56 protein-coding genes and 1 other RNA gene are annotated in these 54,568 nt (G+C 64.5%); 38 read left to right on the plus strand and 19 right to left on the minus strand.

Annotation, left to right across the window (positions count from 1 at the left end):
- Positions 1 to 447 precede the first annotated feature (447 nt).
- The 4 genes from N2K98_RS15270 to N2K98_RS15285 all read right to left on the minus strand — a co-directional run bounded on the left by N2K98_RS15270 (position 448) and on the right by N2K98_RS15285 (position 5,502).
- Complete coding sequence (locus N2K98_RS15270) at positions 448 to 1,413, minus strand: DUF2382 domain-containing protein (protein ID WP_255864770.1); 966 nt, start codon at positions 1,411 to 1,413, stop codon at positions 448 to 450.
- A gap of 216 nt (positions 1,414 to 1,629) precedes the next feature.
- Entirely contained in the window at positions 1,630 to 3,318 is a 1,689-nt protein-coding gene (locus N2K98_RS15275; RefSeq protein WP_255796761.1) for a long-chain-fatty-acid--CoA ligase, read from the minus strand.
- Between the two features lie 81 nt (positions 3,319 to 3,399).
- Complete coding sequence (locus tag N2K98_RS15280) at positions 3,400 to 4,365, minus strand: ATP-grasp domain-containing protein (protein ID WP_255864769.1); 966 nt, start codon at positions 4,363 to 4,365, stop codon at positions 3,400 to 3,402.
- A 141-nt stretch (positions 4,366 to 4,506) separates the two neighbouring features.
- Entirely contained in the window at positions 4,507 to 5,502 is a 996-nt protein-coding gene (locus tag N2K98_RS15285; RefSeq protein ID WP_255864767.1) for an alpha/beta hydrolase, read from the minus strand.
- A gap of 225 nt (positions 5,503 to 5,727) precedes the next feature.
- Here N2K98_RS15285 and N2K98_RS15290 point away from each other — a divergent pair, with 225 nt between their 5' ends.
- From N2K98_RS15290 to N2K98_RS15350, 13 genes are all read left to right on the plus strand, one after another.
- Positions 5,728 to 6,672, plus strand: a complete 945-nt coding sequence (locus N2K98_RS15290) for a 3-carboxyethylcatechol 2,3-dioxygenase (protein WP_255796655.1) — start codon at positions 5,728 to 5,730, stop codon at positions 6,670 to 6,672.
- Positions 6,669 to 7,535, plus strand: a complete 867-nt coding sequence (locus N2K98_RS15295; RefSeq protein ID WP_255864766.1) for an alpha/beta fold hydrolase — start codon at positions 6,669 to 6,671, stop codon at positions 7,533 to 7,535. The genes N2K98_RS15290 and N2K98_RS15295 overlap by 4 nt, the downstream gene beginning before the upstream one ends.
- Before the next feature lie 3 nt (positions 7,536 to 7,538).
- Positions 7,539 to 8,339: a 2-keto-4-pentenoate hydratase gene (locus tag N2K98_RS15300; protein ID WP_255864765.1), complete on the plus strand. Its 801-nt coding sequence runs from the start codon at positions 7,539 to 7,541 to the stop codon at positions 8,337 to 8,339.
- Positions 8,332 to 8,784, plus strand: a complete 453-nt coding sequence (locus tag N2K98_RS15305; protein ID WP_255864764.1) for a nuclear transport factor 2 family protein — start codon at positions 8,332 to 8,334, stop codon at positions 8,782 to 8,784. The genes N2K98_RS15300 and N2K98_RS15305 overlap by 8 nt, the downstream gene beginning before the upstream one ends.
- Entirely contained in the window at positions 8,781 to 9,527 is a 747-nt protein-coding gene (locus N2K98_RS15310; protein WP_255864762.1) for an HpcH/HpaI aldolase family protein, read from the plus strand. The genes N2K98_RS15305 and N2K98_RS15310 overlap by 4 nt, the downstream gene beginning before the upstream one ends.
- Positions 9,524 to 11,239, plus strand: coding sequence for a bifunctional 3-(3-hydroxy-phenyl)propionate/3-hydroxycinnamic acid hydroxylase (locus tag N2K98_RS15315; protein WP_255796650.1), 1,716 nt, complete (start codon positions 9,524 to 9,526; stop codon positions 11,237 to 11,239). Before N2K98_RS15310 ends, N2K98_RS15315 begins: the two co-directional genes overlap by 4 nt.
- Positions 11,236 to 12,234 (plus strand): ABC transporter substrate-binding protein, encoded by a 999-nt coding sequence (locus tag N2K98_RS15320; protein ID WP_255796649.1) that lies wholly within the window; start codon positions 11,236 to 11,238, stop codon positions 12,232 to 12,234. The genes N2K98_RS15315 and N2K98_RS15320 overlap by 4 nt, the downstream gene beginning before the upstream one ends.
- 82 nt (positions 12,235 to 12,316) lie before the next feature.
- Positions 12,317 to 13,141, plus strand: coding sequence for an ABC transporter permease (locus tag N2K98_RS15325; protein ID WP_255796648.1), 825 nt, complete (start codon positions 12,317 to 12,319; stop codon positions 13,139 to 13,141).
- The gene (locus tag N2K98_RS15330) at positions 13,138 to 13,911 is read left to right on the plus strand and encodes an ABC transporter permease (RefSeq protein WP_308219811.1); all 774 of its coding nucleotides are present in this window, start codon (positions 13,138 to 13,140) and stop codon (positions 13,909 to 13,911) included. Before N2K98_RS15325 ends, N2K98_RS15330 begins: the two co-directional genes overlap by 4 nt.
- Positions 13,904 to 14,737 carry an ABC transporter ATP-binding protein gene (locus N2K98_RS15335; protein WP_255864761.1) on the plus strand — a complete coding sequence of 278 codons (834 nt, stop codon included), beginning with the start codon at positions 13,904 to 13,906 and terminating at the stop codon, positions 14,735 to 14,737. The genes N2K98_RS15330 and N2K98_RS15335 overlap by 8 nt, the downstream gene beginning before the upstream one ends.
- Positions 14,734 to 16,713 carry a flavin-containing monooxygenase gene (locus N2K98_RS15340; protein ID WP_255864760.1) on the plus strand — a complete coding sequence of 660 codons (1,980 nt, stop codon included), beginning with the start codon at positions 14,734 to 14,736 and terminating at the stop codon, positions 16,711 to 16,713. The genes N2K98_RS15335 and N2K98_RS15340 overlap by 4 nt, the downstream gene beginning before the upstream one ends.
- A 99-nt stretch (positions 16,714 to 16,812) precedes the next feature.
- Positions 16,813 to 17,457, plus strand: a complete 645-nt coding sequence (locus N2K98_RS15345; RefSeq protein ID WP_255796645.1) for a TetR/AcrR family transcriptional regulator — start codon at positions 16,813 to 16,815, stop codon at positions 17,455 to 17,457.
- Positions 17,454 to 18,170, plus strand: coding sequence for an SDR family oxidoreductase (locus tag N2K98_RS15350; RefSeq protein ID WP_255796644.1), 717 nt, complete (start codon positions 17,454 to 17,456; stop codon positions 18,168 to 18,170). Before N2K98_RS15345 ends, N2K98_RS15350 begins: the two co-directional genes overlap by 4 nt.
- A 59-nt stretch (positions 18,171 to 18,229) precedes the next feature.
- Here the strand turns inward: N2K98_RS15350 and N2K98_RS15355 are convergent, their stop codons facing one another.
- Positions 18,230 to 18,904: a GntR family transcriptional regulator gene (locus N2K98_RS15355; protein ID WP_255864759.1), complete on the minus strand. Its 675-nt coding sequence runs from the start codon at positions 18,902 to 18,904 to the stop codon at positions 18,230 to 18,232.
- A gap of 162 nt (positions 18,905 to 19,066) precedes the next feature.
- Here N2K98_RS15355 and N2K98_RS15360 point away from each other — a divergent pair, with 162 nt between their 5' ends.
- The 3 genes from N2K98_RS15360 to N2K98_RS15370 are packed head-to-tail and all read left to right on the plus strand — an operon-like array spanning position 19,067 to position 22,442.
- Entirely contained in the window at positions 19,067 to 19,921 is an 855-nt protein-coding gene (locus tag N2K98_RS15360) for a fumarylacetoacetate hydrolase family protein (protein ID WP_255864758.1), read from the plus strand.
- A 28-nt stretch (positions 19,922 to 19,949) separates the two neighbouring features.
- Positions 19,950 to 21,560, plus strand: a complete 1,611-nt coding sequence (locus tag N2K98_RS15365; protein WP_255864757.1) for an FAD-dependent monooxygenase — start codon at positions 19,950 to 19,952, stop codon at positions 21,558 to 21,560.
- 9 nt (positions 21,561 to 21,569) lie between these two features.
- The gene (locus tag N2K98_RS15370; protein WP_255864756.1) at positions 21,570 to 22,442 is read left to right on the plus strand and encodes a VOC family protein; all 873 of its coding nucleotides are present in this window, start codon (positions 21,570 to 21,572) and stop codon (positions 22,440 to 22,442) included.
- A gap of 83 nt (positions 22,443 to 22,525) precedes the next feature.
- Here the strand turns inward: N2K98_RS15370 and N2K98_RS15375 are convergent, their stop codons facing one another.
- Positions 22,526 to 23,278 carry an SDR family NAD(P)-dependent oxidoreductase gene (locus N2K98_RS15375; RefSeq protein WP_255864755.1) on the minus strand — a complete coding sequence of 251 codons (753 nt, stop codon included), beginning with the start codon at positions 23,276 to 23,278 and terminating at the stop codon, positions 22,526 to 22,528.
- Between the two features lie 134 nt (positions 23,279 to 23,412).
- On the opposite strand from N2K98_RS15375, the gene N2K98_RS15380 reads away from it, so the two are divergent.
- From N2K98_RS15380 to N2K98_RS15390, 3 genes are all read left to right on the plus strand, one after another.
- Positions 23,413 to 24,090 (plus strand): phosphoribosyltransferase, encoded by a 678-nt coding sequence (locus N2K98_RS15380; RefSeq protein WP_255796638.1) that lies wholly within the window; start codon positions 23,413 to 23,415, stop codon positions 24,088 to 24,090.
- A 164-nt stretch (positions 24,091 to 24,254) separates the two neighbouring features.
- Complete coding sequence (locus N2K98_RS15385; RefSeq protein ID WP_255864754.1) at positions 24,255 to 24,851, plus strand: HdeD family acid-resistance protein; 597 nt, start codon at positions 24,255 to 24,257, stop codon at positions 24,849 to 24,851.
- 244 nt (positions 24,852 to 25,095) lie between these two features.
- The gene (locus tag N2K98_RS15390) at positions 25,096 to 26,382 is read left to right on the plus strand and encodes an ammonium transporter (RefSeq protein ID WP_255796636.1); all 1,287 of its coding nucleotides are present in this window, start codon (positions 25,096 to 25,098) and stop codon (positions 26,380 to 26,382) included.
- Between the two features lie 90 nt (positions 26,383 to 26,472).
- Here the strand turns inward: N2K98_RS15390 and N2K98_RS15395 are convergent, their stop codons facing one another.
- Positions 26,473 to 28,266, minus strand: a complete 1,794-nt coding sequence (locus N2K98_RS15395) for a thiamine pyrophosphate-requiring protein (RefSeq protein ID WP_255864753.1) — start codon at positions 28,264 to 28,266, stop codon at positions 26,473 to 26,475.
- A gap of 229 nt (positions 28,267 to 28,495) precedes the next feature.
- Between N2K98_RS15395 and N2K98_RS15400 the strand changes: the two genes are divergently transcribed.
- From N2K98_RS15400 to N2K98_RS15435, 8 genes are all read left to right on the plus strand, one after another.
- Positions 28,496 to 29,038 carry a dihydrofolate reductase family protein gene (locus N2K98_RS15400; RefSeq protein ID WP_255864752.1) on the plus strand — a complete coding sequence of 181 codons (543 nt, stop codon included), beginning with the start codon at positions 28,496 to 28,498 and terminating at the stop codon, positions 29,036 to 29,038.
- 221 nt (positions 29,039 to 29,259) lie between these two features.
- The gene (locus N2K98_RS15405) at positions 29,260 to 30,075 is read left to right on the plus strand and encodes an alpha/beta fold hydrolase (protein WP_255864751.1); all 816 of its coding nucleotides are present in this window, start codon (positions 29,260 to 29,262) and stop codon (positions 30,073 to 30,075) included.
- A gap of 7 nt (positions 30,076 to 30,082) precedes the next feature.
- Positions 30,083 to 31,645, plus strand: a complete 1,563-nt coding sequence (locus tag N2K98_RS15410; RefSeq protein ID WP_255864750.1) for an ATP-binding protein — start codon at positions 30,083 to 30,085, stop codon at positions 31,643 to 31,645.
- Between the two features lie 142 nt (positions 31,646 to 31,787).
- Positions 31,788 to 32,258, plus strand: a complete 471-nt coding sequence (locus N2K98_RS15415) for a GtrA family protein (protein WP_255796631.1) — start codon at positions 31,788 to 31,790, stop codon at positions 32,256 to 32,258.
- Positions 32,259 to 32,430: 172 nt separating this feature from the next.
- Positions 32,431 to 33,396, plus strand: a complete 966-nt coding sequence (locus tag N2K98_RS15420) for a DUF6282 family protein (RefSeq protein ID WP_255864749.1) — start codon at positions 32,431 to 32,433, stop codon at positions 33,394 to 33,396.
- A complete protein-coding gene (locus tag N2K98_RS15425) occupies positions 33,393 to 34,160 on the plus strand; it encodes an ABC transporter ATP-binding protein (RefSeq protein ID WP_229950699.1) in 768 nt (255 codons plus the stop codon). Before N2K98_RS15420 ends, N2K98_RS15425 begins: the two co-directional genes overlap by 4 nt.
- Entirely contained in the window at positions 34,157 to 35,050 is an 894-nt protein-coding gene (locus N2K98_RS15430) for an ABC transporter permease (protein ID WP_229950701.1), read from the plus strand. Before N2K98_RS15425 ends, N2K98_RS15430 begins: the two co-directional genes overlap by 4 nt.
- A gap of 27 nt (positions 35,051 to 35,077) precedes the next feature.
- On the plus strand, positions 35,078 to 36,121 hold the full coding sequence (locus N2K98_RS15435; protein ID WP_255864748.1) for an ABC transporter substrate-binding protein: 1,044 nt from the start codon (positions 35,078 to 35,080) through the stop codon (positions 36,119 to 36,121).
- A 44-nt stretch (positions 36,122 to 36,165) separates the two neighbouring features.
- Here N2K98_RS15435 and N2K98_RS15440 read toward each other — a convergent pair whose 3' ends face one another.
- The 7 genes from N2K98_RS15440 to N2K98_RS15470 form a co-directional block, all read right to left on the minus strand.
- Complete coding sequence (locus N2K98_RS15440; RefSeq protein WP_255864747.1) at positions 36,166 to 37,545, minus strand: NAD-dependent succinate-semialdehyde dehydrogenase; 1,380 nt, start codon at positions 37,543 to 37,545, stop codon at positions 36,166 to 36,168.
- 170 nt (positions 37,546 to 37,715) lie between these two features.
- Positions 37,716 to 38,438: a trimeric intracellular cation channel family protein gene (locus N2K98_RS15445; protein WP_255864746.1), complete on the minus strand. Its 723-nt coding sequence runs from the start codon at positions 38,436 to 38,438 to the stop codon at positions 37,716 to 37,718.
- A 167-nt stretch (positions 38,439 to 38,605) separates the two neighbouring features.
- On the minus strand, positions 38,606 to 38,893 hold the full coding sequence (locus tag N2K98_RS15450) for a hypothetical protein (RefSeq protein ID WP_255864745.1): 288 nt from the start codon (positions 38,891 to 38,893) through the stop codon (positions 38,606 to 38,608).
- A gap of 99 nt (positions 38,894 to 38,992) precedes the next feature.
- Entirely contained in the window at positions 38,993 to 40,045 is a 1,053-nt protein-coding gene (locus tag N2K98_RS15455; protein ID WP_255864744.1) for a glucose 1-dehydrogenase, read from the minus strand.
- Positions 40,046 to 40,183: 138 nt separating this feature from the next.
- Positions 40,184 to 40,553, minus strand: a transfer-messenger RNA (tmRNA) gene (gene ssrA, locus N2K98_RS15460).
- A 167-nt stretch (positions 40,554 to 40,720) separates the two neighbouring features.
- Complete coding sequence (locus N2K98_RS15465) at positions 40,721 to 41,017, minus strand: hypothetical protein (RefSeq protein ID WP_370646353.1); 297 nt, start codon at positions 41,015 to 41,017, stop codon at positions 40,721 to 40,723.
- 52 nt (positions 41,018 to 41,069) lie between these two features.
- Positions 41,070 to 41,564 (minus strand): hypothetical protein, encoded by a 495-nt coding sequence (locus N2K98_RS15470; protein WP_255864743.1) that lies wholly within the window; start codon positions 41,562 to 41,564, stop codon positions 41,070 to 41,072.
- Positions 41,565 to 41,678: 114 nt separating this feature from the next.
- Here N2K98_RS15470 and N2K98_RS15475 point away from each other — a divergent pair, with 114 nt between their 5' ends.
- From N2K98_RS15475 to N2K98_RS15510, 8 genes are all read left to right on the plus strand, one after another.
- The gene (locus tag N2K98_RS15475) at positions 41,679 to 42,341 is read left to right on the plus strand and encodes a nucleoside/nucleotide kinase family protein (RefSeq protein WP_255864742.1); all 663 of its coding nucleotides are present in this window, start codon (positions 41,679 to 41,681) and stop codon (positions 42,339 to 42,341) included.
- A gap of 105 nt (positions 42,342 to 42,446) precedes the next feature.
- Complete coding sequence (locus N2K98_RS15480; RefSeq protein ID WP_255864741.1) at positions 42,447 to 43,367, plus strand: SMP-30/gluconolactonase/LRE family protein; 921 nt, start codon at positions 42,447 to 42,449, stop codon at positions 43,365 to 43,367.
- A 644-nt stretch (positions 43,368 to 44,011) separates the two neighbouring features.
- Positions 44,012 to 45,478, plus strand: a complete 1,467-nt coding sequence (locus tag N2K98_RS15485; RefSeq protein WP_255864740.1) for an amino acid permease — start codon at positions 44,012 to 44,014, stop codon at positions 45,476 to 45,478.
- A 121-nt stretch (positions 45,479 to 45,599) separates the two neighbouring features.
- On the plus strand, positions 45,600 to 46,040 hold the full coding sequence (locus tag N2K98_RS15490; protein WP_255796620.1) for a hypothetical protein: 441 nt from the start codon (positions 45,600 to 45,602) through the stop codon (positions 46,038 to 46,040).
- A gap of 62 nt (positions 46,041 to 46,102) precedes the next feature.
- Complete coding sequence (locus tag N2K98_RS15495; RefSeq protein WP_255864739.1) at positions 46,103 to 46,399, plus strand: hypothetical protein; 297 nt, start codon at positions 46,103 to 46,105, stop codon at positions 46,397 to 46,399.
- A gap of 158 nt (positions 46,400 to 46,557) precedes the next feature.
- On the plus strand, positions 46,558 to 46,920 hold the full coding sequence (locus tag N2K98_RS15500; protein WP_255864738.1) for a DUF1622 domain-containing protein: 363 nt from the start codon (positions 46,558 to 46,560) through the stop codon (positions 46,918 to 46,920).
- Between the two features lie 61 nt (positions 46,921 to 46,981).
- Positions 46,982 to 47,470: a DUF5684 domain-containing protein gene (locus N2K98_RS15505; RefSeq protein ID WP_255796617.1), complete on the plus strand. Its 489-nt coding sequence runs from the start codon at positions 46,982 to 46,984 to the stop codon at positions 47,468 to 47,470.
- A 161-nt stretch (positions 47,471 to 47,631) separates the two neighbouring features.
- On the plus strand, positions 47,632 to 48,888 hold the full coding sequence (locus N2K98_RS15510; RefSeq protein WP_255864737.1) for an Nramp family divalent metal transporter: 1,257 nt from the start codon (positions 47,632 to 47,634) through the stop codon (positions 48,886 to 48,888).
- A gap of 2 nt (positions 48,889 to 48,890) precedes the next feature.
- On the opposite strand, the gene trxB is transcribed toward N2K98_RS15510, so the two are convergent.
- Positions 48,891 to 49,868, minus strand: a complete 978-nt coding sequence (gene trxB, locus N2K98_RS15515; RefSeq protein WP_255796615.1) for a thioredoxin-disulfide reductase — start codon at positions 49,866 to 49,868, stop codon at positions 48,891 to 48,893.
- Positions 49,869 to 49,974: 106 nt separating this feature from the next.
- Between trxB and N2K98_RS15520 the strand changes: the two genes are divergently transcribed.
- The 3 genes from N2K98_RS15520 to N2K98_RS15530 are packed head-to-tail and all read left to right on the plus strand — an operon-like array spanning position 49,975 to position 51,539.
- The gene (locus N2K98_RS15520; protein WP_255864736.1) at positions 49,975 to 50,499 is read left to right on the plus strand and encodes a GNAT family N-acetyltransferase; all 525 of its coding nucleotides are present in this window, start codon (positions 49,975 to 49,977) and stop codon (positions 50,497 to 50,499) included.
- Between the two features lie 24 nt (positions 50,500 to 50,523).
- Positions 50,524 to 50,985 (plus strand): hypothetical protein, encoded by a 462-nt coding sequence (locus N2K98_RS15525; protein ID WP_255864735.1) that lies wholly within the window; start codon positions 50,524 to 50,526, stop codon positions 50,983 to 50,985.
- Positions 50,982 to 51,539 carry a GNAT family N-acetyltransferase gene (locus N2K98_RS15530; RefSeq protein WP_255796612.1) on the plus strand — a complete coding sequence of 186 codons (558 nt, stop codon included), beginning with the start codon at positions 50,982 to 50,984 and terminating at the stop codon, positions 51,537 to 51,539. Before N2K98_RS15525 ends, N2K98_RS15530 begins: the two co-directional genes overlap by 4 nt.
- Before the next feature lie 3 nt (positions 51,540 to 51,542).
- Here N2K98_RS15530 and N2K98_RS15535 read toward each other — a convergent pair whose 3' ends face one another.
- Genes N2K98_RS15535 through N2K98_RS15550 form a run of 4 tightly spaced genes read right to left on the minus strand, consistent with a single transcriptional unit; the run spans position 51,543 to position 54,115 of the window.
- Complete coding sequence (locus tag N2K98_RS15535; protein WP_255864734.1) at positions 51,543 to 52,418, minus strand: ABC transporter permease; 876 nt, start codon at positions 52,416 to 52,418, stop codon at positions 51,543 to 51,545.
- The gene (locus N2K98_RS15540; protein WP_255864732.1) at positions 52,415 to 53,335 is read right to left on the minus strand and encodes an ABC transporter ATP-binding protein; all 921 of its coding nucleotides are present in this window, start codon (positions 53,333 to 53,335) and stop codon (positions 52,415 to 52,417) included. Before N2K98_RS15540 ends, N2K98_RS15535 begins: the two co-directional genes overlap by 4 nt.
- A 33-nt stretch (positions 53,336 to 53,368) precedes the next feature.
- Positions 53,369 to 53,914 (minus strand): GNAT family N-acetyltransferase, encoded by a 546-nt coding sequence (locus N2K98_RS15545; protein WP_255864730.1) that lies wholly within the window; start codon positions 53,912 to 53,914, stop codon positions 53,369 to 53,371.
- A gap of 24 nt (positions 53,915 to 53,938) precedes the next feature.
- Positions 53,939 to 54,115 (minus strand): hypothetical protein, encoded by a 177-nt coding sequence (locus tag N2K98_RS15550; RefSeq protein WP_255864729.1) that lies wholly within the window; start codon positions 54,113 to 54,115, stop codon positions 53,939 to 53,941.
- Positions 54,116 to 54,568: the final 453 nt, after the last annotated feature.

The following is a 54,568-nucleotide window of genomic DNA, read 5'->3' on the forward strand; positions in this document are numbered from 1 at the left end:
CCGCCGCTAAGCCCGTTATCTGCTCAACAGATGCGGGAACGCCCGGCCCGGGGCCGGCAGCGGACAGAGGATCCCACCCGGTGGTGCTGTTGTGCCAGATAGGGTCCCACGAGGCAACAGCAGCCCCACCCTGTGGGATGCTGTGCTGGCACTGCGGAGCGGCAGCCTACACAACTCATCTACTGAGCAGTTAATGGGGTTATGACCGCTCCATAAGCCCGTTATCTGCTCACTAGTTGCAGGAACCCCGCGGATAAGCCCGTTCAATAGATCCGGGAGCCCCGCGCAAAGTGCGGGCCGTCCGCAGAAACCCCATCGTCTGCTCAATAGCCCCGGCCAGCGGAGCAACAAAGCAGCCCCCGACCGGACACAGCAAAACGGCGGACCCCGGAAACCCGGGACCCGCCGTCGTGCTGATGAAGCCGTCGTACGTTGAAGAGCTAGGACCTAGCGGCGGCTGCCGCCGGACCCGGACCCGCCGGACCCCGACCCCGAGGACCCCGAAGACCCCGACCCGCCGGACTTTTTCCCGTGGGAGGAGGAATCGTTGACGTCCGTGTCGATCTGCTCCTTGCGGACCTCTTCGGAAACGCTCTCGGTGCCGCTCACCGTCTCGGTGTCCAGGCGAACGCGTTCCACCGGCTCGGTGTGCTTGGAAACCACAGCTTCCTCGGCGTGGAGCGTCACCTCGTGCTCGTCTTCGCTGAGTTCGACACCTGACAGGGCATCCCCCGCATTGGCGTCCGTGATGGGCTCCCGCTCGATCCGCACTTCCTCGTGGCTGACCGGCACCTGCTTGGTGACGGTCTCCGTCACGATGTACTTGCGCAGCCGGGCCTTACCCACAGCGCGGTTCTCGGTGCCGACGTTGAGTCGCTCCTCCGAACGGGTCATCGCGTCGTCCCCGCTGGATCCCGAACCGGAGGAACCGGAGGACGAGGAAAGGCCGGACGTGCCGCTGCTGCTGGAGGTTCCGGATGTCTGGCTCTCCGACACCGTGGAGGTGCCGCTGCTCATGTCACTGCCCCGCATGCCGCTGTCCCGCGTCTCGGTAATGGTGTCGGTTTCCGAAACGGATTCCGAAGAACCGTCGTCGTAACTGAAGCCGTAGTACCGGTAGAGCGTGACTTCCTCATCGGGGCTGATCGAACCGTCGCTTTCAATGTGCGGCGCGTTCTTGACCTCTTCCTTGGAGTAGGGCACCAGGACGTCGGCGCCCTCGACGGTTGCCTCACTGAGGGGGATAAACGTTTCCGACGTGCCGAAGAGGCCGGTGTTCACGGTGACCCATGCCGGTTCGTCGGTCTGGTCGTCCAGGTAGAAGGTACCAACGGAACCGATTCGGTCACCGTTCGAGCCAACTACACTGCCCGAACCGCTCATGAGTCCTTCGACCTGCTGATTCGTGATCATCTTGTTCTCCTCGCGACAGCGAATCCGCCGAATCGGTTGACCGACGGTGATTCACCACCGGCCTGTTCGGAGACAGACGACGAGGCGGTCGGTATCCGCCTGCGGCTCCGGGCCGGCTGGTTGACTGGTGAGGAACCTGGCATGCATACCAAGCCCACTTACAATTCCAGCCCTCCGCCGGATACCCGTCAATAGGTACTTACTGCGAGGAGGGGACTACGCGTCCTGCAGCAGGGCGTCCCGCACCTGGCGGCGCAGCACCTTGCCCAGCATGGACTTGGGCAGGTCCTCGATGACCACGATCTTCCGCGGCACCTTGTAAGGCGTGAGCCGCTCACGGCAGTAGGCGCGCAGAGCTGCTTCATCGAGCTCGGCACCTTCCTGCAGGACGACGGCGGCCACCACCTGCTCGCCGCCGTCGGCCCGGGGCAGGCCCACCACGGCGGCGTCGAGGATGTGCTGGTGGGTGCGCAGCACGTCCTCGACCTCCGACGGCGAAACGTTGAAACCGCCGGTGATGATGAGTTCCTTGCGGCGGTCCACCACCTTCACGAAGCCGTCCTCATCGACGGTGACAATGTCGCCGGTCCGCAGCCAGCCGCCGTCGAGCAGCACCTCCGCTGTGTCCTCGGGGTTGTTCCAGTAACCGGCGAAGACCTGCGGCCCGCGGACCAGGAGCTCGCCGGCGGCGCCGGGTTCGACGTCGTTCACCGGGTTTTCCGGGTCCACCACGCGCATCTCGGTGCTGGGGAACGGAACACCGATGGTGCCGTTGCGGCGCGATTCGGCGAAGGGGTTGCCCAGGGCCACCGGAGAGGATTCGGTCAGGCCGTACCCCTCGACCAGCAGACCGCCGGAGACCTCTTCCCAGAGCTTCACCGTGGCGGCCGGGAGGGTCATGGCCCCGGAAATGGCGTAGCGGATGGTGGACAGGTCCACGCCGCGCTTCTTCGACTCGTGCGCGGTCTTTTCGTAGATCGGCGGGACGGCGCAGAAGACGGTGGGCTTGGATTTCTTCGCGGCGGACAGGACCAGATCCACGTCGAACTTGGGGAACAAGACGAGCCGCGACCCGGTGAGGACGGAGAAGGTCAGGTAGAGGGTGAGGCCGAAGGCGTGGAACATGGGCAGCACGCCGTAAATGACTTCCTTGCCCTCCTGCGCGCCGTGCATCCAGGCCTTGCCCTGCAACGCGTTGGACCGCAGGTTGTAATGCGTCAGCATGACGCCCTTGGGGATGCCGGTGGTGCCCGAGGTGTACTGCAGGGCCGCCAGGTCGGAAACGGACGGGCGGGGGTGGTCCGCGGACAGCGGAGCGTTGTCGAGCAGTTCCTCCCAGGACATGGTGCGCTCGGTCTTGGCGGTCAGGCCCGCGCGGGTGCGCCGCAGGGAGGGAACCGGAAGGGCCAGTGCCATCCGCTTGATCCGCGGCATCGCCTTGGTGATGTTCACGGCCACGATGGTTTCCACGGCCACGTCGCCGGGGAAATCCTGCACCTTCTCCACTGCCTTGTCCCAGACGATGGCCACCTTGGCGCCGTGGTTCTCGAACTGGTGGCGCAGCTCGCGCTCCGTGTAGAGCGGGTTGTGGCCGACGACGACGGCGCCCAGCCGGAGCACGGCGTAGAACGCGATGAGGTACTGCGGGCAGTTGGGGAGGATGACCGCCACCCGGTGGCCCTTCCGCACGCCCAGCTTGCGCAGGCCTTCGGCGGCCCGGTTGATCCGGTCCCCCAGGTCCTTGTAGGTGGTTTCAGCGCCGAAGAATTCCAGGGCCACCTTGCTGCCGAACCGCTCCACGGCGTCTTCCATCATGGCGGTGAGGGATTCGGTGGGCAGCTCAATCTGCGCGGGAACGCCGGGCTGGTAGTTCTTGACCCAATGCGGTTCCAGGGCAGCGGACATGGCGGTCTCCTTCAGGTTGGGCAATACCACGACTATATCGAGGCCGCAGCCCTGTGGATAAAAAAGTTGAGCCGCACCACGCTATTCCGCGGCCGGCACCAGGGACGCCAGATACCGGGCCAGGGCGCGGGGCGCGGACCGCGGAGCCACTGCTTCGATGGCGGCGTTGTAGTTGGTGTTCGTGTTGACGTCATAGGTCAGCAGCCGGCCGTCGGCGGCCTCGATGAACTCTATGCCGCAGACCTCCAACCGGTTCCGGCGGGCGAACTCCAAATACTTGCCGATTACCGGGTGGTCGAAGTCCTCGCGCAGGCTGAACAGCTGGGTGTCCGCGTCCGGTGCAATGGTGGCGCCGGGCGGCATGATCGGCTTGCCGGTGGACGGGTCGATGGCGCAGGCATCGGCCGGGCAGAGCTGGAAGCCCCCGCGGGCCGTGTCCGCCTTGATGGCATAGACGAATTCCCCGCCCACAATCTCCGCCCGCGTAATGAAGGGTTCGGCCGCAACAATGTATTCCTGGATCAGGGTGATGCCGTCCGCAGGCTCCTCGAACTCCTCCGACGCCACGTAGTCCGCCAGTTCCCCGTGGGATTCGAACTTCCGCACCCCGAGGCCCTTGCCGCCCTGGTTGTGCTTGGTGATGAACGGTGCGGGGAATTCCTTGGCCGCGGCCAGGATCTGGTGGCGCCCGACGGCGGCCACGGTGCGCGGGGTGTCGATGCCCGCGGCACGCAGGGCGGTCAGCTGGTCCACCTTGCTCATTTCCAGTTCCAGCACCCGGCGGCCGTTGACCGTGCGCCGTCCATGCGCTTCCAGCCAGGACAGCACCGCCCGGGCGTAGTCCTTGGACAACCCGTGGTCCCGGGTGTGCGAGGAGGCGCTGATCCGAGACCAGAAAATCCCCTCCGGCGGCACCGAGTCCAGATCCAGGACGCCGTCCGTCAGCAGCCATTCCTCCACATGCACGCCTTCGGCCTCAAAGGCGCGGGCAAAGGGCGGGAACCATTCGGGATTCTCATGCAGGGCATAGACCGTGGGGGTGCTCATGGGACTCGCTTTCACCGGTTTCGTCGTCGGCCCGGGCAGGGCCGGGGATACAAAGCCACCCTAGGGCCGGCGGGGAAACCGCGCCAGCTTCCATGACGCGCGGCAACAAGGGCCCAGACGCTGCACCGCGCGGTGCAGACATCAAAGTCGGACACGGGCAGCAGACCGTTCACGCAGTAGCCGGCCCATCCATGCGGCGCGGGTCCTGATGGTGCTGGCCGTTATCTCACTGTCCGGTGCCAGCTGGTCGTAGCGATGGAAGCCGCCGGCCCACATGTGCAGTTCGGCATCATTACCGGCAGCCCACAAATCCGCAGCGTAGGCGACGGTTTCATCACGGAAGACCTCCGCGGTGCCGCACTCGAGAAAAGCCGGCGGCAGGCCGGCGAGGTTCCCCGTCCGTGCTGGTGCCGCATACGGATCCGTCGCCCGCCGCCCGTGGTCCTGCCCGAGGAGCGCACTCCAGCCAAACCGGTTCGCCTGCCGGTCCCATCCACCCGTGCCGTCAAACTGGCGCAAGGATTCGGTGGCGTCGCGGTCATCGAGCATGGGGCTTAGCAGAAGCTGTCCCGAAATCCGCGGGCCCCTCCGGTCCCTCGCCATCAAGGCCAGGGATGCCGTGATGCCGCCTCCAGCACTCTGTCCGGCGACAATCAGCGGCTGTCTGCGAAGGTTGAGCCGTTCCGCCTGGGCAACAGTCCACTCCAGCCCGGCGTAGGCGTCTTCGCGGGGAAAGGGGTCGGGAAACTCAGGGGCCAGTCGGTACTCGACAGTGACGATGGCGGCATCAAACATCTCAATCCAGTCCAGGAACGCTGTTATCCCGCTCCAACGGTCTCCTGCCACCATGCCTCCGCCGTGGCTGTGATAGATCAGCGGACCGGTGGGGGTGGGTGTTCCCCTCAAGACGGACAGCCCGATTCGGCCGCCCTGGTATCCGGGGATCTCATGGTGCTCCGCCACGATTGGCTGGCCCGCGGACTTGAGCAGGTCTGCGACGTCGGACGGAGACGACGTTGATGCCTGGCGGACCGCTGCCAGCGATTCCATGGTGAAGCCGGCGCCGCCGGCGTACTTGGCCCGGAAGATTTCGGAAATCTGCGGGTCGTAGGGCGGCCGTACCGGGGTTCCGTTCATGGATGTCCTTCTCCTTGTTCGTTACTGGGTTCCTGGTTCGCCGTTTGGGGCTTGCGCAGCGGCCACACGATCGGCCGGAGGGGCTCCGCTGTTGTCTAGATCACATTGCCTCTAGCCAGATGTGATGTAATTCACTAGAATCAACATTCTAGACGACGTAGTCCAGAACCGAGACTCGCCGAAAACTCATCAAATGGCCCCAGAGGCCTGAGAGGAAATGACGCCATGACTCTTGCAGTGGCCGCAATGTCCCACGCCCCCTCCTTCGGAAACGTAGATCCGGGCGGAACGATTTTTGCTGAAATCAATTCGGCAATTGACGACGTCCGGGCTTTCGTTGAGGATTTCGCGCCGGACGTCACCATCGCGCTGGGACCGGATCACTTCAATGGCGTGATGTACGAGATGATGCCCCCGTTCTGCGTAGGTGCGCAGGCCAACGGAGTCGGAGACTGGGGCACCGCTGCCGGCCCGCTGCCCGTTGACAGCGATACCGCGCGGGAGCTGCACCGACTCATCCTCGAGGACGGTATCGACATCGCCCGGTCCGAACGGCTTCAGGTGGATCACGGGGTACTACAGCCCCTGGAGTTTGTCTACGGACACGACTTCAAGAATCCGTTTGTACCCATTTTCGTGAACTCTGTGGGGCTGCCGCTCACACCCATGAACCGTGTTCGTGCCTTTGGCGAAGCAGTGGGCCGGGCCGCGCAGAAACTCGACAAGAAGGTTCTGATCTTCGCCTCCGGCGGGCTATCCCACAACCCTCCCATCCCGGTCTGGGACGGCGCGTCCGACGAGGTGAAGGAACGGCTCATCCACTTGGAAATGACGCCGGAACAGCGCGAGGTCCGCGAATCCACGATGCTCAACAACATCCGGAAGTTTGCTGAGGGAAAGGCGACCACCCAGCCCCTCAATGCCGAGTGGGACACCAAGGTGCTCGACGTCTTCCGTGCCGGCGATATGACTGTCGTGGACTCGTGGACCAACGAGTGGTTCGGCGCCGAAGGCGGCAGCGGAGCACATGAGGTGCGCACCTGGATCGCTGCTTTCAGCGCCCTGTCCACTGCCGGCAGCTACAGCTTCCAGGTTGACCGCTACTGGCCGGTTGAAACCTGGGGTGCCGGATTCGGTGTAGTTGCAGCAGTCACGGACAGCGCTGCATGAGCCATCAGCTTGAGTCGCTGTGGCAGCAGATCGGGGACCTCCCCCATCAACTGTTCTATCTCGAGATCGGGGGCTGGCGTACCCGCGTCCTGTCGGTGGGCGAGGGCAGCGACACCATCGTGATGATGGCCGGTACCAGCGGTCACCTCGAGGCCTTCACACAGAACATTCGGGCGCTGGCCCGGACCCACACCGTGATCGCCTACGACTACCCCGGCCACGGATTCTCCAGTCTGGCAGGAGCCGATCTCGAGATAGCGGACTATGAAAAACACCTGGTCGGGCTGCTGGATGCCCTGAATGTCGACCGGGCACATCTCTGCGGTGAATCGCTCGGCGGATGGATCGCACTGAAGTTTGCCCAGTCACACGCGGATCGGGTCAGGACCTTGATCCTGAGCGCTCCGGGCGGGCAGATCATCAAAACCTCAGCGATGGGTAAGGCGCGTTCGGTCAGCCGCGAGGCCGTCGAGAATCCAACCTTTGCCAACGTCAAAGCGAGGCTGCAGGTAGTCATCCATGATCCCGAGCTCATCACTGACGAGCTAGTGCACATGCGCCAGGCCGTCTACAGCCGGGAGGGTTTTGCCCGCTCCATGGATCACATCCTGGCCCTGCAGCAGCCGGAGATCCGCTTCCGCAACCGAGTCACTGAGGAAGATTACGCGGCCCTGACCGTCCCGACTCTGCTCGTGTGGACGGATCATGAGCCCTCGGGCGGCATCGAGACGGGTGAACGGTTCGCAGCGGCAATACCCGACGGCGAACTGCTGGTTATCCGCAACGCAGCCCACTGGCCCCAGTGGGAAGACCCAGAGGCCTTCAACGAATGCGCCCTCGATTTCCTGGCAAGAAAGGGGTGACGGATGTCACCGATTATCCAAAAAATTGCCGACGACCTCTATGCGGCCCGGCAGAACCTCACACCGATTGACCACATCCGGCATCAGCTGCCCGGTGGCGATCTGGCTTCCGCCTATGCAATCTCCGAGATCAACACACAACGGCGGGTCCAGGAGCAGAAGCTTCGGCGTGTTGGCCGCAAAGTCGGCCTGACCAATCCCATGGTGCAAAGAAAGGCCGGTGTGGATCAGCCCGACTACGGCATCATTCTCGAGGACATGGTTTTCCCGGGAGGCGTGGTCCGTCCGAGATCCGCATTCATCAAACCGAAGATCGAGGCGGAGCTCGCTTTCGTCCTCAAGGAAGACCTGCTCTCCTCGGACCTCGCTGCCGTTGAAGCTGCCATCGATTACGTGGTGCCCGCGATAGAGCTCGTTGACTGCCGGTACCACAACTACGGAATGAGCATTCTCGATACCGTCGCGGACAACGCGGCCTGTGAGGGCGTGGTGACCGGGGCGGTCCGCAAACCTTACGGTGAAATCGACCTCAACGAGGTCGAAATGATCCTGTACCGCGGCGACGAGGAAGTGACCCGGGGCATCGGCAGGAATGTCCTGGCCGGTCCGGTCAACGCCATCCAGTGGCTCGCCGAGACATCGCTTCGGATCAATAAGCCGCTGCGTGCCGGCGAAATCCTACTCTCCGGATCAATCGGCATGATCGTCGATTGGGAGACCGATGTCCCCTACACCGCTGTTTACTCGCACGGATTCGGTTCCGTGTCAGCCACTCTCGATTCCAAGGATCTACACCATGCCTGAAGTCACCAGCGAAATACGCGCTGAAATTGAACAGCTTGTCACGGAGCACCACTGGCTGCTTGACCACGGGCATGCCGACCGTTTGTACACGCTGTACGCGGAGGACGCGGTGTCCACCGGGCCGCTGGGAACAATGGACGGCCGGGAGGCCGTGAAGGCCTGGGGCGAACGCCGGGCAAAGATGGATGCGGGGGTCGTCCGGCACTTTTCCGGGGGAACCCGGTTGGCCTTCGAAAACGGCGTCCTTTGCGGCACCACCTACTACATGACCTTTCGGGACAGTCAGTCCGATCCGCTCCATCCGGCCAGCGTGGGAGAGTTCCGTGAGCAGTACACCCAAGTGGATGGCCGGTGGCTTATCTATCGCCGTGAGATCGCTCCGATTTTCGGCGCGGCAAACGCCGCTGCCCACGCACAGCGCATAGCCGCAGGAGAGGCTAAATGAGTCTCGGCCAGTCGGCAGCGCCTGTGCTGCTTCACATTGCCACACCATCAATGGCTGCCGCTGAAAACGCGTTGGACGCCGGTTACGACGGCGTCATGCTCGACCTGCAGCACGGAGAGATCGGACTGGACCAGGCAAGCAACATGCTGCGGTCCATACCCCGAGGCAATGCATACCTGTTTGCCCGCGTGGCCTGCATTGACTCCGGTGTCATCGGGCGGCTGCTGGACAGCGGCGCCCGCGGAATAGTCGCTCCCACGGTCGAATCCGCGGAACAGGCACAGGCACTGGTATCGGCTACAAAGTACCCGCCGCTCGGTCGACGCAGCCTTGGCCCCAGCCGGCCCGCCCTCTACTCCGGAGCCGACTACTGCGCTGCGGGGAACCAAGCTGTATCCACAGTGGTGCAAATTGAAACCGCTGCCGGTGTTGAAGCAGCAGACCGGATACTCAGTGTGGACGGTGTGGACTCGCTCTACATCGGACCCTCCGACCTGGCGGTCTCCTACGGCCTACCCGGGCGCCCGGACTGGTCCGACGGCCCGGTTGCCGACGCCGTCGCCCACCTCGCCGAAAGGGCACGGGTCCACGGAGTCAAAGTGGGCCTGTACTGCAGCGACCCCGCCTTCGCCGCCGGGCAGATACTGCAGACCGGCCTGGACTATGTGGGACTGGGCATCGACCTGATGTTCATCAGCAAACAGGCCCGCGCCTCCCTCGCGGCTCTCAAGGAGGCATCATGACGGAACAAACCGAAATCCTGATCATCGGAGCGGGACCCACCGGGCTGACGCTGGCCAATCTGCTGGGCCGCCGGGGCATCCGTACCATCCTCATCGAGGCACGGGACAAGCTCATCGACTACCCGCGGGCCGTTGGCATCGACGACGAGTCGCTGCGCGCCATGCAGGGGCTGGGACTGGTGGACAAGGTGCTTGAGCACACTGTCCCCGATCAGCAGATCCGCATCGTCAACGGTGCGGGCAAGATCATCGCCGGAATCAATCCAACCACCCGCGAGTTTGGCTGGCCCCGCCGCAACGGATTCGTGCAGCCGCTGGTGGACCAGATCCTCCTGGAAGGCGCACAGCGCTATGACTGCGTCGAGGTCCGCCTCGGAGCCAAGGCCACCGATGTGGTTCAGGACGCCGACGGAGTCACTGTCACGGTGCATTCCCAAGGCAAAGACTCCTCCATCCGCGCGGAATACCTGGTGGGTTGCGAGGGCGGGCGCTCATTCACCCGCCAAAAGCTGGGGATTCCCTTCACCGGCGAGACCCGGCGCCAACGCGGTTTGGTGATCGACGTCGCCAATGATCCGCTGGGGACACCCCACGCGGTCTTCGGCGGGGACCCCACCCGGGGATACGCCACCCTAAGCCTGCCGCACGGCATACGCCGGTGGGAGTTCATGCTGCTGGACGGCGAGGACGACGACCTAATCAACAGCGACGAATTTCTCCATCAACTGCTCCGGGACCATGTGGCGGAGCCGGCCGAGTTGGATGTCATCCGCCGCCGCGTCTACGAGCACCACGCGCGCCTTGCGGACCGTTTCCGGGACGGGCGGGTCCTGTTGGCCGGCGACGCCGCCCATGTAATGCCGGTGGTCGCCGGGCAGGGATGGAATTCCTGCATCCGTGACGCCCTGAACCTTGGCTGGAAGCTGCCGGCAGTTGTCCGAGGGCTGGCCGATGACCGGCTGCTCGACACCTATGCGGAGGAACGCCGCGACCATGTCAAGGCAATGATCGACCTGTCGGTAGGAATGTCCAAGGTCGTGACGAACCGGAGCAAGGTCACGTCTGCAGTACGTGACACCGCAGCCGCCGTGATCGACCGCCTGCCAAAACTCAAGTCCTACGTCTCGGGCCAGGGATTCAAACCCATGCCGAAGTACACCCGCGGCGTGGTCGTCCCGGGAAAGTGGCCGGAGTCGAAGTCGGTGCCCATCGAGGACGGAGTGCAGCCGGGCACGGGCACGCTGTTCCCGCAGCCGCACGTCCGCACCGCTGATGGAGAGGATGTCCTGCTCGACGACGTCACGGGTGACGGATGGCGGATCTTCGTCTGGAACAACAACCCGGAGCATTTCCTTTCCGCGGATTCCCTCGCTGCCCTGACCGCTTTGGACGCCACCCTCGTCCATGCGGTGCCGGCAACCCAGCTCCGTTGGACCGCCGCCCATGCAACCCCGGGCGTGTGTGTGGTCGGAGACGCTTCGGGAATGTTGAAGTCCTGGTTCCATGCGCGTCCGGTTTCCGTCGCGATCGTCCGGCCTGACCACGTCATTGCCGCCGAATGCCTGGCTCAGGACCTGAACCGTACTCTGCAGAAGGTCTTCGGCAGTGCCTATCTGCTCCCGGCAGATGGCACTCCACTCCCCGCGGGGTCCGGCCCCGGGACAGATTCTTCACACTTCGTTTCCTCAAGGAAGAGAGAACTCACGTCATGACCACTCGAACCCTCCGCTTGCTAGGCAGCGGCGCGCTCGCCGCCGCACTCACCCTGACCGGTTGCGCATCCGGTTCCATCTCCGGAGGCGCGGACACAGGTGCAGGCGGCAGTGCATCCGACTCCGAGCTCCGCGACGTCAAGATTGGCCTGTTCCCCTCGTCGGCTGTGGCTGCTATTCAGCTGGGCGTTAACAAGGGCTATTTCGAAGAGGAAGGCCTGAACCTCGAAATGCTCCTGGGACAGGGAAGCGCCGCCCAGTTGCCCTCGTTGAGTTCCGGCAGCCTGGACTTCATGCTCTCGAGCCCCACCACCCCACTGGTGGCCACGGCCCAGGGGCTCGACTTGAAGATCGTCTCCGGATACGCCAGCAATCGGCCGGAAATGGTCGAAGACTCCGTCGCGGTGATGGTCGGTCCCAACTCCGACATTCACAGGGCGAAGGACCTGGAGGGCAAAACAGTCTCCATCAACGCCCTGGGCAGTATCGGGGACATCGGTATCCGCGAAGCCGTTGAGCTCGACGGCGGCGACCCCGACAAGGTGACCTTTGTGCAGCTCGGTTTCAACGAGGTCGGAGCCCAGCTTGAGAGCGGCCAGATCCAGGCCGGAATGGTGGGCCCTCCGTTCATGCAGCAGATCACCGCTGACGGCGGTGCTGTCATTAGCGACTTTATCCAGGAGGCCGGGCTCGGCGGCGCGGAACTGGTCATCGCTTCCAGCGGCGCCCTCGTCGAACAGGATCCGGAGGTGGTGGAAAGTTTCATTTCCGCCCTGGACAAGACCCTCAGCTACGCAGAAGAGCATCAGGACGAGGTGCGGGACCTACTGCCCGAAGTTCTCGGAACGTCCCCCGAGATGGCAGCCAAAACAGACTTCATTGCGTGGAACGCCCACCTGGATGTTGACGCCCTGAAACAGTTTGCCGATCTCATGACGAAACACGGCATCGTCGAGACGCGCCCGGACCTTGATGCCACGGTCTGGAGCAAGTAACGGCGGAGGCAGGCGGCCTCTCCGTGGGAACGGCCGCCCGCCCTGGGCACGATCACAAAAACTGAAAGGGGAGCTGGTCATCATGACCAACCCGACGACATCGGTGCCGCTTGGCGCCCGACGTTCATTGCTCTGGCTCAGGTTTGGGCCGGCGCTTCTGGGAACCTGCGGGATCCTCGGATTCCTAGGCATCTGGCAGGCGGCTTCCGTCACGGGGATTGTTGACCCCCGGCACCTGCCGCCGCCCACGGTGGTCTTTGCACGGTTCTTCGAGAACCTGGCCTACACGCAGTTCTGGGTAGCCACAGGACACACGTTGCGTGCCTGGATACTGGGCGTCCTGATTTCCTCGGTGGGCGGCCTGGTCCTGGGCGTCATCATCGGCTCCAGCCGGTTCCTAGTCCGGGCAACGCATTCAACCATCGAATTCCTGCGTCCCATTCCGGCCGTGGCGCTGATCCCCCTCGCTGCGCTGCTTTTCGGCCCCCGCCTCGGATCCGAGCTGATGATTATCATTTACGCCTGTTTCTGGGTCGTACTGATTCAGGTGCTGTACGGCATTGCAGACCTTGACCGGGTTGCAATGGACACAGCTCGGACCCTGCGCCTGAGTTTCCTCCAGCGGGTCCGGTACGTCGTTTTCCCGACGCTGCTTCCGTACCTCATGACCGGCCTGCGCCTGGCCGCCACGGTGGCCCTGGTCCTTGCCATCAGTGTTGAGCTGATTGTCGGCACACCGGGTCTTGGCCAGGAGGTTGCCTTTGCCCAAATCAACGGATCGGCACCGGCCATCTATGCCCTGATCATCACCAGTGGCCTGCTGGGAATCGCAATCAACTCACTCATGCGGTTCATCGAGCGTAAATCCCTTTTCTGGCATGAGTCCGTACGCGGAGGAGCAGCGTGATATCAACACTGAAGAGAGCCGGATACTTTCTGGGGCTCCCCCTGATCCTGCTGGCAGCATGGATCGGCTACACGTCCGTTCAGACAAACTTCTTCATCCCCGAACCGGCTGTGCTGGCCGACCGTTTTTTCCACATCTGGTTTTCCGAACGCCTGATGTCCGATGTGCTCCCCAGCATTGGCAGGCTTCTTGCGGGGCTGGGGCTGTCCATCGTCGCCGGCGTCACCATCGGTGTGATTATCGGCTACGTGCGTTGGATCCGGTGGCTGTTCGAGCCGCTCTTCGAGTTCATTCGAGCGGTTCCCTCTACCATCCTCATCCCGGTGCTCCTGCTGCTGATCGGGATCAATGACGCCATGAAGATCACCCTGATCGTCTGCAGTTGCATCTGGCCTATTCTGCTGAACACCGTTGCCGGTGTGACGTCCATCGATGAGGTCCTGCAGAACACAGCGAAAGTCATAGGGCTCAAAAAGCTGGACCGCATGCGCTATCTCGTGCTCCCGGCCGCTTCGCCGCAGATCATGGCGGGAATCCGCCAGAGCCTGGCCGTGGCGCTCATCCTGATGGTGGTTTCGGAGATGTTCGCGTCCACCGACGGGATCGGCCACTGGACAATCAATTTCCAGAACCGCGTCGCCATACCTGAAATGTGGAGCGGTATTTTGCTGCTGGGCATTATTGGCGTCGTCCTTTCAGTGGTTTTCCACTGGATTCAGAAACGAATTCTTGCCTGGTACGAAGGATTGAAGGAGAACGAAAATGACTAGTGGATCCCAGCAGGTCCGGCTCAGCGTAAAGCGGGTCCAGAAGATTTACCAGACAGGATCAGGCACCCGGTTCGAAGCGGTTCGGTCCCTGACCTTCGATCTGCATGACGGAGAATTCGCCTGCCTGGTGGGCCCGTCCGGAAGCGGGAAGACAACGCTTCTTAAGTGCATCGCCGGCCTGATGCAGACAACCTCGGGTGAGGTGGCGCTGGATGGGTCCCCGGTCTCCGGACCCGCCGCTGGCATGGCCGTTGTGTTTCAGGAATACGGGCGCAGCTTGTTCCCGTGGATGACAGTTGCCGCCAATGTGGGTCTTCCGCTGAAAACGGGCGGGGTCCCCAAGTCCGAGCGTGCTGGACGTGTGCGCGAGGCCTTGGAAGCCGTGGGACTCAGCGCTGCCGGAGCGAAGTATCCCTGGCAGCTCTCGGGCGGAATGCAGCAGCGTGTGGCGATTGCCCGCGCCGTCGCTGCCCGGCCGAGTGTGCTGCTGATGGATGAGCCCTTCGCCGCCGTCGATGCCCAGACGCGTGCCGAGCTTGAGGACCTGGTCCGCCGAATCTGGAAAGAACACAACATGACCATCCTGTTCGTGACCCACGACATCGATGAGTCCGTGTACCTGGCTGAACGCGTGCTGGTCCTTTCAAGCTCGCCCACCGTAATCCAGAACGACATCAAGATTGATCTGCCGGAGGAACGCGACCAACTGGTGACCCGCTCGGCGCCGCGCTTTGCCGAACTGCGCGCGGAGGTCTACGAACGAGTGCAGTTCGCCAAGACCAACATCAACGGCGAGGTTGAGCCGGCCAGGCAGGTGCTCGCATGAGCGCCGCCGGGGTGCGCTCCGTGCAGGCTGCCGCCGATGACTTGTTCTGGCAGGACACTTACGAACCGGTCATCGAGTCGGATGAGGAACTTCTGCGGATTGTCGAAGGGGCCGACCTCCCGGCGCTCCTTGCGGCCCTGGCAGCCGCCACGGGAGACACAACCATCCTTACACCGGACCTGCGCCCGCCGCTGGTTCCCGTTGATACCGTCAACCACCCCCACGGCGGGATGACGCCCGACCAACAAGAACGGGGGCGGCGCACGGCCCTCAGCGCGTTGCGCCGTCTGCGCGACGAGGAAATCACCAGCGTGGGTATCCTCTCCGCGGACGACACCAACACTATTCTTGAGTTCCTCTGCAATGGACACAGCGAGTGGACCGGCATGCTGCAGCACGAGCTTGACCTGGCACCCAACAAAGGCGGCGCCCCGCAATGGCGCTTTGAGGACATCGCCGACGGGCGGGACTTCTCGGTGCTTATCGTCGGCTCGGGTGTAGCAGGCATTGCCGCGGCACATCGGTTCAGCCAAGCCGGCGTTCCTCTGACAATCATCGAGGCCGGAGACCGCTTGGGCGGCACCTGGCAGAAAAACCGGTATCCCGGAGTACGCCTGGACACACCGACCTTTGGCTACTCATACTCTTTTGCGCAGCGCGCCGACTGGCCCCATCAGTTCGCCCAGGGGTGTGAAATCCGGGAGTATCTCGAAACAGTGGCGCGCAGGGCAGGCTTGGATGAAAGCATCGAGTTTGGCAGCCGTCTGGTTCGGGCCGAGTGGATCGAATCGGCACGCGTCTGGCGAGTGACCACCCGGAGCGGAGACGGCGGCGAGAAAACGCGTGAGTTCAACGCGGTTATCAGCGCGTGCGGCCAACTGGACATTCCCAATATTCCGGATTTCCCCGGACAGGACGCGTTCACCGGCATTGCCATGCATTCCCAGGACTGGGACGAATCCGTGGACTGGCGCGGAAAGCGGGTAGCTGTCATCGGCACCGGTGCCAGCGCGTACCAGATTGTCCCCGCCGTCTGTGATGACGTTGACAGCTTGGTGGTCTTCCAGCGCAGTGCACCATGGATGCTGCCCGCACCGAACTACCACGATGGAATGAGTGAGACATTCTCATGGCTGGCGCGCAAAGTGCCGCACTACGCCCAATGGTTCCGACTTTGGGTCCTGATCCTGGGAATCCCCGGCCGGTTCCACACGGTCCGTGCCGAAAGCGGCTGGGAGGGCGCACCTCTGAGCGTGTCACGGAAAAACCAGGAGGTCAGGGAGGAACTGACCCGTATTCTCACCGAGCAGTTTGCCGGACATCCAGAGCTGCTCAAGCATGCAATCCCTGTATACCCGCCGGGGGCCAAGCGGATGCTGCGGGACAACGGTGTCTGGGCCAAGGCCCTCACTTCCGCCCACACCACGCTCGCTACGTCCCCAATCCGTGAGTTCACGCCCAATGGCATCGTGACTGAAGACGGCACCGAACACGCCGTCGACATCATCGTCTACGCCACCGGATTCCGCCCTTCCGAGTACCTCGAAGGAATGGAGATTCTCGGCCGCGGCGGGCACGAAATCCATGACGTGTGGGAAGGGGACGCTCGTGCGTACAACGGAGTCACCGTCCCGGGATTCCCGAACTTCTTTATGGTCTACGGACCCAACGTTGGCGGGGTCGTGGCCGGAAGCCTCCACTTTATGCTTGAGAGGGCAGGCGAATATGCCCTCAAAGCGGTCCGCGAACTTCTTGAACGTCGGGCAAGCGCGCTCGACGTCAAGCAGGCTGCGCTTGAACGGTTCACGGCATGGGTGGACAGCGAAAACAGGCAAATGGCCTGGGGACAGCCCTATGTGCGCACCTGGTACCAGAACAGCGCCGGCCGCGTATCCCAGATTTGGCCATTCACCAATATCGAATACTGGGACGCAACCGAATCAATCGACCCGGAGGATTATGAGTTCCTCGCCTGAATGCGGCTCCGGGGCCGGCGCCGCGGCTACAAAGGGCAAGATCGGAATAACGTATCGTCGGCGTGTAGTACTACGGATCGAGAGAGGAGGGAAATGACCGTGACAAGGAGAAGCCGCACGCATCAGTCCACTCCCAGCAACGAGCAGGCGATTTTGGATGCAGCCCTGACCCTGGCCGTGACTGCCGGCTACGAGGGAACCACCATGGCAGAGGTGGCACGCCTGTCCGGGCTGCCGGTGGGATCCGTCTACTGGCACTTCAATAACAAGGAACAGCTCTTTTCGGAGCTGATCGATTACTGCTTCGAAACATGGAAAGCGGACCACACCGGCCCCACCAACCGCGACCTGCTCCGCCGCAGCATTGCCGGATCCGCCGGCGGGTCGGTAAATCCGGAAAACAAGGCTGAGGCGTTCTGGATTTTGGCGCTGCTCTTCGCACTCGAAAAGCGGCTGACCGGCAACCTGGCCCGTGAACGGTACTTGGAAGTCCGCAAGCAGATGTTCGAGTTGATGGTCGAGCGGGTGGAACCGCAGATCCCGGACTCGGTGCTTGCCGTGGACCCCGAATTCGGCCGGAAAATGGTGGTGCTGGGCCGGGCACTTACGGATGGTTTCTACATCGCCGCGTCCTCAGGCGACGATATCGATTTTCTAGAGTTTGCCGATCTCTCCGCCTCGGCGGTGGAGGCACTTATAGCCCGGCGGGCCGCCGCTGTTGCTGCCGACGAGGAGAAACAATGACAGAAGTACTGAAAAGAGCAGCCGTGGTTGTGGGCGGCGGCTCGGGGATCGGTGCAGCCGTGGTGCGGGACCTTTCGTCGTACGGGTATCGGGTTGCAGCACTTTCGCCCTCCGGGCGGGCCGCAGAGCTGGCCCGGGAGCACGGAGGCGTTGGCCTGACCGGCTCCAACAGGTCAGTACAGGATCTGCAGTCCATTGTTGACCTGGCCCTGACGGAGTTTGGCCGGATTGACGCAGTGATCAACGGGACCGGCCACGGGGCGTCCGGCCCGGTCCTGGATCTGTCGGATGCCGATTGGGAAGATGGAATGGACGGGTTCCTGATGAACGTGGTGCGCATGGCCCGCATTGTCACCCCGTATTTTGAGAAGGCCGGCGGCGGGTCGATAGTGAACATTTCGACAAGTTCACCCCTTGAACCAAACCCGCGCTACCCGGTTTCCGCCGTGTTCCGCGCCTCTCTGGCGTCTTTTACCAAGCTCTACACGGACGAATTCGGGCCAGCGGGGATCCGAATGAACAACGTTCTGCCTGGATACACGAAGGAGGATCCAAGCACTGTGCCGCCCGAGTGGACTCAGCGGATCCCCTTGCGGCGGGCAGCCAGCACCCAGGAAATAGCCCAGGTGGTGCGGTTTCTGGCCGGCCAAGAGTCCAGCTACGTGACGGGCCAGAATATCCGTGTGGACGGCGGAGTCACCCGCGCCGTGTAACCGACCCTTCGGAGGTAAACGTTCCGTGCCCGGCTGGGCGGCAGCCGGGCACTGGAAGTTCAGCTCCCTGCGGACTCTTCGGCTATGCCTGAGTCCAATACCACCCGCACCGTGGTCTCGTAGTGCTCCCGCAGCAGCCGGACCAGCTCATCGGCATGCCGGCCCAAAGCCGCATTCAGTATTGCCCGGTGCTCCCCCTCCACGTCCCGGCTGCCGGGCTCCACGTGGGGAGCCGCCCAGCAGCGGTACAGCTCGGTGGAATCGGAAAGATCAGATGCGAGCTTTAGCATCGGCTGGCACGCACAGGCCTCGAGCAACTTGAGGTGGAACGCCTTATGCGCCTTCTGCCATGCGGCATCCACGTGCCCCGGGTCCTCGGCTGAACGCCGCGGTATGCGTGCAAGTCGGTGATGCACGGCGATGAGCTCGGATTCCCACGCTACATCCCCCCGGCTAAGGGCCAGTCTGGCGGCCAGCCCCTCGGTGACGCACCGCAGCTCGGTCAGATCCGAAAGCTCCTGCAGATTAAGGTCACGTACGAAAAAGCCCCGATTGGGCTTTGTGGTCACCAGGCCGTCTCCGGCCAGGCGGGCCAGGGCCTCGCGGACAACCGTGCTGCTGGTGCCCAACACTGCTGCCATCGCGACCGGTTGAAGACGCACGCCCGGCCCCCATTCGCCTCTCAGGATCTGCTCGCGTATCTGGCCCACTACGCGGTATCCGGTACTCGCCACTGCATCTCCCTCGTCCGAATTCCGCCTAAACCTACACCGGGCCTACCCCCGATAGTTAAATAGTATTTTATTTGTTGACTAGTAGTCTATTGCTGACCTAGGGTTGTGACCTGTCACACACATATGAGTTTGTTTTCCCGGAACACCGAAAAAAGGACCGCCATGAATTACGCAAGTTTCGTGTCAACTGAAGGAAACCGCACTTGGGGAATCGTGGAGAACGGCACTGCCTACGATCTCGGTCCCAGCGGCCTTAATCTGGCGCCCACCCTGGCCGACGCGGTCAGCAGCGGTGTCTTCGGCACGGTCACCCGGGAACAGTACGCCGCAGCCCCCGCCAGCAAGGAGGATGCCATTACGTTCCTGCCGCCCATCACGGCGCCGGGCAAGATCATTTGCATTGGGGTCAACTACCGCAGCCACCAGGAGGAGACCGGCAAGACAGAGCAGAAGGCACCGACCGTCTTTACCCGGTTCGCGGATACGCAAATGGGACACCTTCAGCCCGCCGGAATGCCGGACAGCACCACCCAGTTCGATTACGAAGGCGAAATGGCGCTGGTCATCGCCCGAGACGCGTGGCATGTGTCAAAGGACGAGGCTTTTGACTACGTGGCAGGCTATGCGGCCTACAACGACTTCTCCGTCCGTGACTGGCAGCGTGCCGCGTCCCAGTGGATTCCCGGAAAGAACTTCCCTGACACCGGAGCGTTCGGTCCCTACCTCGTGCCGGCCGCCGATGTTGAGGAGCTGGACTCAATGGTCCTGGAGACCCGGGTCAACGGCGAAGTCCGGCAGAAAGCCTCGCTGCGCGATCTCTACTTCCCGATTCCGGACCTCATTGAATACGTCACCGGCTTCACGAAGCTCTCAGCCGGAGACGTCATTGTCACTGGTACTCCGGGCGGGGTTGGACTCTTCATGGAACCGCAGGGGCTGCTCAATGACGGAGACGTCGTGGAGGTCGAAATCAGCGGCCTCGGGGTGCTTCGCAACACCGTCGAACGCGTGGCCTAGTCATCGGAACGGCGGAAGGAACCACGGCGTGGAACAGGTGATCGACACGGACATACTGGTTGTGGGAGCCGGACCTATCGGGTTGACTGCAGCTGCGCTGCTTGCTGACCATGGACTGAAGGTAGTCCTCGTCGAGAAGCAGGCATCGACCAGCGATGCGCCCCGCGCCATAAGCGCCACCGATGAGACGCTGCGTGTCATGGCGCAAATCGGGGTGCTGGACCGGCTTGCCCCGGAGATGCTGATGGACACCGGTGCGCGGTACTACGGGCGCCGGGGGCAGCTTCTTGCCGAGGTACGTCCCGGCCAGGCCAGACTGGGCCACCCGGGCAAATCGCAGTTCGACCAGCCGGTGATGGAATCCCTGCTCCTCGACGCAGTGCGCCGGCGGTCATCCACCATCGATCTGCGGTTCAGCACGGAGGCCCTGCAGATCTCAGAGCACGGCAATCATGCAGAAACCGTCCTGTCGGGCCGGGATGGGAAGACAACGGTGCGCTCGCAGTGGGTTCTGGCCTGCGACGGCGGCCGGAGCCCGATCCGCTCCCAGCTCGGTATCGCGTTGGAAGGCAGCACCCAAACCCAGCACTGGATCGTCGTAGACATCATCAATTCACAGGTTCCAACGGAGAAATTCGCCGAGTTCCATTGCAACGCCCGCCGGCCCGTGGTCGTGGTCCCCGGGGCGAACGGACGGCGGCGTTACGAGTTCATGCTGCTCCCGGGAGAAACGGCCGGTGATGTCACCGCGCCTGACTTCATTCAAAGCCTCGTGTCACCGTTCGAATCCGTAGAGCCCCAGAATATCCGCCGCGCCGCGGTGTACGTTGCCCACCAGCGGATTGCCGAGTCTTACCGGCAGGGACGGGTGATCCTTGCCGGCGATTCTGCGCATCTGATGCCGCCGTTCGCAGGCCAGGCATTGAATGCAGGCATAAGGGATGCAGCAAACATCTCCTGGAAGCTTGCCGCCAATGTCCTGAACGGCGCCCCTGAGGCCCTGCTGGACACGTACGCCGCAGAACGCAGGCCCCACACCGCGGAAATGGTGCGCCTCTCGCACCTCATCGGAAAGGTGGTTATGGCCACGAATCCGCTGGCCGCCACGGTGAGGGATGGACTCCTTTCCGCGACAGCACTGGTCCCGCCGCTGAAACGCTGGGTCACGGGGATGAGGTTCCTCAAGCAGCCCCACTACTCCGACGGGTGCCTGGTGAACGCAGGATCCCGCCAGGCCACGGCGGTGGCTGCTTTCATTGGACGTGCGCTGCCCCAACCTGCGGTGCGATCCGATTCCGGCGGCACCGATTCTCTCGATTCCCTGCTCGGGCAGGGCTGGAGCATGCTGCGCTTTCACGGAAACAGCCGCTTTGAGGTTATTCCACTTCCGGCAGGTTCAGATGCCCGCACAGCTGCTGCCGGGATCACCGACAGCGACGGTGCTTTCAACGGGCTGCCTGCAGGCACCTCGCTCATTGTCCGCCCCGACCGGTATGTCGCTGCTGCAGTCCCCGCCGCAGCGGAGCAGGCCGCTTTGGCGGATTTGTCCCGCCTCGTCCCCGGTTTGCACCCCGGGACGGAACAGGGTGCCCCTTCGGCACCGAATCCGTCCGGCAAACCGCTACAACAAACCAGCTAAGGAGCACTCATGTCGTGGGGTTTAATTCGGGAAATGGGCCATGTGGCCATCCAGACAACTGACATCGAAGCGTCGATCGCTGATGCAACCGGGCTTCTTGGACTGCGTGTCACGGAACAGGCAGGACGCGAGGTTTACCTGGCGGCGGCGGCAGTTCACCATGAACTGGTGTACGTGGAATCGGATACCAACGGGATCCATGCGCTGGGTCTGGTGGCGCGTGACGGAGACGCCCTCAGGGAAATCCGACGGCGGGTGGAAGCCGAGAACCTGCCCGTGATCAGCGACAAGCCGCTTGGCGGGGTGCAGGACGGCTTCAGTTTCATTGGGCCGGAAGGATGGGTCTTCGATATCTATACCGACCCGCAGCCACACCGGCCCGGGGCGTTGTCCTTCGGTCCGGACCGGTACGGCCATGTGAATCTCCACCCCCGCAACGTGCGCGGAATGATGGAGTTCCTGGCCCGTGTACTGGATTTCCGGCTCTCCGATGTCATTGGTGATGACTTTGCCTATTTCATGCGCTGTAATGCCGACCACCATGGCATCGCCCTCATCCAGGGCCGCGGTACATTCCACCACCACGCCTGGCAGACCCAGTCCATAGCTGACCTCGGAAAACTCGGGGACCGGTTGAACCGGGTTGGCCGCGAGCTGATCTGGGGACCGGTGCGCCACGGCGCCGGGCACAACATTGCCGCCTATTATGTTGAAACCTCCGGCGCAGTGGTGGAGCTCTATACCGACCTGGAACAGGTCTACGATGACACCCGCCCACCGGTGAAATGGGGCGCGGAGGAGAATTGGTGGAACATGTGGGGTTCCTACCGTCCCGAGGAATTCCGCACCTTTGGCATACCTCCGGTTTCGAACCGGCGTTAAGCGGCGCCGGAGGGAAAGGCCCGTGCCTAGGCCCGCTGCCACGGCTGCGCCAGCTTCCGTGACGTCCGACGTCGGCCGCTCCCCTACCGCCCCCGGCCCGCCAGCCGGGCCACCAGTGCCTGCGGCGCCCGGCTGCCCACCGTGGCCAGGACCCGGTACCGCTTGGACGGAATCGAGACGCCCTTGCCCGCGAAGGCGTCCGCCAGGGCTTCGCGCACCACGCGGTCCGCATTGAGCCACATCCACTTGGGGTAAAGGCTCTTGTCCATTTCCATCCGTGCGTGGAAATCCGTGTGTACGAAGCCCGGACATACCGCAGTCACGGTGATGCCGCGGCCCCGGTAGTAGAGGTTGGCCCAGCGGCTGAAGTTGATCACCCATGCCTTGGCTGCACTGTAGGTTCCGCGGGGAATGAAGCCGGCCACCGAGGCCACGTTGATGATCCGGCCGCCGCCGTTGGACTGCATCGCGTTCAGTGCAGTGTGGCTCAGCTGCAGCGGCGCCCCCACCAGCACGTTCAGGTGGTCGATCTCAGCCTGCAGCTCGTTCCGGGCAAAATCGTTTTTCAAGCCGTATCCGGCGTTATTGACCAGGAGTCCGACGTCGGGTTTCTGCACGCGGTCGGCGACGGCGTCCACTCCCTCCCGGGTGGCGAGGTCGGCCGCGATCCACTCGGTCTTCACGGAGTAGTCCCTGGCCAGTTCCGCCGCGGTGGATTCCAGCCGCTCGGTATTCCGGCCGGTGAGCACCAGGTCATAGCCGCGCTGCGCCAGCTGGCGGGCGAACTCCGCACCTATTCCGGAAGTGGCTCCTGTAATCACTGCTGTCTGCGTCATAAGGCCACCTTTCTATGCCGGCCCCGGTTTGGCAACGCGGCGGTTGGGTGGACCCCTTGCCGGTGCCTGCCGCGGTCCCTAGCTTGGGAGGAGCACCGAACCCCATTCTCCGTCCCACCGGATAACCCCATCCCATGTTCTTCTCCTCCTCCGCCCCCTCCCCCCGCTGGCAGGACCGCGCCGACGCCGGCCGCGCCCTCGCCGTCGGGCTGTCGGCTTACGCGGGTGTACCGGGCCTGCTGGTGCTGGGCCTCCCCCGCGGCGGGATTCCGGTGGCGGCCGAGGTGGCCCGCGCATTGTCCGCGCCGCTGGACGTGGTGGTGGTGCGGAAGATCGGCTATCCGGAACAGCCCGAACTGGCCGCCGGCGCAGTGGCCGGCATCGCGGGAACGGTCTGCACCGTCCGCAATGAGGACGTGCTCCGGTATTGGCGCAGCCGCACGCAGGACGCAGAGGCCCTATTCGCGGCCGCCGCCGAGGAACAGCTCGGCGAGGTCCGGAGACGGGAGGAGCTGTTCCGCCACGGATTACCGGAACGTCGCATTGCCGGCTGCACGGTCATTGCGGTGGATGACGGGCTGGCCACCGGAGCGACCATGCGCGCGGCACTTGGTGCCGTCCGGCAGCTGGACCCGGCCCGGCTGGTCGCCGCCGCGCCGGTAGCGTGCGGCAGTGCGGCGGAGCTGCTCAGCCCACCGGCAGACGACGTCGTGGTGCCCTGGCCGCACAGCGGACTGGACGCCGTGGGACTGGCGTACCGCCGGTTCGGCCAGACCACCGATGCCGAGGTCCGGGACCTGCTGGGTTTCTAACGGGTGCACCTGTTCCTGACGGTGCCGGGCAGCCGCAGTGGTGATCCGGGTCCGGCCGGCCGGTTCTGCGGCTGTTCCCTAGAGAAGCAGGGTGTTGGCATCGGATACTGGGGAGACCGGCGCCCCGCCGGGCCGATGGGGGAATCTCTCTGGAGGTCTTGAGGATGTCCGCTTCAGGCAGCGAGTTCCATCAACAGGGCGGGTTCGCATTGGACGCCCTGAACCTGGCCAAGTCCGTAGTGCGGGGAATCCGCCTCGGACTGGGCATCACCGGTCTGGTTTCCGTGGTCCTGGGGCTGCTTATCCTCTTCTGGCCCGGAGCGACGCTCGAGGTGCTCGCGGTCCTCTTTGGCCTGTATTTCCTCATTGCCGGTGCCGTCCGCATCCTGCTCGGCGTTTTCACCGGATTGGGCGCAGGGCTGAAGATCCTCAACATCCTGGTGGGGTTGGCCCTGCTGGTGGTCGGCGTGATCGCCATGCGCAACCCCATGGAAAGCCTGACGGCGCTCGGGCTGGTAATCGGGATCGCGTGGATTGTGGAGGGCGTGATGGCCCTGGCCGAGTCCGACCGCGGCGGCTCCCGCTGGTTCGCCATTGTGCTGGGCATCCTGAGCATCCTCGCCGGAATAGTGGTGCTCTTCCTCCCCTTGGAGACCCTCGCGGTTCTGGTGATTTACGGCGGGATCTTCCTTGTTGTCCTGGGTGTAATCCAGATTGTCCGAGCCTTTGCCTTCGGCCGCGGCATGCCCCGTAACGCTTAGTCCGCGGTCGGCCCCCGCGCCCCCGCCCTGCACGTCCAGAAACCTCCCAGCAGACATCCAGACCGCGTTAACGCAGCGCTAACCTGCAGGCGCTCCCGGCCGAAACATACCGGCCCCATGCTTAAACCAGCGCCGCCGGTACCGGGGTGCCGGCCAGCCGCGGGGGGCTGGCCCGTCCATATTCTCCGCCCGGCTGCATCGGCAGAGGCAGGAACGGGCGCACAACCCGAACGGGAGTACCTCCATGGACTCTGGAAACACGGCCTGGCTGCTGGCCAGCTCCGCATTGGTCTGCCTGATGATCCCCGGAATCGCCTTCTTCTACGGCGGCATGGTGGGCTCACGGCGGATCCTGAACATGATGATGATGTGCTTTGGCGGGGCCAGCCTCGTGGCCGTCCTTTGGGTGCTTTACGGCTATTCCGCCGCGTTCGGCGACTCGCTGGGCGGCATGGGCCTGCTGGGCGACCCGCTGGAATACCTCGGCCTCTCCGAACTCCTTACAGAAGATCCGGCCGCATCCATCCCGGTGGCCCTGTTTGCCGTCTTCCAGCTGATGTTCGCGTGTGTAACCACCGCCCTGGTTGCCGGCTCCGCGGCCGGACGGATGAAGTTCGGCGCCTGGATGGTCTTCGCCGGGCTCTGGGCCACGCTGGTCTACTTCCCGGTGGCGCACTGGGTGTTCGCTTTCGACAACGCCGAGGGCACCGTCGTCGGCGGCTGGATCGCCAACCAGCTGGGCGCCATCGACTTCGCCGGCGGCACCGCGGTGCACCTGAACGCCGGCGTTGCCGCCCTGGCCCTGGCACTGGTCCTGGGCCGCAGCAAAGGCTGGCCGCACTCGCACGGCCAGCCGCACAGCCGCCCGCTGATCCTGCTGGGAGCAAGCCTGCTCTGGATCGGGTGGTACGGCTTCAACGCCGGTTCCGCCCTCAGCGCCGGCCACTCAGCCGCCGTCGTCTTCCTTAATACGGCAGTCGCGGCAGCTGCGGGCATGCTCGGCTGGATGCTGATGGAACGCCTGCGGCTGGGCCGCTCCTCGAGCCTGGGGGCGGCGTCAGGCCTGATCGCCGCATTGGTGGCCATCACCCCCGCCTGCGGGGCGGTCAGCCCCCTGGGCGCCGTCGCCATCGGTGCGATCGCCGGACTGGTCTGCTCGCTGGCCATCGAGTTGAAGTTCCGCCTTGGCTTCGACGACTCGCTGGACGTGGTGGCGGTACACGCCGTCGGCGGCCTGCTGGGCACCCTCCTGATTGGCCTGTTCGCCACCGAGGCGGCACCTAACGGAGTCAGTGGCCTCTTCTACGGCGGCGGCTTCTCCCTGCTCGGCAGCCAGGCAATCGCCTGCGGAGCCGTACTGGTCTACTCCTTCGTGGTGACCTGGCTGATTGCCAAGGTGCTGCAGCTGACCATCGGCCTGCGCATCCCCGAGGAAAGTGAACTTCGGGGCATCGACCTCATGGCCCACTCCGAGTCTGCCTACCTGAATGATGAGGAACCCGTGGAGCTCGGCGCGCCGACCCGCACCTAGGACGGGCACCGAACGGAGGAACGGGCGCACCCACCGCGGGTGCGCCCGTTCCGGTGTCCGGGGTTGTTCCCTGCCTCCCCCTCCGCCTGCTCAGAGGTCCCGGTACAGGCCTTCTTCCTGCTCCAGGTAAATATCCAGCAGCCGGCGCGCGTGCTCGCCCGCGGCGCCCTCCTGCGCCAGGCCGTCCTTCATGGTTTCGGCCTGGGCGGCCCCGCTGGGGAACGGCGGAAGCAGCGGTACTGCGGGATCGGTGATTACCTCGATCAGGAACGGCCGGGTGGCGGCGAGCGCCACGTCCCAGGCCTCGCCCAGGAGCTCAGGATCCTCCACCCGGATGCTTTCCAGTCCCAGCAGCTTGGCGTACTCGGCGTACTTGAAGTCCGGCAGCGACTGGCTGTCCTCGAACCGGGGATCACCCTCCATCTCGCGCTGTTCCCAGGTGACCTCCGCCAGCTCGCGGTTGTTCAGTACGCAGAGAACGAACCGCGGATCCTCCCACTTCTGCCAGAGCCGGCTGAGGGTGATCAGTTCGGTCACCCCGGCCATCTGCATGGCGCCGTCGCCGGAGAGCGCCACCACCGGACGGTCCGGATAGGCCAGCTTCGCGGCCAGTCCGTACGGCACGGCGCAGCCCATGCTGGCCAGCGTGCTGGACAGGTGCGCCGGCACGCCCTCCGGAAGGTGCAGCTGCCGCGCGTACCAGTACACGGAACTGCCGACGTCGACCGCCACCTGCGCATTGTCCGGCAGGCGGCGGTTCAGCTCGTAGACCACGCGTTCGGGGTTCACCGGATCGGCAGGCGTCATGGCCCGCACCCGGGCCAGGTCGTGCCAGCGGCGCACGCTTTCCTCCACCTGCCGCCGCCAGGGAGCATCCGGTTTAGCTTCCAGCAACGGAATCAGGGCGTCCAGGCTGGCTACGGCATCTCCCGTGATGCCGACCTCCACCGGGTAGCGGTTCCCGATTGCCGAAGCGTCCCGGTCAATCTGCACCCCGCGCGCGGTCCCCGGCTTGGGATAGAACTCCGTCCATGGGTCGCTGGACCCGATGATCAGCAGGGTGTCGCAGTTGTCCATCACGTAGCCGGCGGAACTGGTGCCAAGGTGCCCCATGGTTCCGGCGGCGAGCGGCAGGGTTTCATCCACGTACGGTTTGCCGAGCAGGCTGGTGGTGATGCCCGCACCGATCTTCTCAGCCAAGGCGGCGACCTGGGCGCGGGCGTCGCGGGCGCCCTGCCCAACCAGCAGGGCCACCCGCTCGCCGGAATTGATCAGATCCGCGGCAGCCCGGATGTCCGCTTCGGCCGGTGAGGTCCGCGCGGGGCTGAACACCGGGACGGTGTTCAGGATGCCGTGCTCCTGTTCCAGTTCCGGCGCCGGGGCCTGCTGCACGTCATGCGGGATGATGACGACGGCGGGCGTGCCGGTGGCCAGCGCCTTCTTGAACGCGCGGTCCAGCACCAGCGGGACCTGCTCCGGGGAATTGATCTGCTGGCGGAACGCCGAGGCAACGTCCCGGGTCAGGTTCATCAGATCCACCTCCTGCATGTAGGAGGACCCCAGCACGCTGCGGGACTGCTGTCCGACAATGGCCACCACGGGCGCCCCGTCCAGCCTGGCGTCGTACAGGCCGTTGAGCAGGTGGATGGCGCCGGGCCCCTGGGTGGACATCATCACCCCTACCCCGCCGGTGTACTTCGCGTGCCCCACCGCCATGAATGCGGCGTTCTCCTCGTGCCGGACCTGGATGAACTCGGGGTCACCGCTGCGGCGCATCGCGCCCAGGACCGTGTTAATGCCGTCTCCGCTGTAGCCGAACACCCGGTCCACGTTCCAGGCCTGCAGTCGTTCGACAATCAGATCCGCTACGAGCCGCTCACTCATGTTTTTTCCTTCCGTACTGTCGCGCCCGGCCGGCTGAAATCACCGACTCGGAAATGATCAGGCTACTTATGGTTCACTGCCTATCAACCTATCCCAGATGCTTGGTTGAACGCCCCCCTGCAGCTGCGAAAGACTCCGCTCGGAACATTCTTGGGCAAGTAATTCCATTCCGGCCTGCTAAGCCCGCCCGCACTACTTCCCTCCCGTTGCCGAGGGCTATCCTCATCCCATGCCCAAGGTCATCTATTACGTCGCATCCTCCCTTGACGGTTTTATTGCCACCGATGACGACCGCCTGGACTGGCTGCTCCAGTTCGGTTTCGAGGCGTTCCAGGACCACTACGACAGGTTCATGGCCGACGTCGGCGCGGTGGTTATGGGGGCGGAAACCTACCGCTGGGTCCGGGCGGAGCAACCGGAAAGCTGGGAGTACACCCAGCCGTGCTGGGTACTCACGCACGGGGAGGAGTCCGCTCCGGCGCAGGGGGACGTACGGTTTGCCTCCGGTGACGTACGGAAGGTCTTCGAGGCGGCTCGTGATGCGGCGGGAGAAGGGAACATCTGGGTGGTGGGCGGAGGCAACGTGGCGGCGCAGTTCGCCGAAGCCGGACTGCTGGACGAACTGTGGGTCACTTACATGCCGGTGGCGTTGGGCAGCGGGCGGCGCCTCCTGCCGGTGTCCGGTCCCACCGCCCCCATGCGCATGATCGCCAGCACGCAGTTCGACGGCGGCGCAGCGGAACTCCGCTATGCCGTGGCGAAAAAGCGGTAGTTACCGTTTTCGGGGTGCTAAACGGTAACTGATGCACTTTCGATTGGTGAGTGGGGCCGGAAGGACAACCGTTTTCCCGGCATTACAACCGGCCCTCGACAGCGCATTTCCATATGCGTCCCCGCTGGCCGTTTAAGCGGTATTGGACCTGTAATATTTGCTGAGACTCGGCTCACGGCAATGCGGGCACGGAATAAGAAGAAAAGCAGGCGTACAGGTTAATGAAGACTGATATCCGCACCCGGAACAATGTTCGCGTACTGGGACGAGCGGACGGACCGGTACTGCTTTTCGCCCACGGTTTCGGCTGCGACCAGGGCATGTGGTCCCGGGTACTGCCCCGTTTCACCGACGAGTACAAAGTGGTTCTCTTCGACCACGTCGGTGCCGGGGGTTCCGACCTCGCTGCCTACACCCCGGCGAAGTACGCCACGCTGGACGGCTACGTAGCCGATGTCCTGGAACTGTGTGTTGATCTGGACCTGCGGGACGTCACCTTTATCGGCCACAGTGTCAGCGCCATGATGGCCATTGCTGCCGGGGCCACCGATTCGGAACGCTTTGCCCGGATCATCCTGGTAGCCCCGTCGCCCAGTTACCTGGACTATCCCGAGGACGGCTACGAAGGCGGTTTCAGCCGGGCGGACCTGGACGAACTTCTTGTTTCCCTGGACACCAATTACCTCGTCTGGGCCGCCACCATGGCGCCGGTAATCATGGGCAACCCGGCAGCTCCGGCTTTGGGCGCCGAACTCGAAGGCAGTTTCTGCCGGGTCAACCCCGGCATCGCCCGCCAGTTTGCCCGCGTGGCATTCCTGACCGATGTCAGGAGCCTGCTGCCCCGGGTGTCTGTCCCCGCGCTGATCATGCAGGCATCCGCGGACCTGCTGGCCCCGGACCATGTGGGCCGCTACCTGCAGGAACACATTCCGCAAAGCACGCTGGTGCAGATGAAGGCCACCGGCCATCTCCCCCATGTCAGTGCGCCCGAGGAGACCGCAGACATCATCCTCGCCTACCTGCAACAGTCGAAGTAGGCGCATCGTGGACCTGGATTTCCGGCTCGACTACCGCGCCCTGTCCCAAACCGCTCCGGCGGGCTATTTCATCACCCTGACGGACGGCACGGTGGTGGACGCCAACGGCACCGCGCAGAAATGGCTCGGCAAGGCGTTGGACGAGGTCCGCGGCACCAGCTTCCTGAAGCTGCTGCCCGTGGGCGACCGGATTGTCTACACCACCCACGCCATGCCGCAGCTGGCGTTGAACGCCGCGTTTGCCGAACTCGCCGTCGACCTTTTGGGCCCCGAAGGCCAGCGCATCCCGGTCCTGCTCTCCGCCACCCGCTCCCCCGCAGCCGGCGGCCGGCCGGCCCTTGACCAGGTGGTTGCCTTCTATGCGCACGAGCGGCGGTTGTATGAGCGTGACCTCATCTCGGCCCTGCGCACCGCCGAGGACGCCGAGGCCGCCCGCGCCGAGGCTGAGGCCAGCCTCACCGCCCAGGCAGTGGTGCTGCAGGAAAAGGACGTGGTCCTGCAGGCTTCGCTGATGGAGAGCCTGCGCAAGGAATCGATGCTGGAAACCATCCTGAACACCATCCGGGTGGGGGTGGCGGTCATTGACGGGGACGGCCGACGCATCCTGACTAATTCGCGCCAGCAGCTCCACGAACGCCTCGCCGCCCCTTCCTTCACCACCCGCCCCACCGAAGCGGAGATGTACATTTTCGGACCGGACCGCACCACGCCCATCCCGGTGGACCAGCGCCCGGTGAAGCGGGCAGCCCGGGGCCAGTCCTTCTCCGACCAACTGGTCTGGTACGGGACCGGCGAAGAGCAGAAGGCGCTGAGCGTCTCGGCCCGCTCCGTCAAGGGCGACGGCGACGCCTTCCGCGGTTCCGTGATCGCCTACAGCGACGTCACCGGCCTGGTGAACGCCGTGGCGGCGAAGGACGATTTCGTGGCGAATGTGTCCCACGAACTGCGTACCCCGTTGACCTCGATCATGGGCTATCTGGAACTGGCGCTGGATGAAGAGGATGCGATCCCGGCATATGTGGCCTCCTCGCTGAAGGTGGCCCAGCGGAATTCCGAGAAGCTGCTGCACCTGGTCTCGGACCTGCTCACGGCCGCAGCCGGTTCCGCCAACGTTCAGCAGGAAGTCACCGACCTCAGCGATCTGGTCCGCTCCGGCATCACCTCCGCCGCACCGCGTGCCGAAATCAACGCGGTCACCATCGTTGCCGAGGTCCCCGAGACCCTGCCTGCAATGGTCGATCCCAAGCGCATTTCCCAGGTGCTGGATAACCTGCTCTCCAACGCGGTGAAATACTCGCCCGACGGCGGCCAGGTGACGGTCAGCGCCTGGCGCACCGAAGGCGGCTCCACTGTCCTTCGGGTAGCGGACGCCGGCATTGGCATGACCGAGGCCGAGCAGGCGGAGGTCTTCACCAAGTTCTTCCGCTCCGGAACCGCACGCCGGGCGCAGATCCCCGGCGTCGGGCTCGGCCTGGTGATCACCAAGCGCATTGTGGAAGAGCACGGGGGCACCATCGCAATGGAAAGCGAGGCCGGCAAAGGCACTGTATTTACGGTCACATTGCCCTGATCCGGCTTGCATCGGCACGGATTTTGAGGCCAAATCCACTTTGTGCCATCATCCGAAAGGTAAAAGTCCCTCCCCGCGTGTGCGCACCGGCAAGGGCAGGAAGCTGCGTCCCGCAGCAATGCGTTGAACGGATTTTTCGGTAATGGCAGAAACCAGCAAGGTGCGCGCAATCGTCCGCCGTCTGGGCTCGTTTTCGGCAGTCGGCGCCGTCGCCTTCGTGGTAGACGTAGGCCTGTTCAATATTCTCTCCGCCACCCTGGTACCGGACAGCCCGATTCTCGCCAAGACCATCTCCGTGGCGGCGGCCACGACCGTTTCGTGGCTGGGCAGCCGTTACCTGACCTTCCGGAAGCTGCGCACCCGGAGCATCCGCAGCGAGACGCTGCTGTTCGCCCTCACCAACCTGGTGGGACTGCTCATTTCCACCGGCTGCCTGTACATCTCCCACTACGTGCTGGGTTTCCGCAGCACGTTTGCGGACAACATTTCCGGCAACGTGGTGGGAATCGCCTTGGGCAATATCTTCCGCTATTTCGCCTACCGGTATGTGGTATTCAACGGGCGAAGCGAACGCGCAGGGCAATCGGAACCGGACAACGTCCGCTCGGCTTAGCCGGACCCTGCCGCCACCAGAATCCGCGCGCCGGCGCATTTCGCGTCGGCGCTGTTCATTGTCCTGCCCGAATTGTGGGCGATTGTGAAGCAGGTCACTTTTGAACATTGACAACCGTTGACATTATTGGCGACAATTTGGGCACCAACCGCTGAACAGGCAAGGGAGCCTTATGTCCGACCATCACCAGCCCTCCGCCCGCGCACGGGACCTGGTCCGGGACGCCTATGACGTCCACGTGCACATTGCGCCGGACGTTATGCACCGCCGAATTGACGATATTGATCTAGCCGCCCGTTTCGCGGAGCTCGGAATGGCCGGATTTGTGCTCAAGTCCCACTACACGCCCACCGCAGAGCGCGCCGCCGTCGTCCGCAAGGTACACCCGGACGTGGATGTCCTTGGGGCCATCACCCTGAACGCCTCCGTGGGGGGCCTGAACCCTATCGCCGTGGAGATCGCCGCCCGTGGCGGAGCGCAGTTTGTCTGGCTGCCAACCGTGGACAGCTCAAACCAGCGGTCCTGCCTCTCGGAAGAACCCGAAGGCGCGACCCCGCCCATGTGGGCCCAGCTGCAGGAGGACCTGCGCGCCGCCGGCATGGCCGCACCCGCTGTGGAGGTGGAATCCGGGGGCGGGCTGGTTCCAGAGGCCCGCCAGGTCCTGGAGCTGATCGCAAAGCACGACATGACGCTCGCAACCGGCCACCTGCACGCCGACGAATCGGGCAGCCTGATTCCGGCAGCCGTGGAGTTGGGCGTACGCCGGATGGTGATTACCCACCCGGAGTTCACCTCCCAGCGCATGTTGCTGGATCAGCAGCGGGAGCTGGCGGAGCAGGGAGCCCTGCTGGAGCGGTGCCTGACCACTCCCCTTACCGGCAAGGTCTCCTGGGACCTCTGGTTCTCCAACATCCGCCATGCCGGCCCTGAGAACTCAGTCATCAGCAGTGACCTCGGACAGCCCTTCAACCCTCCCGTCGAGGACGGGTTGGCCATCGCCGCGGACCTGCTGCTGGCGCAGGATTTCACGGAGGAAGAGGTCCGGTTGATGACGGTGCATAACAGCCGCTGGCTGGCCGGCGCGGAACCGCTCCCGGATGCCCCGTCCCACCACCGGAGCAAGGTGCAGGCCGTATGAGCTCCCTACTGGAAATCTCCGGACTGAGCAAGCAGTTCGAGCGCGATAATACCGCCACCGTTGCCCTGCGGGACTTTGACCTTTCCATCGAGGAAGGCACATTCGTCAGCATCCTCGGCCGCAGCGGCTGCGGGAAATCCACCATGCTGAACCTGCTCTCCGGGCTTACCCGGCCCAGCTCGGGAACCGTGCATTACCAAGGCTCGGTACTCAACGGACCCAACGTGGATATCGGCTACCTGACGCAGTCGGACACGCTTATGCCGTGGCGCGACGTCGTTCGCAATGTCGAAATGCCGCTGGAAATCCGCGGCGAATCCAAGGAGAAGCGCCGGGAGGTGGCGCAGGCACTCATCGCCAAGGTCGGACTGTCCGGATTCGAGAACCACTATCCCCGGGAGCTCTCCGGCGGAATGCGGCGCCGCGCCAGCCTCGCCCGAATGCTGGCAGGGGCGCCGAAAACCCTCCTGATGGACGAGCCTTTCGGTGCACTGGATGCGCAGCTGCGCAACGAACTTCAGGAGGAACTGCTGCGGTTGTGGCAGGGCTCCGGGCAGACGGTGGTTTTTGTCACCCATGACATCGAGGAGGCCCTCCTCCTGGGCGACCGTGTTGTGGTCCTGGGCCAGCTCGGCCGGATCCTGCTGGATGAGCCGATCAACATTCCGCGACCCCGGTCGGTGGATGAAACCCGGATTGACCCGACATTCGTGGCACTGCATAAGAAACTTGCTGCCGCCCTCAAGGAAGGATCCACGGCATGAGTGCTGCATCCGCGGCCGAGCCGGCACTGCCGGCGGCAACGGCACCGGGAACGGACCGGGTACCGCCGCTGTCGGCCGGGTCCGGTCCGGTCAAGGAAGACCTGAACCGCACCTGGTGGGACAAGTTCGGCCACTCAACCATTGTCTGGGGCCTGCGTGCGGCAGTGCTGGTGGCCTTCCTGACCCTGTGGCAGATCACCGCAGGGCCGGTCATCGATATCACCTTCGTCAGCAAGCCCAGCCTGATCCTGGAACGGCTAGTGGACTGGATAACTGACGGCACGCTCTGGACACACACCTGGATCACCCTGCAGGAGATCCTCCTCGGGTTCTTCTTCGGAGCACTCGCCGGTGCCCTGGTGGGATACCTGCTGGCCTCGTTCAACCTGCTCTACCAGGTGCTGGATCCGTTTATGCTCGCCCTGTATTCCATCCCCAAGGTTGCCCTGGCACCGCTGTTCATTGTGTGGTTCGGCATCGGCATGGACATGAAGGTGCTGCTGGCAGCCGCCACGGTCTTCTTCCTCGTCTTCCTCAATACCGCCGCCGGGGTCCGCGAAGTGGACCGCGGCCTGATCGACGCCGTCCGGCTGATGGGCGGCAACCGCCGCCATGTTGCCTTCAAGGTGGTACTGCCCTCCTCCATGACCGGGTTCCTTACCGGCTTGAAGGTAGCCATCCCGTACGCACTGATCGGTGCGGTCATCGGCGAGCTGGTCGCGTCCAACCAAGGACTCGGTTACCTGATCAACGCCTCCGCCGCGCAGTTCGACACTGCCGGCGTCTTCGCGACCCTGGTGGTGCTGACCATCGTTGCCACCATCCTGAACTCCGGCGTCGCCGTCCTCAGCAAGCGGATCAACCGCTGGAAGCCGCTGGACGAGCACTAACTCTTCCTCCACAGATTGGAACCCCAAATGCTTGAAACGGTTACCCCCTCCAGACGCACCATGCTCAAGTCGATGCTCGTCCTTCCCGCCATCGCCGCCGTCCCTGCCCTGGCCTCCTGCGCCAACAACGCCGGCAGCTCCGATTCGGGAGTGCTGAATGTGGGCCAGATCAGCGACTCGATCGCGTTTTTCCCCTTGTTCGTAGCCGAGCAGGAGGGCTTCTTCACCGCTGAAGGAGTCACCATGGGAGAACGCCCCCGGCTCGGAACGGGTGCCAAGGTGGCTGCCGCCCTGAAGTCCGGCAGCATCGATCTCGGCGCCGGCGTCATTACGGACGCGTTCAACCTGTACAAGATCGACGACGACGCGAAGCTGGTCAGCGGCCTGGTCACCGAGTACTACGTGGACGTGGTGGTGGGGAACAACTTTGACGGGCCCTCTGCTGACGCACCGCTGGAGGAACGGATCGAAGCCCTGGTGGGTAAGCAGATCGGCATCACCGGACCGGGCAGCGGAACCGAAGCGCTGATGACGTACCTGTTCAAGAAGATCGGCAAGAACGCCCAGACGGATTCCACCATGGTCAACATCGGCAGCGCCGCCACCGCTGCCATCGGCGCCCTGACCGCCGGCAGGGTAGACGCGCTGTGTTTCTTCCAGCCCATCGGGCAACAGGTGGAAACCGCAGGCGAGGGCAGCATCTACATCTCGCCGACCCGCGGCGATGTCGAAACCCTGCGGTCCCCTATTCACGGCGCAGTGTTCAGCACGGGTGCCCAGATCGAGGCCAAACAGGATCTGGTGGACGGATTCAACCGGGCACTGGATAAGTCGCTGGCACTGATCCAGGACGACCCGGAAAAGGCCCGGACCCTCCTGGGCGAGTATCTGAAGGACACCCAACCGGAGACCGTGGACGCGCTGGTGGCCCTGCTGCCCAAGGAAATCGCCACCTCCACGAAGGTCACCGAGGAGTCCTACAAAGTGGCGTCGGCCTTCCACACCGACTCCGGGCTGGTGGACGAGGCACCGGACTACGCCGGTTTCGTCCTCAAAACCTCGCAGGCATAAAAAACCCGGGGCGGTAGACCCGCCCCGGGTTCTTTTTACCGGACCTACCGCTTCTGCGGGGTGCGGATCAGCTTCTTGTTGACGAACTCGGCCATGCCGAACCGTCCCAGCTCGCGGCCCACGCCGGAGCGCTTGACGCCGCCGAAGGGCAGGTCCTCCTGCGTGCCGGAGGTGCCGTTGATCCAGACCATGCCGCTTTCCAGCTGGTCGGCGACGTTCAGGGCGCGGTCTTCGTCGGCACTGAACACCGCTCCGCCCAGACCGAACGGGGAGTTGTTGGCCAGTTCAATGGCTTCTTCCTCGCTGGACACCTTGTAGATGACGGCGGCCGGGCCGAACAGCTCTTCGGAGAAGGCCCGCATTTCCGGCGTGACATCGGTCAGCACGGTCGGCTGTACGAAGGCACCCGGCCTGTCGATCAGGCTGCCGCCGGTGTGCAGAGTGGCGCCCTTGTCCACGGCGTCGCGGATCTGCTCCACCAGGCCGTCTGCGGCAGCCTGCGTGGAGAGCGGGCCGAAGCGGGTCTCCGGCTGCAGCGGATCGCCGGGTTCAATGGCGGACATCCGGGCGGTGAACTTCTCCACGAAATCGTCGTAAAGGTCCTCCATCACGATGAAGCGCTTGGCGGCGTTGCAGGCCTGCCCGCCGTTGCCCATCCGGCCGAGGACCCCGGCCTTGACCGTGGCGTCGAGGTCCTCGGTGTCCAGGACGATGAACGGATCGCTGCCACCCAATTCGAGGACGTACTTCTTCAGGTTCCGGCCGGCCACCTCGGCGACGGCGGAGCCTGCCCGCTCGGAGCCGGTCAGGGAAACGCCCTGGATCCGGGCGTCCGCGATGATGTCCGCAGCCTGCTCGTTGGTGGCAAACAGGTTGACGTAGGCTCCCTCGGGCACGCCGGCGTCGGCGAAGATCTGTGCCATCGCCAGGGCGGACTGCGGGCAGTTGTTCGCGTGCTTGAGCAGCACGGTGTTACCGAGCATCAGGTTGGGGCCGGCGAAGCGGGCCACCTGGTAGTACGGGTAGTTCCACGGCATGATCCCCAGCAGGGCGCCCACCGGTTCGGTGCGGACCACGGCGTTGCCGCCGCCCTTGACGTCGAGCTGCTCGTCCGCCATGAAGCCGGGGCCCTGGGTGGCGTAGTACTCGTAGATGTTGGCGGAGAGGGCAACCTCGCTCTTCGCCTCGCGCAGCGGCTTGCCCATTTCGAGGGCAATCAGCTGGGCGAGCTCGTCGGCGCGTTCCCGGTACAGTTCCGCAACGCGGGTGATGACCTTGGTGCGGTTTTCCACGGGCTCGTTCCGCCAGCTGGCGAAGGCCTTATGGGCTGCCGTGACGGCCTGGTTGATTTCTGCGTCGGTGGCTTCAGCGAATTCCTGAAGGGTTTCTCCGGTGGCTGGATTTACGCTCTTGTAAGCACTCATATTGGCCACGCTACTCCCTGCAAATCCAGTCTGCGAAAGCCTGAATTTCCGGGACTAAATCCGCGCTTGTTCTTGTTTCAGGGGGTTTCCGAGGCGAATTACCGCAAAGCTGAATTGCGGCTGCCGGCGGCGCTTCGGCGCTTGGCGGCCCCGGACGGGTCCCGGACGGGTCAGCGGCGGGTCCGGGTTTTCCAAAACTTCGGCCGCGGCCAGCCTTGGCCCGAGCTTCTCCGGTCCTCCGTGCGCGGGCGCCGGCTCAGCCGGACGCTGAACTCCCCCGGCCCGGGCAGCCGCCACCCGCGGCGGCGGGCCACCGTGCACAGCACGGCGCAGGTCCCGATGGCCACGCCCATGCCCACGTTCTGCAGGCCCAGATCGTAGAGGATCGCCATTTCGACGGCGGCTACGAGGGCACCGGTCGCGTACAGGGTGTTGCCGCCGAAGATCGCCGGCACCCGGCCCACCACAATGTCGCGGATCATGCCGCCGCCCACGGCGGTGACGACGCCGATCAGGATGGCCGGGAGCCATTCCAGCCCCAGGCCCAGCGCCTTGGCCGTGCCGGTGGCGGCCCAGCAACCCAGTGCGAAGGCATCGATCACAATCAGGAACCGGTTGGCCCATTTGCCCTTGAGCTCGATGGCATAGGCGATGATGGCACCGGCGATGGCCGTGAAGAGATAGGCGGGATTGGTCAGCGCTACGGGCGGTCCTGCCTGCAGGAGGGTGTCACGCAGCACGCCGCCGCCCAGCGCCGACGTGAGCGCCAGGACCAGGAACCCCACCGGGTCCATCCGCAGCTGCCGCGCCACGGCGCCGCCGAGGACTCCGTTTGCGAGCACACCGGCGAGGTCGACGACGTCGAACACCGCCCCCGGGTCGAAAAGATCCACGCCGCACCTGCTGTTTCCGTTGCCCGTTCTGCCGCCGTCCATTCTACGTGGCTGCGGGCCGGGAAAGGTGCGTGTAATTCCCTCCGCTGCGCGACGGGGGAATTATTCAGACCACAGGGAATCTGAGAACCCGGAGGAATCACTTACCAAGCACTGGCTGAACGGGATCAGCCGTCCCCGGGAGGATAGTCCTCGTCGTTCCCCGGGACGTCCGCCTTCTGTTCCAGGATGTCGGCCTCTGACCCCTCGGGGTGGACCTCTCCTTCCGGTCCGGCGTCGCCTGCGCCCGGAACTGCGGGAATGTCCTGCTCAATGCCGTCCGCCTCGGAACCGTCCCGGTGGATTTCCCCGGCCGGTCCGGCGTCGCCCGAACCGGGAACCGCGGGCATCGACTGCTCGGCCCGGTCAGCTTCCGAACCGCCGGGAATAACCGGCTGGTCAGCGTCCTTGCGCATGCGCGTGCCTCCTATGCAGGTTGCCGTGGCCGCCTGGGCGGCTTCCGTCTCTTCTGTCTATCACCGAAGCCGCCCAGGAGAAATAGCCTGCGGAACGGGTTAGGCGTTGTCCCGCAGGTCCAGCACCACTTTGATGTCGCCGTCGCGGTCCTCGAAGGCCTGCGCATAGTCCGCCAGCGGAACCCGGCGCGAAATCAGCTGCTCGAGCCAGCGGGAGTCGCTCTTGGCCAGGGCCGCGGCGGCCTTGAGGTAGTGGCGGCGGTTGGCGTTGACGGTGCCGAAGACCACGCGGTTGTCCATCACCAGGTTCAGGTTCAGGGCGCCCAAATCCACCGGCTGCTCGCCGTCGGGTTCGGAGACACCCGTGAGGCAGGTGACCGAGTTTTTGGCGCCGTGCTGCAGCACATCATTGATCACCGTGGGTACGCCGGTGCATTCGATGATGATGTCCGGGTTGATGCCGGATTCGGGGAGGGTGTCGGTGTGGAAGACGGCACCAAGGTCCTTGGTCAGCTTTTCCTTCGGCCCGTCCTCTTCCAGGTCGAAGACGTGCACTTCGAGTCCCCGCTGCACCCCGAACAAGGCACCGAGCAACCCCACGGGTCCGGCACCGGTCACGGCGACTACCTGCGGCCGGAAGTAGGCGCGGCCGCCGATCCGGTCGATCTGTTCCCACGCCTTGGCCAGGATGGTGGCCGGTTCCAGCAGCACGCCCACGCGTTCCAGCGAGGGTTCGAGTTTCACCATGTCTTCGGGGTCCCCGCGCCAGTATTCGCGCGCGAAGCCGTCGAGCCCTTCGATACCGTGTTCGGTGTAGGTCCCGGTCAGGCACATGTCCCACTCGCCGGCGGCGCAGGCACGGCAGTTTTCGGCACAGGGGCGGCGGACGATCCCGACCACCAGGTCCCCGGCGGCGAGATCCGAGCCTTCGGGGGCCTCGACAACGCAGCCGAGGTTCTCGTGTCCCATCACCAGGTAATCCCGGTCGGCGGGTGCCGTGCCGAACTCGGCGGCAATGACTTCACGGTCCGTGGCGCACAGGCCCACCGCGAGCGTCTCCACCAGCACGCTGCCTTCACCGGCTTCCGGCTCCGGAAGCTCCCGCAGCTCCAGCGAGTCCTTCTGCCCGGGGGTAATTATCAATGCCTGCATGTGTTTTCCTTCCCGCGGCTGCTTGCTGTCTGTATCCCAGATTAGCGCCGCGCCCCCGGCGCTTGAGACTCAGCGCACGCAGAGGCGGAACGGCCGTGGAAACAAAGAAGGCCCGCCCCACGGGGCAGGCCTTCAGACTGGTGGAGATGGGGGGAATCGAACCCCCGTCCGGTGTTGTATTGTCAGGGCTTCTCCGGGCGCAGTATGCGTCGGATTTTCTTGGCCCCAGCCATCTTGCATACAGGTGGCTGATCCGGGCCCAGCCGTCAAAATGTCCCGAACACCCCGACGGCGGGAGTGTTCGGCAGTGGCCCTCTAAACGACGCCAGGATCCGGAGCGAGAGCGACTCCGGGCTGACGGACTACTCCGGCTGCTTAGGCAGCGAGAGCGAAGTCAGTGCGCATAGGTTTGGCACTTATTGTTTTGCAGAGAGCGTTAACGAGATAACTCTGCGTTCTCGGCCCGCTTCCCCTGGCTCAACAAACATCGTCGAAACCGATCATCCCCGTATTGAGTTACCAATCCAGCTGCGGGCGGCCGGTTTCCCGGCTCCCGCGTCACGGCCCTCTCGGACCGTTCAATAGATCTAACGACGCCGGCCCGCGGATCATTCCCGCCCGGCCGCACCTTTTGATGCGCCCCGGGATGTTGGGAGCCGCGGGCCGGCCGGGCTGCTAGCGGCGTCGGCCGAAAACCAGCGAGGCCGCGGCCACGGCACCCGTGACTGTGTAAACGGCAGGCCAGGCGCCCATCTTCTTGGCCAGCGGATGGGACAGGCCGAAGGCGGCCACGTAGCCCGCGGTCAGTGCCGCGGCGGTGCCCGTTCCGGCGTCGCGCTTCCAGAGGGCAAATGCACCGGCACCGGCGGCGGCGAGCACGGCCCCGCCCAGCTGGCGGTTACCGGTGGAGCGGGCGGTCTGGTAGCCGCCGATCAGGCCGGCGGTGGTGATCAAAGGGGTCAGCAGGGACAAGGTTTTCTCCTCGAAATAGGCAACACCCCCAGCTTATGCCGGAGCCCCAGCGTCAGTGGCTCGTGGTCCCCTGCCGGGATTCCAGAACCGGGGCAATCCAGGCGTCGGCCACCAGCCCCGTTGCCCAGGCGTACACCGCCTTGTGGCCGACATCCACCACCGTTTCCTGCAGCGGCCAGGACGTCGGGGGAGCTCCGATGCCGGTGGCGTTTTCCAAGGTCTGGTCGGTGGCCAGCCGCACCACGCTGAAGGTGGTGTTGGCCACCGGGCCGCGGATCCCCGTGACGGACCAGACCCCGCGCAGCGCCCCCAGCACCGCACCGGTCCCCCAGTGCATGGCATGGTTCCAGTGCGGCGGCTGGGCGTCCGGTGCCGGATGCCGGCCCAGCAGGCTCAGCAGGGTGCGGGCGGGGACATAGGAGTTGGGGCGGTGGGTCAGCGCCTGCTCCAGCTTCTCCCCGGCGGTCATTACGGCCACGCCGGCAAGACCTGCCACGGCTCCCTGTCCGGCGGCTATTGCGAGCATGCGTCCACGGGAAGGTGCCACGTCTGCCTCCTGGTTCCTGGTGTCCCCGCACCGTACGGTTTGGCCGCCTGATCCTGCAACCCCCAGCAGCCGTAGACTGGTGCTCGCCAATAACGGCGGCACGAACGGAGGACCGTGGCAGATTCCCGACCCTTACTCACGGAGCTGGAAAACCGGATCTCCGCGCTGGCCTCGGCTTCCGCTGGAACCGTGTTCATCGGCGTCGCCGGTGCCCCCGGGGCAGGAAAGACCACCCTGGTGGAGTCACTGGTCCGCGAGCTGAACGGCGCCGTCGACGACGTCGAGTCGCAGAGCTTTGCCCACGTTCCCATGGACGGCTTCCACCTCTCCGACCGGGAGCTGGCCCGTCTCGGGCTGCTGGCGCGCAAGGGCGCCCCGGAAACCTTCGATGCCTACGGTTATGCCGCGCTCCTGGAACGCCTCCGGCTGCCGCGGACCGCCGTGGTCTACGCGCCCGGTTTCGAACGGACGCTGGAACAGCCGCTGGCCGGCGACATTCCGGTGTTTCCGGCCGCGAAGGTGATCCTGACGGAGGGAAACTATCTGCTGCTGGACCGGCCGGAATGGCAGGAGGTCCGGTCCCGGTGCACCGAGGTCTGGTACTGCGAGCCCGACGAAGGGCTGCGCACGGAGCGCCTGGTGGAGCGGCATATCCGGTTCGGCAAGGCAGCGGAGGAAGCCGCCGCCTGGGTGCGGAACGTAGACGGCCCCAATGCTCGTCTGGTCCAGGCGTCCAAAGCCCGCGCCGACTTCGTAATCCGCCCGGCCTGGACGTGACGGGGGGGGCAGCCTTTGGGCCGCCGCCCATGCCTCGCGTATAAAAGGACGCAGACCACCCGCGTGAAAAGCAGGCCCGGCGGGCCTTGAGAAGGAGATAACGCAATGGACGCACGCCCCTCGACACTGCTGGAAGACGGAGCCTCGCTGGAGCAGGTGGGTACGGGCGCGGTTTGGGCGGAGGGTCCCACGTGGGTCCCGGAGCGTAACGCGGTGCGCTACAGCGACGTTCGGTCCAACCGGATCCTGGAGTACAGCGAAACCACCGGCGAGCTGAGCGTCTACGGCTCCGACATCGAGTTCACCAACGGCCGTGCGCTGGACCCGGACGGGTCCGTGGTGCAGTGCTCGCACGGGCGCCGGGCCATTGAACGGGACCGCAACGGCACCGTCGAAACCCTGGTGGACCGCTTCGGCGAGGTCCGCTTCAACTCGCCCAACGACGTCGTCGTGAAGTCCGACGGCACCATCTGGTTTTCGGATCCCTCCTACGGCATCGACAACCCGGCCGAGGGCCACCCCGGCGAACTGGAGTACGGGGACCGGTACGTGTTCCGCTTCGATCCGGCCAGCGGGGAACTCACCGCGGTGATCACCGACATCATGGCCCCCAACGGGCTGGCGTTCTCCCCGGATGAATCCGTCCTCTACGTTTCCGACACCGCGGAAGAGGCCGTCTCTCCCTACGGTCCGGCTCAGTCTGAAGGCAATCCGATCCGTGCCTACGACGTCGTCGAGGGCCGGCAGGCGAAGAACGGCCGGGTGTTCGTGCGCGTCGCCCCGGGTGTGCCGGACGGGTTCCGGGTGGATACGGACGGGAACATCTGGTCCTCCGGCGGCGACGGCGTACGGGTGTTTTCACCGGCCGGCGAGCTGCTCGAACACATCCCCGTGCCCGAGACCGTCAGCAACGTCTGCTTCGGCGGGCAGGACGGCCGGACGCTGTACATGACGGCAACCACCAGCCTGTACCGGATCCGCACTACGGCGAGCGACGCCGCGGCGGCCCTGCGGTCGAAGCGGTAGTTACGCCGTTTTGCCGCACAGGATCCCACCGTTGGGCGCTCGTGTGACAGGTGGGACAGCAGGAGGCAACACAGGCACCACCCGCTGGGACGCCGTGCTGGAATCCCTGCCTGGTGACCCGCCCTGCCGCACAGGGTCCCACCGTTTGGTGCTTCTGTGACAGGTGGGACAGCAGGAGGCAACACAGGCACCACCCGCTGGGAGGCCGTGCTGGGATCCCGGCCTGGTGACCCGCCCCCGCCGCACAGGGTCCCACGGTTTGGTGCTCCTGTGACAGGTGGGGCAGCAGGAGGCAACACGGGCACCACCCAATGGGACGCCGTGCTTGGAATCCCGGCCTGGTGACCCGCCCCGCCGCACAGGGTCCCACGTTTTGGTGCTCCTGTGACAGGTGGGACAGCAGGAGGCAACACAGGCACCACCCGCTGGGACGCTCTGCGGACTCTCGACCCCGCCCTCCGCCGGAACACAGAAAGGGCACCGGCCGCGGCAGCCCTACGGTCGAAGCTCTGAGGCGTTCGGCGCACCGCCGGAAAAGTAGGCGGCGGGGGTACCCCGCCGTCGGATGAAGGTCCATACTTCTGCCGTAGCTGAAGCCGTAGACCTTGATTCCGGCGGCCCGCCGGGTACGGATGGGAGCAGACATGTCCACAGTCGCCGGAAGCGGCGGTTCCGTCCTCCGCCGCAAGCCCATTGAGGAAATCGACGAGGAGAAAACGGGCAACAAGCTGTTCAAGAGCCTTGGCCTCTGGCAGCTGACAGCCATCGGCGTGGGCGGCATCATCGGCATCGGCATCTTCACCCTCGCCGGCCTGGTGGCCAACGGCGGTGCCGATGCCTCTCCCGTGGGGCCGGCCGTGTTGATCTCCTTCCTGGTTGCCGGCCTGGCCAGCGCCGCGGCGGCCCTGTCCTACGCCGAGTTCGCCGGAATGGTGCCCCGCGCCGGTTCCGCCTACACCTACGGTTACGTGGCGCTGGGCGAACTGATCGGATGGTTCATCGGCTGGGACCTGCTGCTGGAATACACCGCGATCGTGGCAGTGGTGGCCATCGGCATCTCCGGCTACTTCACCGAGTTCCTCGCCGGTTTCGGCATCGACATGCCCGTCTGGATGCAGGGGACCGGGGACACGGTGGAGGGCGGGCTGATCAACCTGCCCGCCGCCGTCGTCTGCCTGTTCATTACCTGGATCCTGAGCCGGGGCACCAAAACCTTCGGACGCTTTGAACTGGTGGCCGTGGGCCTGAAAGTCCTGCTGATCTTGTTCATCGTGGGGTTGGGGTTCTTCTACGTCAACACGGACAACTACACGCCGTTCCTGCCCAGCGGTTTCGGGGCGGTCTTCACCGGCGCTGCCACCGTCTTCTTCGCCGTTTTCGGCTACGACGCCATGAGCACCGCCGCCGAGGAAGCCACGGACGGCAAGAAACACATGCCCAAAGCCATCCTGCTCTCCCTGGCCGTTGCCATGGTCCTGTACATCCTCGCCACGTTGGTACTGACCGGAATGCAGAATTACCGGGACATCAGCCCCACGGCCGGTTTCGCCTCCGCGTTCCAATCCGTCGGGCTGCCCGTCATTGCCACCGTCATTTCAGCCTTCGCCGTGCTGTCCATCCTTACCGTGATGCTGACGTTCCTGCTCGGCGTGACCCGGGTGTGGTTCTCCATGAGCCGGGACGGGCTGCTGCCGGGCTGGTTCTCCGGAACGGACAAGCGGGGCACGCCGCAGCGGGTGACTTGGATCGCCGGCGGGGCCTCCGCTTTACTGGCCGGCTTCTTCCCCATTCGCGCCGTGGCGGATCTGACCAACATCGGCATCCTCGCCGCGTTCGTGGTGGTTTGCGTGGCAGTGATTGTGCTGCGCTACCGTCAGCCCGACGCCCCGCGGGAATTCCGGCTCCCGCTGATGCCGTGGGTACCGGCGTTCGGCGTACTGGCCTCGGGGTTCCTGATGCTGCAGCTCCACTGGGAAACCTGGCTGCGCTTCGGTATTTGGCTGGTCATCGGGATGCTGGTTTACGCGTTCTACGGGTATCGGCATTCCCTGCTGAATCCAAACAGCCCGCGGCATCGGAGCCTCAGGGGAAATCCCCTGCCGGAAAACTGACTATTAGAGTCGTCAACACAGAACAAAACGCGGCATCCTGCCTTCCGATTCAACAAATAGCGGCTATTATCTGCCTTACGGGTTCCGTAGAAATGGACCCTCAGTTGGGGAGAATAACCGAATGGGCAGTCAGTCTCAGGCCACGCCTTCTGCACCGAGGCGGTCCACCATGCTTTTCCGGCGTGCCCGCAGCGGTCTCGTACTGATTGCCCTTTTCTGGCTATGGATGCTTTTCGGTGCCGCGGACTTTGTGGCAGCTCTTTTCGGTTCACCCATACATGCTGCTCTTGCTGTGTTTGCCCTTGGCGCACTCACGCTTATTTCACTGCTTTTCCTCCCGATCTGTATTGCGTACCTCGTACTCAACCGGCCGAAGGTGCACGCCGCACCGTCTGTTGCACCGCAGGCCGGCGAGGCACAAGGCAATGGCCTGGCTCCCGTGATCCGGATGATGCCCCGCCGTGCCGCCGTCCACGGTGCCGCCCTGACCAGCCGGGCCGCAGTCCGTGGCGCTGCCCTCACCAGCCGTGCCGCAGCCAAATGGCGGGACCGCGCTTCCTAGCCCGCACCGGCAGGGCAGGCCCTTAGGCAGGAATGTCAGAGGCGGTTGCCATTGTGGAGGTCATGACTTCCTTACTGGGCACCCGGATGCCCTCCGCCCCTGCCGGCCCTGTCACCCACGCGCACTACCGCCGGGAACCCTACGTCCGCTGCCGGACCGGAAACGGGACCGTTGACGGAAAGGCCGTGGCCTGGACGCGCACCGAGGTCCTCCTGCACTGGATTGACGACGACGGCCAGGCCCATAACCGGTGGACGCCGGCTTCCACTGTTCGACGGATTGCCCGGGACGATTCCGCCTGGCGCGACCCTTATGACGACTTCCGGTTCTACTACCAGTCCTCCCCCGCCGCCGCCTGACCCGCCCCGGATTCCGCCCGGATTCGACTGGAGGCAGCACTACAACTGCCGATGCACCCTTGACCCCTTCACCGCAGGAGGGGACTGATAGAAGGGTGCGGCAGAACCGCGGCACGCGGAACCTTGTTCCGGCGGTGTTTGGGGCAGGACGTTGACGCATGGACTTTCAACATTTGATCGAATCCGTAGGGGAACTGATGGACCTGGCGGGCGTAGCCGCCATCGTCCTGGGTGCCGTGGCCGCCACCATCGCCGCCGCCGCCGCTGCGATGCGCCGACGCGGCCCGGTCTATGAGGAATACCGGCAGCGGCTCGGACGAAGCATTCTGCTCGGACTGGAATTATTGGTAGCTGCGGACATTATCCGCACTGTGGCCGTTACGCCTACCTTCGAGTCGGTGGGAATACTTGCCATAATCGTGCTTATCCGCACGTTTTTAAGTTATTCACTGCAACTGGAAGTCACCGGATCGCTGCCGTGGAAGCGTCCGGCGGGAGAGCTTAAGAGTAAGAACGAATAACGGTTCAGTAAACACGACCTCGGGCCTTGACATAGGTGCTCCACCCAATATCGTTCTCGGCATGATCAATTCAGTCTCGAGCCTTCCATTTGTCATTTCTGCATCCGAATTCACTACTACCACCCCCGACCCGGCCATGACAGCCGGCGCCGTCGTTGGCGGGCTCATTGCTGTCCTTATCGGCTTCGTTATTGGCGGCCTTTCCATGATGGGCATGTTCAAGAAGGCCGGCCGCAAGACCTGGGAAGCGTTCATTCCCGTCTACTCCACGGTGGTGCTGCTCCGCATCGCCGGCATGTCCGCCTGGTGGATCCTGCTGGCCCTGGTGCCGTTCGCGAGCTTCGTTCTTATTATTTTCCTGGCCATCAACCTTGCCAAGGTCTTCGGCCAGAGCGCCCTCATTGCCGTACTGATCGCCCTTTTCGGCTTGGTGATGTACTTCTACCTCTCCTACAGCTCCGCCCGGTACTTCGGCCCGCAGGCCAGCAAGGGCCCCTTCGGCCTGGCCGAGAACCCGCACCAGCCTGCCTACACGCCGGCCGGACGCTAACCACACCCCAACCGTACAAGGCGCGCATCCCCTGGGGATGCGCGCCTTTTCTTTGTCCCGTCCGCAGGCAGCCAGCGGACGGTACACGGGATTCCACCCCTGCGAAGGCGTACCCCGAAGAATTGTTAGGCATGCCGAACTTAAGGTGTTAGGTTGCTGTCATGGCCCGTACCGTCCAGCTACCCGATACCCCGAGCCCAGCAACGCGTCCCCGCCACATCCTGTGGCTGCTTGGCCCCGCGCTGGTTGCCGGGGTTGCCTACCTGGATCCGGGCAACGTTGCCAGCAACATGACCGCGGGGGCGAAGTTTGGCTACCTGCTGGTCTGGGTGGTGGTGACCGGCAACGTGATGGCGTGGCTGATCCAGTACCTGTCCGCCAAGCTGGGTCTGGTCACCGGCCGCAGCCTGCCCGAACTGCTCGGCGAACGCATCGGACTCAAACCTGCCCGGCGGCTGTACTGGCTGCAGGCTGAACTCGTGGCGATGGCCACTGATGTCGCGGAGGTGATCGGCGGCGCCGTCGCACTCTGGCTGCTCTTTGATCTTCCGCTGTTCCTGGGCGGAGTCATTACCGGCGGTATCTCCATGGTGGTGCTGCAGCTGCAGAACAGCGGCCGGCACCGGAGCTTCGAATACGTGATCGTCACGCTGATGCTGGTGATCGCCGTCGGCTTCACGGCCGGCGTCTTCCTCAACCCGCCCGACGGCGGCTCCGTGGTCGAAGGCCTGGTGCCGCGTTTCGAAGGCAGCGAATCGGTGCTGCTGGCAGCATCGATCCTGGGTGCCACCGTGATGCCGCACGCCATTTATGCGCACTCCGCCCTGACCCGGGACCGCTTCCCCGGACGCACTGCCTCACTCACCACCACCCGCCTGATCAAGGCCACCAAGTGGGACGTGACCATTGCCCTGGCCGTGGCGGGCTCGGTGAACCTGGCCATCCTGCTGCTCGCGGCCGGGTCGCTGCAGGGCGTGGAAGGGACGGATACCCTCGAGGGTGCCCATGCCGCCATTGCCGCCTCGCTGGGCGGGGTGGTGGCCACCATGTTCGCTGTCGGACTGCTCGCGTCCGGCCTGGCCTCGACGTCGGTGGGCGCGTATGCGGGTGCCGAAATCATGCAGGGCCTGCTGAAGGTGCGCATCCCCATGCTGCTGCGCCGCCTGATTACCCTGATCCCCGCGCTGGCGATCCTCGCCGTCGGCATCGATCCCACCTGGGCGCTGATCCTCAGCCAGGTCATCCTTTCATTCGGCATTCCGTTTGCCTTGATTCCGTTGGTCTGGCTGACCGCGCAGCGGGACCTGATGGGGAGCCACCGCAACCATTGGTGGACCACGGGCCTGGGCGTGCTGGTTTCGGTGCTGCTGGTCGGGTTGAACATCACCCTGCTGGTGCTGACCTTCACCGGCGCCTGACGCTAGCCTTTCAGCGACCCCTCCACCAGCGCGGTGGCGATGCTGTCGGCATCCGCCTGCGCTGCGAGATACCGCTCGGCGTCCAGCGCAGCGGAGCAGCCGGTGCCCGCAGCGGTGATCGCCTGCCGGTAGCGGTGGTCTACGGCGTCGCCGCACGCGAAGACCCCGTCCAGGTTGGTCTGGGTGCTCGGAGCCGCGACCCTGATGTACCCGTCCGGATCCAGGTCCACCTGTCCCGCAAGGAGATCGGTACGCGGGGCGTGCCCAATGGCGACGAAAATCCCCTGCGTCGGCAGTTTCCTCGTTGCGCCGGTGACGGTGTCCGTAAGGGTCATGCCCGTGACCTTGTCCGTGCCGTGGATGGCAGTGACCTCGCTGTTGAACTCAAAGCGGATCTTCGCGTGGTCCCGGGCCCGCTGGGCCATGATGCGGGAGGCGCGCAGGGTCTCCCGGCGTACGACGACGGTTACCGACGCCGCGAAGCGGGTCAGGAACAGCGCTTCCTCCATGGCTGAATCCCCGCCGCCGACCACCACGATGTCCTGGTCGCGGAAGAAAAAGCCGTCGCAGGTGGCGCACCAGGAAATACCCCGGCCGTTGAGCTGTTTTTCCTCCGGCAGCCCCAGTTCCTTGTAGACCGAGCCGGTGGCGAGGATGACGCTGCGGGCCTTGTAGGTTTTCCCGCCGCCTGTGGCCACCCGCTTGGTGTGGGCGCCCAGCTCCACCGACACGGCGTCGTCGTACTCCACCAGGGCACCGAATTTCTCCGCCTGCCTGCGCAGGTTCTCCATCAGGTCCGGCCCCAGGATGCCGTCGGGGAAACCCGGAAAATTCTCCACTTCCGTGGTGTTCATCAGGGCACCGCCGGCGGTGACGGAGCCCGCGAGGATGCGGGGTTGCAATCCGGCCCGGGCGGCGTACACCCCTGCCGTGTAGCCAGCCGGACCTGACCCGATGATCAGGACGGAATCTGTACCCATCTGCTCTTCCCTTCGCTGCAGCGGTCCTTCAAGTCTGTCGGGGAGCAGGCTAGGGTCGGTAGCCCGGGCGCGCTAAGCGGGGCCGGAACCGGCAAAGGAGCCAGTAGTGGCAGCGGCACTTAAACCCATTGAACTGATCCAGCTTCCCCGCGGCGTGATTGATGCGCTTGCCGCCGGAGACCTGCCCGGCGCCAACCGGCAGGCGCCCCTGGAGCTTACTGAGCATTTTTCCCAGGACCGGCAGCCGCTGTGGCGTATCCGGAGTGCGCAGCTAGAAGAGAATCCCGGGGACGCGGCATGGATTACCCGGGCCATCTTTGACCCCGGACTGGGCCGGGCGGTAGGCCTGGCCGGGTTCCACGGTCCTCCGGACGACAATGGCATGGTGGAAGTCGGGTACTCGGTGGACCCGGTCTACCGGCGTCAGGGCTACGCCCGTGCCGCCCTGGAGGCGCTGCTTGCCGTGGCTGCAGAGGAACCCTCGATCCGCACCGTCCGTGCCACCATCAGCCCGGACAACGGCGCTTCCCGGCGGCTGGTGGAACAGTACGGGTTCGTGGCCACGGGTGAGCAATGGGATGACGAGGACGGGCTGGAGATCGTTTATGAAGTCCCGGCGGGAGGCAACTGACGCCGGTCCGCTAGGATCGCTCGAATGACAACCTGGACAGAGATCACGGCCGCCGTCACGGTGGCCCTGGGCGGAGACAAAACCGCCGGACAGCAGGCGTTGCTGGCGTGCTGGGAGGAAACGGTTCCGGACGAGCACGCCTATCGATGTGTCCTGGCACACTACCTCGCGGACACGGAAACGGACCTCGATGCGGAGATTTCGTGGGACGAGGCGGCGCTGGCGGAACATGCCGGGGTCAGCGACAAAGACCTTGCACCGTTGGGCATCCCCTCGGCGGGAGGTTTCGCTCCATCGCTGCATTTGAACCTCGGGGACGGCTATCTGCGCCGCGGCGAGCCCGGGCGGGCACGCGGCCACCTGGAACAGGGCCTGGCCCGCGCCGAAGAGCTCGGCAGCGAAGGCTACGGCGCCATGATCCGCTCCGGCCTGCAGAACCTGGGCACCCGCATCGAAGCCGCTGCCGACGCCGGGACGGCCCGGTGATTGCCGGGAACCTCTTCGCTCAGCAGTCCACGCTCACCACGGACCGCCTGCGACTCGAGCCGCTGGGACCGGAGCACTTCGACGGCATGTGGGCGGCATTGCAGGATCCGGAGGGACGCAGGCTGACCGGCACCCACGCGGTTTTTGCTCCGGAGCAGATCCGGAGCTGGCTGCAGACCCGTGCCGGTGAAGTAGACCGGGCGGACTGGGCAATAATCCGGGCCGAGGACGGTGTATATCTGGGCGAGGTAGTGCTGAATGACCTGGACCCGGACAACGAGTCGATGGGCTTCCGCATCGCGTTGTCCTCCCCGAAGGTCTTCGGACAGGGCTACGGCACGGAAGCCACCCGCGCCGTGCTGAGCCATGCCTTTGACGACCTCGGACTGCACCGGATTGAACTGGAGGTCTTTGAGTTCAACCCGCGGGCGCAGCGTGTCTATGAAAAGTGCGGGTTCGTGGTGGAGGGCCGACGCCGGGAGGCACTGCACTGGGACGGGGAATGGACGGACGCGATCTCAATGGCCGTCCTCGCCGGCGACGCCAGGCCCTGACGCTCAGCGGATGCGGGAACGGATCCTCAGCGCCGCCAGCAGGACAAAGGCCACCATCATGGCAACCAGGACGAACACGACGTAGCCGGTGGGCACCGCCCAGTCCCCCACCGAGGCGGTGATGCCGAAAATGTCCTGCACCTGGGCCACGGCTTCGGGCTGGTCCGTCACGGCGTCCATGGGTCCGGCGGTCATTTCCTGGCGCACCACCATGGAGGCCTGCATAAAGGGCAGTGCGCTGACAAAGTTCTTCACTCCCTCGGGAAAAGCCCCCACCGGGATGTAGGACCCTGCGGCGAAGCCGAGGATGGTGCCTACCAGTGTGGACAGTGCCGCGAAAGAACCCGGGGTACGGACGAAAGTGACGATAAAGGCGCTCAGCGACCCGAAGGCGATACAGCTAAGCACCAGGTAACCGTAAGTGCGGGCCAGCTGGCCCGCTGTGAGCACCACGCCGTCCACCGCGGCCAGGTATCCCAGGCTCACGGCAAGTACGACTGTGGTCATGATCAGCGCGATCGCGACGGTTGAGAGCAGATACCCCAGGACCAACTTGCCGCGGCTGATCGGGGAAACCAGGAAGTCCCGGAAGCGCCCGGTGGCGGTGTCATCCACGATCACGTTCACGGCGGCGAGCCCTGTGGTGATTGCGGTGATGCCCACGATCCCGGCGAACATCCAGGCGTCCACAAAGCCCTTGATGTCCTCCTCGGCGGCCTGCGGAAACATTTCCGCCAGGCCTTCGGTCTGCTGGTTGCCCAGGAACAGGGTGTAGAGCAGGAACAGGACCAGGGCGCCGAGGAGGGAAAAGAACAGGTTGAGCCGGTCACGGAAGTACAGGCGTAGGTTCCGGCCGGTGATGTCCAGGACTACGTTCATGCTGCTTCCCCCTGCCGGCCGGTCAGGGCCAGGAAGACGTCGTCCATGGTCCCGTGGCGGAACTCGAAGTCCAGGACACTGTCGCCGTGCGCCGCGAGGAGGCGGCGGGCCGTGTCCGACCGGTCCACCCGCAGCCGCAGCACGTTACCGTCTACGGCGGCGACGTCGACCCCGGCGTCGCTGGCCAAAGATGCCAGTGCCTGCGGGTCGGCAGACGTGATGGAAAGGATGCTGCTGCTGTATTCGGCGCGCAGCGTAGTGGGCGTGCCGTCGGCAATGATCTGCCCCTTCTCAATCACGCAGACCCGGTCCGCTTCCTCGGTTTCCTCCATGTAATGGGTGGTCAGGAAAACGGTGAGGCCGTGATTTTCCCGCAGGTCGTGGATGGTGGACCAGACGAGGGCCCGGCTGGCCGGGTCCAGGCCGGCAGTGGGTTCGTCCAGGAAGATGATCGACGGCGAGTGCAGCAGTGCCCGGGCGATGTCCACCCGGCGTCGTTCTCCGCCGGAATAGGTGGCATAGCGCCGGTCGAGGAAGTCTCCCAGGCCGACCATCCGGCCCAGCTCATCAATGCGGGCATTGTTGGCCGCTTTGTCGGGTGAGTAGAACCGTGCGCGGGTTTGAAGGTTTTCCCGGCCGGTGAGGATCGGGTCCAGCATCGAATCCTGGAACACCACCCCGATGGCTTCGCGGACGCCGCCGCCGCTGCCGCGGACGTCGTGCCCCGCCACCTCGACAGTGCCGGCGTCAAACGGCAGGACAGTGGTCAGGCAGGAAATGGTGGTGGACTTCCCCGCGCCGTTGGCACCCAAAAAGGCGAAAACACTCCCCGGCTCCACGTCAAAGGACAAGTTGTCCACCGCCGCCACCCGGCCGAAGCGTTTGGTCAATCCCCGAACGGAGATTGCGGCATTCATAGTTCCCAATTGGCTCCCCTAGCTTTTGCGGTTCTATGCGTCCAGGAGCAGGTCGTTGAATTCCAGCGGAGTCACCGTGTTGTTTTCCCAGTCCGAGCGAAGTATCGCATAGGCGACGGAAGCGAGCCGGGACCCGTCCGCCGCCGGCCACGCCTGCCGGTAATGGGCTTCTTTGACGAAACCGGCGCGCAGGAACGTTTTGCGCATGGCAATGTTGTCTTCCCGTGTCTGGCCTTCGAACCGGACGATTTCCGGCAATTCGGTAAAGGCCAGCCGGCATAAGGCCCGAACCACCTCCACGCCCAGCCCGCGGCCGCGCTGGCTTTCCGCCAGGCGAAGGTCAAAGACAGGGTTGTCATCCTCAAGGTCCTCCAGGACCACCAGCCCGATGTCTTTGCCGCCGAGCTCCACCCAGTACCCCTGGGATTCCTTGCTCCAGAAGCGTCCCTCCGCCACCCGCTTGGTTGCCTGAAACTCGTCGGGCGCCGCATTCACATGGAAGGGGAACCGGTTTGAGGCCAGGAATGCCGTAACGGCAGCACCATCGGCGGGGGTCATCCTGCGGAAGGTGATGGTCATGCGGGAAGTGTAACGTGCAGGGTTTTAGAGCGCGCCGATCCGGTCCTGGCTTCCGGCCTGGGCGGACTTTTCCGCTTCTTCTTCGAGCCGGAGGCGCCAGCCGCGCGGGGGCGGCCAGGAGATACCCCACAACTCGAGCTGCTGTTTGGTAAAACCACCTGCGGGAGTACGTGCTGCTTCTATTTCTTCACGGGTCGGCATTGCCAAATCATGACACGCACTCCGCGTTATGTCACCGATAAGTCGGACATTTACGGCACCGTTTTTTCATCCTGCTATTGACGGGCCGAGGGAGTGCCGCTATTCCCCTGCAATCCGCGGATTTCCGGGAGTATTACGAACTAAAAGGGACTCCGGGTATCGCTAAAGAATTATATTAGGGACTTCCGGTACCGCTAATTCAGCGTTATGGATAGGTGGTCACCATAATCAATTGCCGGCCTTCCGGAACCTGCGCCTCGAATGCTTCCCGCGCTTCGAGGAATCCCTTCCCACTGGGTTTCCAATTCCCGGGTTTCGACAGGACGCATGATGCCAGTGACTTTCATACTTCCAGCCTCCGCGCGGCACGGGGCACCTGCCCGCATAAAGCATGTTGTGTCTAACACCCCTGATGGGATCGGGGCCATCTCTGGTCTCCCCCGGCTTGGCAAC

It is taken from the genome of Arthrobacter jinronghuae (assembly GCF_025244825.1).
Taxonomy (GTDB): domain Bacteria; phylum Actinomycetota; class Actinomycetes; order Actinomycetales; family Micrococcaceae; genus Arthrobacter_B; species Arthrobacter_B jinronghuae.

What these genes read in the sequence shown, in the direction of transcription:
- N2K98_RS15290 (WP_255796655.1), top strand. Translation starts at nt 5,728, where the DNA reads ATGACTCTTGCAGTGGCCGCAATGTCCCACGCCCCCTCCTTCGGAAAC.
- N2K98_RS15400 (WP_255864752.1), top strand. Translation starts at nt 28,496, where the DNA reads ATGCCCAAGGTCATCTATTACGTCGCATCCTCCCTTGACGGTTTTATT.
- N2K98_RS15480 (WP_255864741.1), top strand. Translation starts at nt 42,447, where the DNA reads ATGGACGCACGCCCCTCGACACTGCTGGAAGACGGAGCCTCGCTGGAG.
- N2K98_RS15420 (WP_255864749.1), top strand. Translation starts at nt 32,431, where the DNA reads ATGTCCGACCATCACCAGCCCTCCGCCCGCGCACGGGACCTGGTCCGG.
- N2K98_RS15405 (WP_255864751.1), top strand. Translation starts at nt 29,260, where the DNA reads ATGAAGACTGATATCCGCACCCGGAACAATGTTCGCGTACTGGGACGA.
- N2K98_RS15395 (WP_255864753.1), bottom strand. Translation starts at nt 28,266, where the DNA reads ATGAGTGAGCGGCTCGTAGCGGATCTGATTGTCGAACGACTGCAGGCC.
- N2K98_RS15360 (WP_255864758.1), top strand. Translation starts at nt 19,067, where the DNA reads ATGAATTACGCAAGTTTCGTGTCAACTGAAGGAAACCGCACTTGGGGA.
- N2K98_RS15320 (WP_255796649.1), top strand. Translation starts at nt 11,236, where the DNA reads ATGACCACTCGAACCCTCCGCTTGCTAGGCAGCGGCGCGCTCGCCGCC.
- N2K98_RS15370 (WP_255864756.1), top strand. Translation starts at nt 21,570, where the DNA reads ATGTCGTGGGGTTTAATTCGGGAAATGGGCCATGTGGCCATCCAGACA.
- N2K98_RS15440 (WP_255864747.1), bottom strand. Translation starts at nt 37,545, where the DNA reads ATGAGTGCTTACAAGAGCGTAAATCCAGCCACCGGAGAAACCCTTCAG.
- N2K98_RS15455 (WP_255864744.1), bottom strand. Translation starts at nt 40,045, where the DNA reads ATGCAGGCATTGATAATTACCCCCGGGCAGAAGGACTCGCTGGAGCTG.
- N2K98_RS15280 (WP_255864769.1), bottom strand. Translation starts at nt 4,365, where the DNA reads ATGAGCACCCCCACGGTCTATGCCCTGCATGAGAATCCCGAATGGTTC.
- N2K98_RS15450 (WP_255864745.1), bottom strand. Translation starts at nt 38,893, where the DNA reads ATGCGCAAGGACGCTGACCAGCCGGTTATTCCCGGCGGTTCGGAAGCT.
- N2K98_RS15390 (WP_255796636.1), top strand. Translation starts at nt 25,096, where the DNA reads ATGGACTCTGGAAACACGGCCTGGCTGCTGGCCAGCTCCGCATTGGTC.
- N2K98_RS15305 (WP_255864764.1), top strand. Translation starts at nt 8,332, where the DNA reads ATGCCTGAAGTCACCAGCGAAATACGCGCTGAAATTGAACAGCTTGTC.
- N2K98_RS15315 (WP_255796650.1), top strand. Translation starts at nt 9,524, where the DNA reads ATGACGGAACAAACCGAAATCCTGATCATCGGAGCGGGACCCACCGGG.
- N2K98_RS15270 (WP_255864770.1), bottom strand. Translation starts at nt 1,413, where the DNA reads ATGATCACGAATCAGCAGGTCGAAGGACTCATGAGCGGTTCGGGCAGT.
- N2K98_RS15335 (WP_255864761.1), top strand. Translation starts at nt 13,904, where the DNA reads ATGACTAGTGGATCCCAGCAGGTCCGGCTCAGCGTAAAGCGGGTCCAG.
- N2K98_RS15325 (WP_255796648.1), top strand. Translation starts at nt 12,317, where the DNA reads ATGACCAACCCGACGACATCGGTGCCGCTTGGCGCCCGACGTTCATTG.
- trxB (WP_255796615.1), bottom strand. Translation starts at nt 49,868, where the DNA reads ATGGGTACAGATTCCGTCCTGATCATCGGGTCAGGTCCGGCTGGCTAC.
- N2K98_RS15430 (WP_229950701.1), top strand. Translation starts at nt 34,157, where the DNA reads ATGAGTGCTGCATCCGCGGCCGAGCCGGCACTGCCGGCGGCAACGGCA.
- N2K98_RS15285 (WP_255864767.1), bottom strand. Translation starts at nt 5,502, where the DNA reads ATGAACGGAACCCCGGTACGGCCGCCCTACGACCCGCAGATTTCCGAA.
- N2K98_RS15310 (WP_255864762.1), top strand. Translation starts at nt 8,781, where the DNA reads ATGAGTCTCGGCCAGTCGGCAGCGCCTGTGCTGCTTCACATTGCCACA.
- N2K98_RS15415 (WP_255796631.1), top strand. Translation starts at nt 31,788, where the DNA reads ATGGCAGAAACCAGCAAGGTGCGCGCAATCGTCCGCCGTCTGGGCTCG.
- N2K98_RS15275 (WP_255796761.1), bottom strand. Translation starts at nt 3,318, where the DNA reads ATGTCCGCTGCCCTGGAACCGCATTGGGTCAAGAACTACCAGCCCGGC.
- N2K98_RS15525 (WP_255864735.1), top strand. Translation starts at nt 50,524, where the DNA reads ATGACAACCTGGACAGAGATCACGGCCGCCGTCACGGTGGCCCTGGGC.
- N2K98_RS15435 (WP_255864748.1), top strand. Translation starts at nt 35,078, where the DNA reads ATGCTTGAAACGGTTACCCCCTCCAGACGCACCATGCTCAAGTCGATG.
- N2K98_RS15375 (WP_255864755.1), bottom strand. Translation starts at nt 23,278, where the DNA reads ATGACGCAGACAGCAGTGATTACAGGAGCCACTTCCGGAATAGGTGCG.
- N2K98_RS15295 (WP_255864766.1), top strand. Translation starts at nt 6,669, where the DNA reads ATGAGCCATCAGCTTGAGTCGCTGTGGCAGCAGATCGGGGACCTCCCC.
- N2K98_RS15540 (WP_255864732.1), bottom strand. Translation starts at nt 53,335, where the DNA reads ATGAATGCCGCAATCTCCGTTCGGGGATTGACCAAACGCTTCGGCCGG.
- N2K98_RS15340 (WP_255864760.1), top strand. Translation starts at nt 14,734, where the DNA reads ATGAGCGCCGCCGGGGTGCGCTCCGTGCAGGCTGCCGCCGATGACTTG.
- N2K98_RS15485 (WP_255864740.1), top strand. Translation starts at nt 44,012, where the DNA reads ATGTCCACAGTCGCCGGAAGCGGCGGTTCCGTCCTCCGCCGCAAGCCC.
- N2K98_RS15495 (WP_255864739.1), top strand. Translation starts at nt 46,103, where the DNA reads ATGACTTCCTTACTGGGCACCCGGATGCCCTCCGCCCCTGCCGGCCCT.
- N2K98_RS15425 (WP_229950699.1), top strand. Translation starts at nt 33,393, where the DNA reads ATGAGCTCCCTACTGGAAATCTCCGGACTGAGCAAGCAGTTCGAGCGC.
- N2K98_RS15535 (WP_255864734.1), bottom strand. Translation starts at nt 52,418, where the DNA reads ATGAACGTAGTCCTGGACATCACCGGCCGGAACCTACGCCTGTACTTC.
- N2K98_RS15350 (WP_255796644.1), top strand. Translation starts at nt 17,454, where the DNA reads ATGACAGAAGTACTGAAAAGAGCAGCCGTGGTTGTGGGCGGCGGCTCG.
- N2K98_RS15550 (WP_255864729.1), bottom strand. Translation starts at nt 54,115, where the DNA reads ATGCCGACCCGTGAAGAAATAGAAGCAGCACGTACTCCCGCAGGTGGT.
- N2K98_RS15505 (WP_255796617.1), top strand. Translation starts at nt 46,982, where the DNA reads ATGATCAATTCAGTCTCGAGCCTTCCATTTGTCATTTCTGCATCCGAA.
- N2K98_RS15300 (WP_255864765.1), top strand. Translation starts at nt 7,539, where the DNA reads ATGTCACCGATTATCCAAAAAATTGCCGACGACCTCTATGCGGCCCGG.
- N2K98_RS15510 (WP_255864737.1), top strand. Translation starts at nt 47,632, where the DNA reads ATGGCCCGTACCGTCCAGCTACCCGATACCCCGAGCCCAGCAACGCGT.
- N2K98_RS15385 (WP_255864754.1), top strand. Translation starts at nt 24,255, where the DNA reads ATGTCCGCTTCAGGCAGCGAGTTCCATCAACAGGGCGGGTTCGCATTG.
- N2K98_RS15380 (WP_255796638.1), top strand. Translation starts at nt 23,413, where the DNA reads ATGTTCTTCTCCTCCTCCGCCCCCTCCCCCCGCTGGCAGGACCGCGCC.
- N2K98_RS15545 (WP_255864730.1), bottom strand. Translation starts at nt 53,914, where the DNA reads ATGACCATCACCTTCCGCAGGATGACCCCCGCCGATGGTGCTGCCGTT.
- N2K98_RS15500 (WP_255864738.1), top strand. Translation starts at nt 46,558, where the DNA reads ATGGACTTTCAACATTTGATCGAATCCGTAGGGGAACTGATGGACCTG.
- N2K98_RS15490 (WP_255796620.1), top strand. Translation starts at nt 45,600, where the DNA reads ATGGGCAGTCAGTCTCAGGCCACGCCTTCTGCACCGAGGCGGTCCACC.